Source organism: Streptomyces sp. MMG1121 (assembly GCF_001280015.1).
In the GTDB taxonomy this organism is placed as follows: domain Bacteria; phylum Actinomycetota; class Actinomycetes; order Streptomycetales; family Streptomycetaceae; genus Streptomyces.
In genome coordinates, this window is record NZ_LGDV01000262.1 from 114015 (window position 1) to 171293 (window position 57279).

The window sequence follows — 57279 nt, forward strand, 5'->3', positions numbered from 1 at the left end:
CGTCGAAGATCCAGGAAGCCGGTGACGGCCCGACCGGGAGGACTGTGCCCATGACCAGCCCCGACCACCACCCCCAGCACCCCAACCGCCTGGCCCGGCGCGGCCTGTTCAGGGCGGGCCTCGCCGTCACCACCGCCGCCATGGCGGCCGGCGCCCTCTCCGCACCCGCCGCGTCGGCGGCGCCGCGCGCCGAACAGCACGTGGCCGACGGCGAGTTGAGCGAACTGGAGCAGCGGCACGGCGCTCGGCTCGGTGTCTTCGCGCGCAACATCCGTACCGGGCGGACCGTCTCGTACCGGGCGGGGGAGCGGTTCGCGATGTGTTCGACCTTCAAGGCGTTCGCCGCCGCGGCGGTGCTGCGCGACCACGGCGACTGCGCCCCGCTGGACAAGGTGATCCCCTATCCGCCGCACGACATCCTGTCCAACTCCCCGCGTACCGCGGAGCACGTGGACACCGGCATGACGGTCGGGGACCTGTGCGCGGCAGCGATCCAGTACAGCGACAACACCGCGGGCAACCTGCTGCTGCGCCAGCTCGGCGGGCCGGCCGGTCTCACCCGTTTCTTCCGCTCGCTCGGCGACGGGGTGAGCCGCCTCGACCGCTGGGAGACGGACCTGAGCAGCGCGATCCCGGCGGACCCGCGCGACACCACGACCCCCGAGGCCCTCGGCCGCAGCTTCGAGCGGCTGGCCCTGGGCCGGGCGCTCGCCCGGGCCGACCGTGCGCGGTTCGTCGGCTGGCTGAAGGGCAACACCACCAGCGCCGCGCGGTTCGGCGCGGGGCTGCCGCACGACTGGGTCCTCGCGGACAAGACCGGGACCGGTGACTACGGCACCGCCAACGACGTCGGCGTGGCCTGGACGACCCGCGGGACCCCGCTCCTGCTGACCGTGCTGTCGGCCAAGAAGGCCCAGGACGCGCCGGCGGACGAGGCGCTGGTGGCCGAGGCGGCACGCATCCTGGCCCGTGTCCTCGCGCCCGGCGAGTAGCCGCCCGACGGAGCTCACCCATTCTGTCAGCTGAATTTAAATCATGTACGTGACCGTTGACGCGTGCATGCCGTCTCCTTAACGTCGGAGGGGCGGGTGGAAAGCGCTTTCTCTCCCGTGTCTCCACCATGCCATGACCGGCAGTGGAGTCCACCCCTTCCGTCAGGAGACAAGCCGATGCAACTGAGGCCAGTCATCGCGTGCGCCGGTCTGCTCGCCGGTACGCTCGTCGCGTTCTCCGGCGCCATGGCGCAGGCGGTGACCACCGCCACGCAGGCCGCGGCGGCCACCGTGCTGTACGTGTCGCCGAGCGGCACCGACAGCGCGGCCGGCACCCAGTCGGCGCCGACCACGCTCACCTCGGCCATCGGCCGAATCGCTGCCGGCGGCACGATCTACCTGCGCGGCGGGACGTACCACTACTTCTCCACGATCACCATCCCGGCCGGCAGCGACGGCACGGCCGCTGCCCGCACCACCCTCTCCGCCTACCAGGGCGAGAAGCCCGTACTGGACTTCTCGGCGCAGAGCGGGAGTTCGTCCGACCGGGGCATCCAGCTGAACGCCGACTACTGGCACCTGTACGGGCTGACCGTCCAGCACGCCGGGGACAGCGGCATCTACGTCGGCGGCAGCGACAACGTCGTCGAGCGGGTGGTAACCGCTTACAACCGGGACACGGGCCTGCAACTCGGACGGATCTCCTCCAGCACCCCGAGCAGCCAGTGGCCGTCCGGCAACCTGGTCGTCAGCTCGGAGTCGCACGACAACGAGGACTCCGGCGGCGAGAACGCGGACGGCTTCGCCGCCAAGCTCACCACCGGTACCGGGAACGTCTTCCGCTACGACGTCTCCCACAACAACATCGACGACGGCTGGGACCTGTACACCAAGACCGACACGGGTGCCATCGGCCCGGTGACCATCGAGTACTCCCTGTCGTACGGCAACGGAACCCTCACCGACGGCACCCAGAACGCCAACGGCGACCGCAACGGCTACAAGCTCGGCGGCGACGACATCGCGGTCGGCCACGTCGTGCAGCACGACATCGCCTACAAGAACGGCCACCACGGGTTCACCTACAACAGCAACCCCGGCACCATGACCGTCTCCAGCAACGTGAGCATCGACAACGCCGAGCGCAACTTCTCGTTCGACAAGGGCACTTCGGTGTTCCGGAGCAACACCTCGTGCCGGTTCGCCGTGAGCGGCTCGAACGACAAGACGGCCGGCGACGCCGACAGTTCCAACCAGTTCTGGACCGGGACGAACGGCTCCCGCTGCTCCGCGTACTCCGGCACCCTCGGCTGGTCCTTCGCCTCGGACGGGCACCTCGTGGTGACCTTCGGCGGCGACGTCGTGACGCCGTAGCCGCCGAGGGACCCGGCGGACCGGCAGACCGCGGTTCGCGGGCGGGCCGCCAGGATTCCCGGCGTCCCGCCCGTCGCCGGTTACGCCGGCCAGCCGCCGTACGGGACGGTGAGCAGTTCCATGGCGTGACCCGCCGGGTCCATGAAGTACACGCCGCGCCCGCCGTCGTTGTGGTTGATCTCGCCGGGCTGCCGGCGGTGCGGGTCGGCGTAGTGCTCGATGCCGCGCTCCTTGATGCGCGTGTACGCCGCGTCGAACTCCTCCTCGGAGACCAGGAAGGCGTAGTGCTGCATGGTGATCTTGTCCGCGGGGGCGGTGGCGAAGTCGAGGGTGACGCCGTTGCTCAGGGCGACCGCGACGAACGGGCCCCACTCCCCGGTGATCTCGAGTCCGAGCAGTTCCGCGAAGAACTCGGCGGACTCCCGCTTGTCCAGGGCGTGGACGATGGTGTGGTTCAACTCAACCGACAAGGAATGCCTCCAGGGCATGTCCCGGCACCTCCATGCCTCACCCGGGCGGTGACCGACACGCGATGCCACCTCCGATCCTAACCACGGACGCGAAGGTGCGTCGATGCCGAGCCGGGCCGATCAGGCCGGCGGGTCGCCCGCCGCCACCGGGTGCGCCTCGAGGTCCGCGGCGCCGAGCAGGTCGGTGATCAGCTCGGCGGACCCTGCGACATAGGTGCTGGTCAGGTCCACGTCCCCGCCCAGGATCCAGGCACGGTCCGCGGGCCACCACAGGTCGGGCAACTCGGCGAACTCGTCCAGGGACGCGGGTGTGACGGCGTCGGCCAGGGCGCCGGAGAGCAGCACCTCGTCCCGCCCGGGGGTCTCGAAGGTGGGCACGTGCGCGAAGTCCCACCGGCCGTATCCGTGCCACAGCCCGAACCAGCACCGCTGCGGGGTCGTGGTGTGCCGGGCCAGCACGGGCAGGAGGGCCCGGGCGACGTCGGGCGGGGTCGGGCCCTCGGCGGGATGCTCGTCCCAGACACCGGGCAGGCCGTACTCGGGGGCGCTGTGGTAGTCGCGGTCCATGCCGACGACCTCGTGCCAGCGCGTGCCCGGCGTGACGCGGGTCCCGCGCGCGGCGGCCACCGCCGACCAGCGCACCGGCCGCTCGTCGAGGGAGGCGGGATGCAGGATCCGGGCGTACGCCGCGAACCCCGCGGCGGCGACGCCTGCCACCGTCCCGAAGGTGCCGTGGCCCGGTGCGCGCGGCGTCAGCCAGTCGGCGGGGGAGAGCGTGTCGGTACGGACGCGCAGGCGCCCGTACCACTGCGGTGCGGGGGCCCGGCGCACCACGCGGAAGTCGTCCATCCGCCCAGTGTGCCGTGCGGGTCGGGCCGGGGCGGCACCGGATCGCGCCCGCCGGACGGACGGGCCGTGGCGGAGAGGGCAGGATTGGCGCCTGCGTGGACTCCCTGAAGTCGGACCGTGAGCCGTGCTCGCCGGCCCCCCATCTGCCCCCTGGGGCACCTCTCCCCGTCACCGGTTCCGGTGTCCCGTTCCGTGCCGCCGGCGGGACCAGCCGTGGCAGGGGCCGCTGAGCGCGCGCCGGCGCGTCGCCGGCGGCTCCGGTCACGCGCCCCGGTGCACCACGTGCCCGCCGGTCACGGTCAACGCGACCGGGGCGGCGGCCAGTTCGTCGGCCGACGCGTGCACGGGGTCCACGGTCAGCGCGGTCAGGTCGGCGCGGCAGCCGGGCGCGATCCGGCCGGCGACACCGGACTCCCCGGCCGCTGCCGCCGCATGACTGGTGCAGCCCTCCAGCGCCTGCAACGGCGTCAGACCCGGCCGGCGCGCCGCGGCGCCCTTCGGCCGGCGGGCCGTCGTCAGCACGGCCCGGACGTCGTAGGGCGCGATGGGCCAGTCCGAGCCGAGTGCGACCGTCGCGCCCGCCTCCCGTAGGTCCCGCAGCCGCCAGGCGCGGGCGGCCCGGTCACCGCCCAGCCGACGGGACCACTCGTCGGTGCCGTCGTCGCGCGTGTACCCGGTGTGCGGCGGCTGGAGGGAGGCCGCCACCCCCAACTCGGCGAAACGGGGCAGGAGTTCGTCGGGCGCGGTCTCGATGTGCTCGATCCGGTGCGCCCCGCGCCCGCTCGGCCCGAGGGAGGCGACGGTGTCCAGGACGTGCCGTACGGCCGCGTCCCCGATGGCGTGCGTGGCGGTGCGGACACCGGCCGTGTGCAGGGCGCGGACGGCCTCGGCGTAGGCGCGCGGTTCCGGCCAGAACGCCGCGGTGCCCTGACCGTGGCAGTCGGGGTGCTCCAGCCACGCCGTGCCGCCCTCGACGGTGCCGTCCATGAAGAACTTGACCCCGCCCACCAGCCAGTGCCGCCCGCCCCTGACCTGGAGCCGCACCAGCTCCCGCAGCGCGTCGTCGTCGGCGCCCGGCATGCACCAGGGCGCGAACCGCAGCCGCAGCGGCAGGACCGTCTCCCGCGCCACCGCCTCCACCAGGTCGAGGTCGCCGCCGTCCATCACATGGGCGCCGGTGAGCCCCGTCGCGGCCATGGCGGACAGCAACTCCAGCAGCCGGGCCCGCCTTTGGTCGTACGACGGCCGGGGCGCGATGCCCGCCACCAGGTCCATCGCGGCATGCTCGACCAGGTGGCCGGTGGGCCTGCCCGCCGTGTCGCACACCACCTCCGCGTGCTGGGCGAAGGCGCGTGGTCCGCTCACCCCGGCGGCCGCCAGCGCGGCGGCGCTGGCGAGGGCGGAGTGGCCGTCGTAGAGACGGAGGAAGGCGGGAGCGCCGTCGAGCACGTCCGCGATCAGGTCGTGCCGGATGGACCGGCCCCCGAACGCGTTGTGGTCCAGGCCGTGGCCGAGGACCCAGCCCTCGGTCCGCTCGGCCCGGGCGAGCGTCGCGCGCAGCCCGGCCAGGTCCGTCACGCCCGACAGGTCCGTGCCCGTGGCCATGTCCAGCCCCCACACCGGATGGCTGTGCGCGTCGACCAGGCCGGGCACGAGGTGCGCGCCGTGCAGGTCGACGACCTCGGTGCCGGGCCCGCGCCAGTCGCGTACGTCGGCCTCCCCGCCGACCACGGTGATCACCCCGTCGTGCACGGCGACGGACGAGGCGGTGGGGCAGGCGGGGTCGAGGGTGCGGACCTGGGCGCCGGTGAGGACGAGGTCGGCTGCGGGCATGGTGACAACTCCTGTACGGGCAATGGGGGTGGGGATCAGTCGGCCGGTTCGGTGGCGAACCGGGCGTAGACGTGCGGGCGGGACCGGCGCAGCCACCACGCCAGCGCCAGGCCCAGGACGAAGACGCCGGGCGCCACGACGACGAGCAGGGTGTTCACGGCCGGGGACGCACCGGTGAACAGATCGATGTGGGTCACCACCAGTGCGATCGCGGCCGTCAGCAGCACGGCGGCGAGCACCGGGGCCAGCACCGTGCGCACCCTGCCCTCGGTGTGGCGCACCCGCCGGAAGTAGCAGGGCACCGCGATCGCGGCGAGCAGCTGGAGCAGCAACAGCCCGATCATTCCCGGGGTGTTCACCCACAGCAGCAACTGCTGGTACGGGTCGGCGTGTGCCGCCCAGAACGCGAGCACGACCACGGCGCCGAGGACGGTCTGGGCGAGGCCGGCGAGGTAGGGCGAACGGTGCCGGGGATGGATCCGGCCGAGCCCGCGCGGCAGGACGCCCTCCTCGGCCAGGGCGAGGGCGTACCGGTTGATGGCGTTGTGGAAGGCGAGGAGGGAGGCGATGACGCTGGTGACGATGAAGACGTGCATCAGGTCGGCGGCCCAGCCGCCCACATAGGCGGTGATCGCGGTGAAGAACAGCCCGGCCGGGTCCTTTCCGGCCGCGCGGACCACCTGGCCGGCGCCGAAGGCCTGGACGGCGATCCAGACGACGAACGCGTAGAAGAGGCCGAGGAATCCGACGGCCAGGTAGGTGGCGCGCGGGACCGTGCGCTCGGGGTCGCGGGCCTCGCGGCGGTAGATCACGGTCGACTCGAACCCGGTGAACGCGGCGAAGGCGAAGGCGAGGACGGCCGCCATCCCGGGCACCAGGACATGCGCCGGAGCGAGCGACGCCAGGGACAGCCCGTGTGCGCCGCCCTTGATCAGCACCCCGCCGGCGAGCAGCACGAGTATCCCGGTCTCGGCGACGAGCAGCACGCCGAGCACCTTGGCGCCGAAGTCGATCGAGCGGTAGCCGCCGTAGCCGATCAGGAGCAGCCCGGCCAGGGAGATCGGCAGCCAGGGCACGTCGGTTCCGCCGAGGGTGTGCAGGGTGTCGCGGGCGGTGGTGGCGAGCAGCCCGTAGACGCCGATCTCCATGCCGTTGTAGCCGATGAGGGCCAGCATGGCGGCGCCGATGCCGACCGGCCGGCCAAGGCCCCGGGTGATGTAGGCGTAGAAGGCGCCGCCGCTGGTCACATGGCGGCTCATGGTGGTGAAGCCGACGGCGAAGACGGCGAGGGTCACACCGGCGAGCAGATAGCCGACGGGCGCGCCGACGCCGCCCAGCAGGATCGCGAGCGGAGCGACCCCGGCCATGACGGTCAGGGGGGCCGCGGCGGAGACGACGAAGAAGGCGATGTCGGCGGTGCCGAGGGAACCGGACCGGAGACCGGCCGCGCCGGACGGCGCGCCCTCCTTGGGGAGTTCGGAGGTGGACACGGACATACGGGGAGCCCTTCTGGCGGCGGAGGGGAGGGGGTCCCGGTGGTGGGGCAGCCGGGTTCGCGGGCTTCGGCGGGCCGGGCCCGGGGCGGGCGGGCATGGCGGCGTCTCCGGGCGCACGGAAGGGATGGCGGCGCCCCGAGCCGTAAACCTAAAGGCTTTCGGTTTCCGCAATGTAACCTGCCGTTGGGCATCGGGGAAGACCTCGGGAACACCTCAGGGGGAACGCTGATCATGGGACGGCCGCGCACACCGCTCCTCGACCGCGAGCGCATCACCACGACCGCGCTGGAGCTGATCGACGAGTGCGGTGACTTCAGCGTTCCGCGGATCGCCCGGCGGCTCGGCGCGCAGACCGGATCGGTGTACCACCACGTCGACGGCCGCGACGGCATAGTGGAACTGCTGCGCGAGCGGGTCTGCGCCGCGATCGACCCGGGCACCCTCGAACGGACCCCGTGGGACGCGGCCCTCGAGGCCTGGGCCCGCTCCTACCGCGCCGCGTTCGCCGCGCACCCCCGGACCATCCCGCTGCTCATGACCTCGCCCGTCCGCGCGCCCCGGGTCCTGGAGCAGTACGAGCGTGCCGTGAGCCTGCTCCTCGCGGCCGGCTTCGACCGCGCCGAGATCATGCCGCTGATCATCGCGCTGGAGAACCTGGTGCTGGGCTCCGCCCTCGACCTGACCGCACCGGAGATCATGTGGGAGCTGACGGACCACGCGCCGACCCCGCATCTCGCCGAGGCGCTCGCCGCCGTGGGCGAGGGCCGGGCCGACCGTGCCTTCGAGCTGGGTCTGACGGCGTTCATGAACCATGCGCGGGCGCTGCGCGAGAGTGGTTACCGGTGAGTTTCCCAGTACCGCCAGTAACATGATCACCTTGTCTTCGGGTGTACCAGTCAGTCAACTCGGCGCCGTCCCAGGACGCGCCCGGCCCGGAGATGGTCATGTCTTCTTCCACCGAAGCGCTGGAAAACGCGCGCCTCACCTATGAGCAGCACGCACGGACGTGCCGTCAGTGCCACGCCGACGGCGCGGCCTGTGCCGTGGCCAAGCATCTCCTGCGGATCTACAACAACGCCCGCAGGGACCACATGCGGGCGGGAGGACAGGCCACCGCGACCAGCTGATCCCATGTGATGGGTCATCAGGCCCCGTACACCGTACGGACGTTGGAGCGGGGCGGCGGGGCGTGCCGGGCCGCCGGGCCCTTCGCGAACGTCCGCAGGAGGTTCTCCGTGGTGCGGGTGACGAAGCCCCGGGTGCGCCGGTCCATCCCGTGGTCGTGGCCGAGCATGCCCGTCCCGGCCACCAGGCCCTCCACCCAGCGCGTGGTCCCGGTCGCGAACACCCCCGCCCCGGCGGAGGCCGTGTAGTACGCCGAGTCGCTGTGGCTGGGCCGCCCGCCGCACACCAGCGGGGAGTGCGCGGTGATCTCCAGCTCGCCGGGTGTGGGGGCGCCGGGGGTCACCCGGTCGTACTCGACGCCGACGAGATGGGCGAAGCCGTCGCCGGAGCGCACGCCCGTACCCTCGTACAGCCAGTGGTCCGCGGCCCGGACCACATAGGGCGCGTCCACCGGGTAGCCCTCGTAGAGCACACCCGTCAGCGAGGACTCGGGATCGGGCGCGGGTGGCAGCCGGTAGTCGGTGGTGACCAGCGCCGGCCGTGTGCCGTACAGCGGGTCGGCACGGCAGTCGGACTTGTAGCAGACCACCGTACGGTCCTCCGCCCGCTCCCCGGCCTCCAGCCGGACCCGCCGGAAGCAGGTGTTCGCGCCGAGGAAGGCGATGTTCGTCCCCGCGTCCCGGGCGGCGGTCACCTGGGCCCGTTGCCGCGGCGTCCAGTACTCGTCGTGCCCGAGGCACACGACGGCGTGCGCGCCCCGCAGCACCGCCGGGTCCCGGTGGACGTCGATGCCCGTGCTGTAGGCGAGGGGGATGCCGAGCCGCTCGGCCAGCACCACCAGAGCCCACTCGTACACCAGGAACTTCTCGGCACCCACGCCGTCGTAGGGCCGGTCGAAGCTCACCGCGAGCGAACGCGTGGCGTACGCCCCGGACGCACCGGCGTACAGACTGCTGCCGCCCCAGCGGTTGTACGCCTGCCAGGTCGCCGGGGCGTGCAGCAGCACCGTACGGCCCGCGCCGTCGGCGGAGCGGACGATCAGCGGCACGTACCGCTGGTGTCCGCTGTCGGCCTCCAGCCGGAGCAGATAGGCGCCCTCCGGCCAGCCGGCGCTGTCCACGGTCAACGTCGTCGGCCAGTCGGCGCGCACGGTGCGGGTGGCGGGCAGCACACGCGGGGCGGGCCGGGCGCGGCCCGGTATGCGCTGCGACGTCCAGATCCGGCGGGCCCGCCGGCCGCCGTACCAGCCGACCCGGAACGCGGACACCCGGAAGGCCGCGGCGGTGGTCGACACCTGCAGGGCGAGCCGCTCGCCCGGAGCCACGCTCACCCGGTCCGCGTACCCGGCCACCGCGTCCGGCGGGCCGGTCGGGCCGAGCCGCCAGTCGGCCGTGCCCGGCGCGTCCCGCTCGGACTCCGGCCGCGGCCGGTCGCCGGGGGAGACGGCGGAGCGTGACCGCGGCGGTTCGGCCGTGCACGCGGCGGCCGTGCCGAGGCCCAGCCCGGCACACACCGTGAGAAAGCGCCGACGGCCGAGACCGCAGCCGTCGTGCGCGGACCTGGGGTCGGGTGCAGGAGCCACGTCACCTCCCGGATGCGTCCGTGCTCCAGCGTCGCGGCGCCCACGCACCCGGCGCAACCGCAGGGCGACGGCGCGATCAGGTGCACAAGCCGGCGTGCACGTGGTCGTGGCGGGTGGCGTCGCTGAAGAACCGGTCGGCGGCGCCGCCCGACAGCGGCACCGGACCGCCCGCGTTGTACGGCCCGGCGGCGGCCGCGTCCCGCTTGAACCGCTCGATCAGGGTGCGCGGGGTCGCCGGGTCGGCGCCCGCGCCCGCGCGCGTGGGGGTCCGCCCTACCCGGTGCGTCCGTTCGTCGTCGCCGGTGACGGCCGTGTCCGGCTCCGCGGCGTCGACGGCCGCGGGCCGCACGCGAGCCGGTACACGAACGAACGCGCCCCCGGTCACCGACCGGGGGCGCGCTTCAGGTGCGGGGATCAGACCCGCTGCTTGCGGCGCATCGTCAGGTACGTCCCGGTCGCGCCCGCGGCCAGCAGGGCGCCCACGCCGAGGCCGACCGGAAGGGCCGGGAAGCCGGAGGCGTCGGTCGTCGCGGCCGTGTTCTGCATCGCCGGTCCCGGCGTGATGCTGGTGCTCACCGGGGCGACGTGCCGGATCGGGCCGACGTGCTTGACCGAACCGTCGGTGTTCAGCAGCACCTGCTTGTTGTTCGGGTGCCGGAAGTCGAACATCCCGGACAGGGAGCCCGCCGTGGCGTCGAAGGAGTGGTCGCCGACGCGGCCGGTACGCCAGTTGTCCTCGATGAACCGGGTGATGGACGCCTGGTTCGTCAGCGTGTGGTCGACCTTGTTCACCTTGCTGTACGGCGAGATGACGAGCAGCGGCTGACGGGTACCGGGGCCACAGCGGTCGGCGTAACCGCCGGTCGCCTTCGGGCCCTTCTGGCAGGCGGGGCTGTCGGTCGCCTTGCCGTTGGAGCCGAGGGCGGTGTCCGTCGAGCCGTTCTTCGGGACGACGTAGGCGTGGTCGTACCAGCCGTCGGAGTCGTCGTAGGCGACCACGATCGCGGTGGACTTCCACTGCGGCGAGCTCTGGATCGCGTTGATCTGCTGGACCAGGAAGTGCTGCTCGTCGGTCGGGTCGGAGTAGCCGGCGTGGCCGTCCTGGTACTCACCGGCCTTGAGGAAGCTGACCGACGGGAGCTTGCCCGCCTTGAGCGCGGCCGAGAAGTCGGTCAGGTCGTAGTTGTGGTTCGCCCGCCCGTCGTGGCCGATCTCGGAGACGTTCTTCGGGGCCAGGTGGTGCGGGTTGGCCGTCGACTTGTAGTACGAGAACGGATTGTGGTGCGGGCTGTAGTCCGCCGCGGCCGCGCCGCCCACGTTGGTGTGCGTGGTGTCGCACTTGGCGTACGAGCCGGACGTGCCGGTCCACGCGGTCGAGGGCCGGAAGCCGCCCTGGAACCAGCCCCAGCTCACCTTCCGGGTGTTGAGCAGGTCACCGATGTTCTTGCCCTGCATCGACGCCAGCGCGTTGGTGCTGGTGTGGTCCTTGTCGGAGCAGTCGTCGTAGGCCGGGTCGGGGTCGTTGATCACCGTGCCGACACCCTTGGCGTCGGGCGACTGGACGGTGTACGAGTCCGGCTTCGAGGTCTGCTTGCCGGTGGCCGGGTCGACGGAGACGACGCCGTGCGTGTTGCCGGAGGCCAGGTTCAGCGCGCCGGGCGTGGACGGCCCGTAGTTCGAGCTGTAGGAGCGGTCGCTCAGGGCGTAGTGCTGGGCGTAGTTCCACAGGCCGGTGACGGTGTTGCCGTCGTAGTAGTCCATCGCCAGGCCGGGCTCGCCGAACAGGCCGCCGCTGCACTTGTCGACGTCGGTGTTCTGCACGAACTGGTCGGCCTTGCCGCCGTTGTACGCGTACTGCTCCGGCCCGTAGGAGTGGTTCTGGTCGCAGGTCATGGCCTGCGCCGGGGAGAGCCGCTTCGGTGCGTACTGGTTCGGGTTCTTCTTCAACAGGCCCGCGTGCGCGAGGGTGTCGATGTCCTTCGGGGTGTTCTTCGACGCCGTGAACTTCGTGCCGTCGGTGTTGGCGGCCTGCGGGTAGGTCGCGAAGTAGTGGTCGAACGAGATGTTCTCGTCGAACAGCACGACCACGTGCTGGATCGGCGTGGCGGTCGAGGAACGCCCGCCGTGCCCGTGCGCGGGCACGGCTGCCCAACCGGGCGCGTTGCTGCCGAGCACGGTGAGCGCGGCGGCACCCGCGAGCGCGCCCAGGCTCCGCATCGCGGCTCGTCTTCCTCTGCTGGCCATGATGGTCAACCCCTCCGGAACAGAACGTCTGTACGTCGTACGAGCACGGATGCTGCGCCCACTGCGGGGCGCGTCGGCGGAGCCATGATGGCGCGCAGGTGAACACCGAGTCAGGAACCTTGGGGTAAAACTTGACGGTGTGTTGACCTGATCGGCCGACGAGTTGTCCGGACAGGTTCAGCCGAGCAGGGCGCGCCCGTACCAGTCGGAGGCGTCCCGTACACCGGGCAGCGCGAAGAAGTAGCCGCCGCCGAACGGGCTGATGTAGTCGGTGAGCGGCTCACCCGCCAGCCGGTGCTGCACCGTCTCGAACTGCCGCTTCAGATCCTGCTGGTAGCAGCAGAACAGCAGGCCCATGTCGAGGTTGCCGTTGGCGTCCATGCCCCGGTCGTAGTTGTAGGCGCGGCGCAGCAGCCGCTGGTCGGCGGTGGCGGAGGTACGTGGATTGGCGAGGCGTATGTGCGCGTCCAACGGGATGACGTCACCCTTGGGGTCGTCGGCGTACTTCGGCGTGTCGAGTTCGTGGTCGCCGTCCAGCGGGGCGCCGGAGACCCGGGCGCGGCCGAACATCCGCTCCTGCTCGCTGAGCGAGACCCGGTCCCAGAACTCCACCAGCATGCGGATCAGCCGGACCACCTGGTAGCTGCCGCCGACCGCCCAGTCCGGCTCGCCCGCGCCCTTGCCCACCCAGATCAGCCGGTCCATCTCCCGGGCGCTGCCGGCGTCCGGGTTGGCGGTGCCGTCCTTGAAGCCGAGCAGATTGCGCGGGGTGCCCGACGGACGGGGCGGGCTGGAGAAGCCGTCCAGCCGCCAGCGCACCTGGAGGGCGCCCCGGGTGTGCCGGGCGATGTCACGCAGTGCGTGCAGCGTGGTGTCCGGCTCGTCGGCGTGCAGTTGGAGGCTGAGGTCGCCGTGGCACCAGTCGGACCGCAGATCGTCGTCGGGGAAGGCGGGCATCGCGGTGAGCCGCCGGGGCCTGAGCGCGGCCAGCCCGTACCGCTCGTCGAAGAGCGAGGCCCCGACGCCCACGGTGACGGCCAGTTGACCGGCGGGCAGCTGGTCCCCGAGCACGCCCGAGTCGGCCGGCGGGCCGGTGATGCCCACCGGGGACGGCGTTCCGCCGGAGGTGAGGAAGCGGGCCCGGTCGGTCAACGTGCGCAGCACGTCGGCGAGTTCGGCGCGGGACCCGGCGGTCACGTCGAGCGACGCGAAGACGCTGGTGCGGCGCGGGGCGGCGATCGCCGAGGCCTGGTGCACGCCGTGGAAGGGGGCGATCGTCGGTGTGTCACCGGCCGGGGCGTCCGGGGTGTCCGGGGCGGCCGCGCTCGTGGCGAGCCCGGCACCGGCCAGGGCGGCCCCCCGCAGGAAGCCGCGCCGGCCGAGGCCGTCGGGTCGTCGGTCGACGCTCACACGGTCCTCCGCGGGTCGCACAGGGTGGCCACCGAGGCCAGCCGTTCCACCAGGTCGCCGAGTACGGAGTCGGTCTGCTCGCGCTGGGCCCGGCTCAGTCCGTCGAGCGGGGTCCAGTGGTCGCCGTGCCGGAAGCCGTCGAGGGCGTGCTGGGCGCGGTCCATGTCCGTGTCCAGGCCCGGCAGACCGGCGTACCGGGTGGCGAGCAGCGGGTGCAGCCGGGACAGCACCTCGCGGGTGCCGTCGAGGTTGGCGCGGGCGGTGGCGAGATTGCTGCCGCTGCCGTAGTCGGTGCGGCCGGTCAGCTCGAACTGCACGGTGTTCTCCAGGATCTCGTGCGCGCGCAGGCCCAGCTGGGCCGGGTCCATCCGGGTCTGCGACCAGGTGTCGCGCAGCCCGGTCACCGCCTTGACCAGCGCCGCCGCCGGGGCGCGCAGCCCGTCGGCGGACTCGCCGTGCCACAGCCCGTACTCGATGCGGTGGAACCCGGCGAAATCCTTGTCGTGCACCCCGCCGGGCAGGCCGGCGTCGGTGCCGTTGACCGCCGCGTCCGCGTCCCCGAAGGCGTCGTAGGCGGCGCCCAGCCGCTCGTACTCCAGATGCGCGGGCAGCCAGTCCGAGCGGGCGGCGGCGAGGTCACCGCGGTCGATGTCCCGCTGGAGCCGCGTGGTCAGCCGGACGACCTCGGCGAGTCCGCCGCCGATCCACTTCTGGTAGGCGAGGGCGGGCGGGATCAGATCGTGCTCGTTGACCGGGGCCGCGCCCGGTCCGCGCCGGCCCGAGGTGATCTGCACGGTGGGCCCGGTGACGGCGTCGGCGTCGTCGGGCACGCACTTGAAGGCGTACGCCCCCTTGCCCAGTCGCACGGTCAACTGCCGTGTCGTACCGGGCGCGATGCCCTCCACCTCGCCGTACACCGCCTGGCTGGCCGGGTCTTCCAGATAGACCTCGGCGGCGCCGTCGGAGGAGTTGTGCAGATCGAAGGTCCGCACCCCGGGCTCCGGCCGGGTCCAGCCGCCGCCGCAGTGGCTCTCCGACACGTCGATCACGACGTGCCCCGCCGGGCCGCCGCCGGGCCGGCCGTGCCGTGCGCCGCCCAGCGAGAACGCCAGCAGCGTGCCCGCGAGGGCAACCGTGAGGACGACGAACACGGCGGGGGCCGTCCGCAGACGAACGGACCGCGTGCCGAGGCGAGGCAACGGCATGGCGAGCCTTTCCGGGACGACGTACGAGGTGGCCTCATGGTAGGCAGCCCTCCGGAACCGAACAGCCGTACCCAGGAATCGATGACCAAGATTTCGCCCGGGGTTCACCGGGACGTCCCCGAAGGCCGCACCGGGCTACGGCGGACCGCTCAGCGGACGGGGAAACCGAAGGAGTAGCCCTGCTGCTTCAGCCACGGCAGCAGGGTGCGCAGCGCGGCCACGGTCTGCGCGCGGTCGCCGCCCGCGTCGTGGAACAGGATCGTCGGGCCGTTGGCCAACTCGCGCTTGACGGTGGCCACGATGGCGTCGGTTCCCGGCCGCTCGAAGTCCTTGGAGTCCACGTTCCAGCCCAGCGGCCGCATGCCGTGCGAGGCCGCGAGATCACGGCTGTACGGCGTGAAGGCACCGCCCGGGGCCCGGTAGTACATCGGCCGTACGCCACCGGACGCCTTGGTGATCTGCTGCTCGGCGTCCAGGATCTGCTGCGACTGGTAGCCCTCGGACTTCTTGTCCATCGTGGTGTCGTGCGACACCGTGTGGTCGCACAGCCGGTGCCCGGCCGCCACCACGTTGCGGACCAGCTCCGGGTGTGCCTGCGCCTGCGGGCCGATCATGCAGAACGTCGCCTTCACCCCGTTGTCGCGCAGCACTTGGAGCACCTGGGGGGTCCAGACCGGGTCCGGGCCGTCGTCGATGGTGATGTTGACCGCGTGCTCGCCCCCGTCCGAGGCATGGGCGATGGACGCGGACACGGACCGGGGCACCTCCTTCTTCGGCGCGGCGGGCTGCGCCGAGACGCCCGGCGCGGCCGGAGCGCTGCCGGACTGGCCGGCCTGTGCGGTCCACACCGAGGTGGCGGCGGCGACCGCCGTGACCCCGACCGCCGCCGCGATCATCCGGCCGTACCAACCCCGCCCGTTATGCCGCGCCATGTCCGCCCCTGTTCTGTTCCATGCCGTGTCGGTGAGTTCCTGTGCACCTGTCAGGACGGGCCGGGTTGATCACGGGATCCTTCTGTTACCGATCACGGACAATCCCGAGGCGTTTCCGCGACAGAGCGGACCGAGATTATCGCCCGGGGCGCCGAACTCCCGCCTGGGCCAAGGTGCCTGGACGTTCCTCTGCCCGGAGATCGAACCGTACGAGAGCGGCAGCATGCTGGACGTGGGCGACGGCAACCGCGTCCACGGGGAGACATGCGGCGACCCCGACACCAAGCCCGCCGTCGTGCTGCACGGCGGACCCGGATCCGCTGCGGCCCCCACACCCGGCGGCTGTTCGCCCCGTCCGTCCGCCGGACCGTCCTGCTCGACCAGCGCGGCAGCGGCCGTTCCATCCCGCACGCGAGCTGCCACGACACCGACATGAGCGTCAACACGGCGGTCCAGCTCATCACCGGTCCGGAGTTGCTGCGCCGCACCGCCGGAAGCCGGTGACCTGCCTGGCGGCAGGCGGGTCACGCCTCCAGCGAGACGTACAGACGTGTGCCGCCCGGCCGGAAGCCGACCCGCTCGTACACGCGGCGGGAGCCCTCGCCCGAGTACTCCAGCCACACGGACCGCGCGCCGCGGCCGAACAGGGTCGCGGCCAGGGTGGAGGTGACCGCGGCGGCGATGCCACGGCCCCGGTACGCCGGGAGTGTGCCGACGCCCGCCAGTTCCGCGGTGTCCTCGGCGGGCGCCGAGCAGATCGCCGCGCCGGCACAGCCGCCGTCGGCGGCGCGGACGAACCGGACGGCACCGCCGCCCTCCTCGGTGCGCCGCAACCGCGCCGCACCCTCGGGCGAAGGCGGGAACTCGCCGCCGAACGCCTCGGACAGGGCCGCGTCGATCGCGGTGTAGTCGGCGTCCGTGACCGGGCTCTCGACCTCGACCGGGCCGGCACCGGAGCCGGGGGCGGTCAGTGTGGCGGGCGTACAGACCAGGTACTCGTGCACCGCCTCCGTGCGGAAACCGGCCCGGCGCAGCACGGGTTCCACGGCGGGCGCGGTGTCGGGGGCGAACTCCAGCCGCGGCGTGAGCCCGCGCTCACGGAACGCGGCGATCAGGTCGGCGATGTCCCGGTCCGTCGGTTCGGTACCGGGGAAGGGAGTCGCGTAATTGACGTAGGGGCTGGTCGTCGACGGGTCGAACCCCGCGACGAAACCGCCGACTTCGCGTGCCGCCGGGCGGCGCAGCAGGTGGGCGACGGCAAAGCTCTGGACATCGGTGCGCACGATGAGGACCTCACGGTGAAGGCGGCCACGGGCGAGGGAACGCCGGGGCGGCCGGGCATACGGGTCAGGCCTCCGCGAGAGAGGCGGGCGGTGTGCGGAACACCGCGGCGTCGGGTCGCCGTGAGGTGACGCGAGGGGCGCCGAGAACGCCGCCGCCGGGCGGACGTCTCAGTGCCGACGGCGACCGCTGCGGGGCGCCGCAACCATGGACCTCAGTCCTTACGTGATCAGGAGGGGCATGCGTGGTGGGGCTCGTGGAGCCTGCCACGGCGGTGAACAGGAGCGCAAGGCGATTACGGGGACGCTCCGCAGCGGACGCCAACTGCCCTCCGTGGCAGGGGGCGAGCGTTCTGTCGTTCCTGCTGACGACGGCGCCGCGCCGGTACCTCGACAGCGAGCAGCCGCCGCCGCCCGTGTACCGGTGCCGCGGGGATGCAGCCCGCGCCCGCGAGGTTCTCCCGTCGGCGTGTCGAAAGGCGCCCGTGTCGTTCGACGCTTGGATGGAGGCTGCCCACCGGCCTCGGATCCACCGCCCAAGGAGTCGACATGAAGATCCGTGCGCGTATGAGCATCAGCGCCGACGGCTATGTGACCACCCCGACCGGATGGCCCGCGCACACGGCCGACCCCGCCTACGCGACCGGCGGCAGCCATGGCATCCGGGAGTTCCTGCAGGACTGCGAACAGGCGCTGATGGGCCGCACGACCTTCGAGCCGGCGCTGGACAACGACCGCTGGCCCTGGCCGGCCCTCCGGGTGTTCGTGCTCGGCTCCCACCGACCGGCCGGCACCCCGGACCACGTCGTCCTCGACGGTGATCCGAAGCGGCTGCTGGACAAGCTCCGCGCGGCCAACCGGGGTGGCGACGTCCACCTCGTCGGCGGCCCGCGCACGATCCAGACCTTTCACGCCCTCGGCGCGCTCGACACGCTGGAGCTGGTCGTCGTGCCGCTGCTGTTCGGCGACGGGATGCGGCTGACGCCCGCGCTCAGCCCCACGATCGGGCTCGCCTTCGAGCGCCAGCGCGCCCTGCCCGGCGGCGCGGTGGAGATCGTCTACTCCTGCGAGGGGACCCGCTCCGCGCTGCCCGACGCGCCCGCGAGCCGGCGCTGAGCCTGCGGACGCCGGCTCAGCGGCTCGATCGCTGCGCGGCCACGATCGCGTTCACCGTCGGCTCCGCCCCCGCCCGCCGTTGCACCCGCTCCGCGAACCCCGGGAACTGGGAGGCGACCTTGGTGAGGAACCGCAGCTCGGGAGGGGCCACGTTGACCTCGGCGACATCCCGGGCGATCGCCCGCAGCACGCCCTTGACCACCTGCTCCGGCGACACCGTGCGGACCCGGCCGGGTGTGCCGGAGCCCGTGTTGGCGAACATCCCCAGCTCGCGCACGAAGCCCGGCTGGACGATCGAGACGCCGACGCCCGTGCCGTGCAGATCCTGCCGGAAGGCCAGCGAGAAGCCGCGCAGCCCGAACTTCGTCGCCGTGTACAGGGACGACGACTTGGTGGCCGCCATGCCGGACAGTGAGCCGACGAAGCAGATGTGGCCGCGTCCGGCGGCCACCATGCCGGGGGCGAGCAGCCGGGCCAGCATCGCGGGGGCCCGCAGGTTCACCGCGAGGGCCCGGTCGATCTGTTCCGGGGTGTAGTCGAGGACGTCACCGCTGGAGGGCAGGGCCGCGTTGGCGAGGAGGATGTCCGTGCCGGCCGCCTCCTCGGCGAGCCGCGCCACGTCGTCCGGGTCGGCCAGATCGGCGAGGATCGTGCGGGCGCCGTACCGCTGCGCGAGCGGTTCCAGCGCCTCGCGGCGCCGGCCGGTGAGCACGAGACGGGCGCCGCGCTCGGACATCCCGGCGGCGAGCGCGCCTCCGATGCCCCCGGTGACGCCGGTGAGCAGGACAGTGGCCCCGGCAACGTCCACGACTACCTCCCATACTGTTCGTTCGAACGAACAGTAGAGTCGCCGAACCGCCCTGTCCACCGACGGGGCAAGAAGGGGGTGGAAGAATGCAGGCCATGTCGCACACCGCCCACTCCGCCCCGGCGCGCCAGCGCATCATCGCCGCCGTGCTGCGCATCATCGGCGAGGACGGTGTCGCGGCGGTCACCAACCGGCGGATCGCCAAGGAGGCCGGCGTCTCGCTGGGCTCGATCACCTACCACTTCGAGACCCAGCACGAACTGCTGCGGGAGAGCCTGCAGCACTTCGTGCGCGAGGAGGCACGGCACTTCACCGAACTGGCCGACCAGTGCCGGACCGAGGGCCTCGACGTCGAGGACGCTGCCTGCCTGGCCGGCCAGGTCGCCTGCGGCTCGGCCCTGGACAGCGCCCATCTCGCGCCCTTCGAGCTGTATCTGCACGCCGGGCGCGACGAGCGGCTGCGCGAGGCGGCGGCGGAGGCCTTCCGGGCCTACGACCGGCTCGCCACCCGTATCCTCACCGCGCTGGGCGTCCCGGACGCGGAACGTCTGGCCGCCACCACCGTCGCCCTGGTGATGGGCCTGCAACTGCGCCGACTGGCCACCGGCAGCCCCGCGGACGACCTGGCCGACGCCCTCCTGCTGCTGGTGCAGGGGGCCGCCGGCCGGTCGGTCCCGACTGCCTCAGGAGAGCCTGCGGCACAGTAGGGCAGCGGGGCCCGGACGGCTGCCCACCCTGGTGGTGAAGGCGATGCCGGCGGCGTACTCGTCGTCGGCGCACTGGCCCTTGTAGTCGCCGGACGCGAAGTCGCCGCCGGCGGCGTCGGCGGGCCGGTTGTCGGACCGGTCGAACCACACCGTGCGGCCGGCTCCCGCCAGCGGGCCGCGCGCGGGCACGCACAGGGCCGCCGACACACGCTCGCCGCGCACGCTGTAGCCGACGAGGAAGGCGCCGGCGGGGCACTGCAGCTTGGTGTACCCGGACGCCCAGTCGCCGCCGGGCGCGACGTACCGCTCGTCGGGCACGACCGTCTGCCCGCCGGCGGGCGCGCGCAGGTCGGCCGGACCACTGGCGGTGGTGTCGGTGCACAGCCCGCGCCCGCTGGTGTGGCCTAGGCCGATGAGCCGCAGCCCGTCGGGGCAGGCGGCCTTGTACGCCCCGGAGTCCCAGTCGCCCGTGGCCCGCACGCGGACGGACTCCACCGCGTCGCCGTGGTCGACGGCGAGCATCCGCCACGTGGGTAGGGCCGCCACCGCACCGGTGTCGCTCGGCGCGGTCATCAGGTGCTGCCACGCCGCCGCGCGCCAGTCGCCGGAGTCCAGGATGCCGGAGCGATGACCTGCCTCGTCGTAGCGCAGCAGGGCCCAGTCGTCGTGGCCCGCGAAGCCGACCAGGGGCCAGAAGGCGAAGTCGGTGTCGTGGTCGGCGAAGTAGTCGGTGATGTTGGTGAACCAGGTGCGGGCGGCCGGGTTCGTCTCGTTCGCGCCGATGCCGAACTCGCTGACCCAGACCGGTGCCGTGTAGTGCCGGCCCGACTCCTCGACGAAGAACGCCTCGTCCTGGAGGGCCGCGTACAGATCGTCGCGGCTCAGGTCCTGGTAGCGGGGGTCGTGCGTCTCGCCGATGCCGGTCGCGCCGCTGTGGTGCGGGCCGGTGTAGCCGTAGAAGTGCGCGGAGTAGACCAGCTTGTGGGCGTCGACCAGGGTGTGGGACAGGGTACGGGCGGGCGTGAGCACCGGCCGGCCGTGCGGGAGGCCGTCCGCCGGTATGCCGGTCCAGTTGATGCCCTCGATGACGATGAGGAGCCGGGGGTTGGCCTCGGTGAGGATGCGGTCGGCGGCGAGCTGGGCGGCGGCGTACCAGTCGTGGTCGTCGCCCATGCCCCAGTTGGGATCGTCCAGTACGTCGCGCCGGACCTCGTTGTAGAGATCGGCACCCACGACGCGCGGGACACCGGCGTAGCGGCGGGCCATGAACACCCAGTCGTCGGCCCACGTCCGCGTCGACTGCGAGCTGTTCCAGCGCTCGTTGCCGTCGACGCCGCAGCACCAGCGGGAGGTGTTGGTGTGGTTGTTGAGGATCACGGCGAACCCGCTCCCGCTGAGCGCGTCGACGACCGCGTCGTAGACCTCCAGCGGTGTCCTGCCGCGCAGCTGGGGATTGGCGGCGACCGCGCTGTCGGGTACCGCGGTCGTGCTGTGGATCATCTCGTTCGAGAACGGCAGCCGGATGGTGTTGATGCCCAACTGGTGGAAGTCGGCGAGTAGTTGGCCCAGCGGAACACGGTCCAGGCCGAGCGGTATGCCGTGCGAGTCCTGGCCGGCGTGGTGGTTGGCGGGGTCGGTGACGCTGCCGCTGCCCAGCCAGGACCCTTGCGCACCGTCCCAGTTGGCGCCCTTGAGGCGGAACCGCTTGCCCTGGCTGTCGACGATGTAACGGCCCTGCGTGGACAGGGGGGCGGACCAGGAGGCCGGGTCGGTGGCTCCGGCCGGCGTACTCACATGGGCAGTTGCGGCGGGAGGGGCCGCGGAGGCCGCTGTGGTCGGGGCGGCGACGAGCAGGAGGCCTGCGGCTGCGACGGCCAGCCGTAAGGCGGCAGGTGGGAACGGCATCTGGGGAGCCCTTGTGTGAAGAGGGGTGGAGGGGAACCGTGCGACCGGGGTGAAGATCGGTCCGATGGGCGAGTGTCCACCACAGGGCGCGCACAGGGAAGGGGCCCGGCGTCCGGAGCCCGCGGGTGCGGATCGGCCGCGGTGCGCAGAAGGCGCACGGAAGGCGCAGGGAAGATCGTCTTCGCCCGTCGGATTCCTGCGCATCAGCGGACAAACAGGCCATAGTGGTATAAGGGTGAACTGATGGAATCAGCGCGAAAGGACAGCGCCGGATCCCCGTCCGTGGGACCGGGGGATCTCTTCGACGCGTCCACCGACGCGGCCGCGGTGATCTCGGAACACGGCATCGTCGTCGGCTGGACCCGCTGTGCCACGGCACTGCTCGGCTACCCGGCGGCCGAGGTCGTCGGCGGCTCGGCCGTGGGCCTGGTGGCCATGCCCGAGGACCCCGCGCGGCTCGCCGGCATCGCGGAGCGGTGCCGCGCCGGGAACGGCTGGAGCGGGCGGATCACCGCACGCCACCGGGACGGCCGCGCCCTCGACGTCGACGTGCGCGTCTCCGCGTCCTTCCGCATCGGCGCGGACGAGTGCTTCCTGGTCTCGGCGCGCGAACGGCGCACGGAGTGGACCATGGGCCGGGCCGTCCTCGACGGTTTCCTCACCCGCGCCCCGGTCGGCATGGCCGTCATGGACCCGCAGCTGCGCTACGTATGGCTGAACGACACCCTGGAACACTTCGGCGGTGTGCCCCGCGAGCAGCGGCTGGGACGCCGTCTGAGCGACCTGCTGCCCGGCCTGCAGGCAGAGGCCCTGGAGGGGCTGATGCGCAAGGTGTTCGCGACGGGACTGCCGGTGACCGACTACGAGTACGAGGGCTGGAGCTGGGCCGACCCGCACCGCCGGCACGCCTACTCGACCTCGTTCTTCCCCCTCGTCGACATCGACGGCACCATCAACGGCGTCTGCTACATGGTCCAGGACGTCACCGAGCGCTGGCACGCCCGCCAGCTCCTGACCCTGGTCAACGAGGCCGGCACCAGCATCGGACGGACGCTCGACGTGGTGCGCACCGCCCAGGAACTCGCCGACTTCGCCGTCCCCCGCTTCGCGGACTTCGTCGTCGTCGACCTGCTGGAACCCGTGCTCAGCACCGAGGGCCACGGAGCCTGGCTGCCCGACGCCGGCCCCGCGCCCGCCCGGCCGGTCATGTGCCGCGCCGCGCTGCGCTCGGTGCGCGAAGGCTGCCCCGAGGCCGTCGCCCGGGTCGGCGACACGGTCGATTTCGTCCCGCCGCCCCACGACGCGAACCTGCTGATCGGCGGCGAGCCGCTGCTCATCCCGGTCCTCGACCCGTCCGACGAGCTGTGGGTCACCCGGGAGCCCCTGCGGGCCCAGCGGATGCGGGAGTACGGCGTGCACTCGCTCATCGCCGCGCCGATGCGGGCCCGGAACACCGTCCTCGGCCTCACCACCTTCGCCCGCTCGCTCAACCCGGTGTCCTTCGGCACCGACGAGGTCCTGGTCGCCCGCGAACTGGTGGCGCGGGCGGCGGTGTGCGTCGACAACGCCCGCCGCTACACGAGGGAACACACGGCGGCCGTCACGCTCCAGCGCAGCCTGCTGCCTCCCACGCTGAGCGGCGGCACCGCGCTGGATGTGGCCTCCTCCTACCTTCCGGCGGACCCGTCCGGCGGCGTCGGCGGCGACTGGTTCGACGTGATCCCCCTGTCCGGCGCGCGTGTGGGCCTCGTCGTCGGCGACGTGGTGGGCCACGGCATCACCGCGGCGGCCAGCATGGGCCGGCTGCGCACGGCGGTCCAGACCCTCGCCGAGATGGAGATGCCCCCCGACGAGCTGCTCGCCCATCTCGACGACCTCGTGCTCCGGCTGAGCGACGAGGAGACGGCCGCCGGCACGGCCGCCCGTGCCACGACCGGCTTCATCGGCGCGACCTGCCTCTACGCCGTCTACGACCCGGTCACCCGGCGGTGCGCGATGGCCCGGGCCGGCCACCCGCCGCCCGTCGTCGTCGCACCGGACGGACACGCGGGCTTCCCGGAGATCCCCGCCGGTCCTCCGCTCGGGCTGGGCGGAATGGCGTTCGAGGCCACCGAGATCGAACTGGCCGAGAACAGCCTGCTCGGCCTCTACACCGACGGCCTCGTCGAGGGCCCCGACCACGACATGGAGCGGGGCATGGCCCGGCTCGTGGAGGTCCTCGCCCGCGGCGAGCAGGACCTGGACACGCTCTGCACGTCCGCCGTGCAGCAGCTCGTCCCCGTGCCGCAGCCCGACGACATCGCGCTCCTGCTCACCCGCACCCACGCCCTCGGCGCCGGCCAGGCCGTCTCCTGGGACGTACCCACCGACCCGGCCGCCGTCGGCGACCTGCGCGCCCGGGCCACCCGCCAGGTGCGCGAGTGGGGCCTCGACGAGCTGGCCCTGACGACCGAACTCGTCGTGAGCGAACTCGTCACCAACGCCATCCGCTACGCCGCACCGCCCATCCGGCTGCGCCTCCTCCGCGACGCCCACCTCACCTGCGAGGTCTCCGACTCCAGCAGCACCGCCCCCCGGCTGCGCCACGCCCGCAGCACCGACGAAGGCGGCCGCGGCCTCTTCCTGGTCGCCCAACTGGCCCTGCGCTGGGGCGCCCGGTACACCGACCAGGGGAAAATCATCTGGGCCGAGCAGGACATCCCCTGAGCCCGGATTTGCCTTCGAGTGCACTCCAGCGGACAGACTGACGCCGGGCAACCACCCGCACCACCCGTACCGAGGACAGAACAGGACGGCGGCAGCCGATGGCAGCGACCAGCAGGCAGGGACACCCCCTGCCGTACGACACCTACCGCGAGGCCATCGCCCGCGAGACCCTGCGCTTCGCCGAGGCGGTCAAGGGCGCCGACCCGGCCGGCGCCGTGCCCTCCTGCCCCGGCTGGACGCTGGCCGAACTCACCCAGCACGTGGGAGCGCTGCAGCGCTGGTTCGGCGCGCTGCTGACCCGGCTGGTGCAGGAGCCGCCGCGCAGCCGCGAGGTGGAGCTGGGGCTGCCGGAGGACGCGCGGGAGTACCCCGGCTGGGTGGCGGCCGGGGAACCCGCCGTCGCGGCCGTCCTGCGGGACACGGACCCCGAGGCGGCGATGTGGGCCTGGGGCGAGGACCAGCACGCGCGGTTCTGGGCCCGCCGGATGCTGTTCGAGACGCTGGTGCACCGGGTGGACGCGGAGCACGCCGTCGGCCTTCAGGCGTGGGACATCGACTCCGCGCTCGCGGCGGACGGCGTGGACGAGTTCCTCGTCAATCTGCCCTACGCGGGCCTTTTCGCCCCCGGCGTGACCGAACTGCGCGGCACCGGCGAGACCCTCGCCTTCCACAGCGCGGACACCGGTGAGGAATGGCGCGTGCGGCTGGACCCGGACGGCTTCCGCCTGGTGCCGCAGGACCAGGACGAGGCCACGGCGGCCGTGCGCGGGCGGGCGGCGGACCTCCTGCTGCTCCTCTACGGGCGCCGCTCGTACCAGGAGTCCGCCTACGAGGTCCTGGGAGCGACCGCGGTCCTCGACAACTGGTTCGCCCACACCGGTTTCTGACGCTCATCCGGGCGGCTCCGGCGCGGACGGCTCCCCGGGCAGCAGGCACACCGCGAGCGCCGCGGTGTCGTCCTGCAGCCCGCGGGGGCTGTGGGCCAGCAGATCGTCGTGGAGGCGCGCGAGCAACTCCCGGGGTGGCAGCGGGCCCCAGGAACGGACGCGGTCGAGCAGGGGGTAGAAGACGCCCGACGCGTCCCGCGTCTCCGTGACGCCGTCCGTGTACAGCAGCAGCTGATCGCCGGGCCGGAACGGGTAGACGTCGACGTGGTACGGCTCCTGGACCAGCACGCCGAGGTTCAGCGGCGGCGCCGACCGTCCGTTGTCCAGCTCGCGCACCTGACCGGCATGCAGGCACAGTGGCGGCGGATGGCCGCAGTTGACCATGTAGACGAGCCCGCCGTCGGCCGGGATCTCGGCGAAGACCGCGGTGACGAACCGCTCGACCGTCTCGGTCCCGCCGAGCTGCTCCGCCCTGCGGATCATGCTCGTCTCCAGCCGGGTGGCGAGCGCGGCCAGATCGGGTTCCTCGTACGCCGCCTCCCGGAACGCGCCGAGCAGGCTGGCGGCGGTCTCCACCGCGAGCAGGCCCTTGCCGCGCACGTCGCCGATGAGCAGCCGGACCCCGTACCCGGTGGGGACGGCCTCGAAGAGGTCACCGCCGATCCGCGCCTCCGCGGCGGCGGACAGGTACAGGCTCTCCAGCAGGAGATGGCCGATCCGGTGCGGTACCGGCCGCAGCAGCACGCGCTGCGCGATCTCGGCCACGAACCGCACGTCGGCCAGCGTGCGCTCGCGCTGGATCCGGTGCGCGGCCAGGATCGTGCCGAGGGCGCCCACCAGAGCGGTACAGATGTAGGAGGCGACGTAGTGCCGGTCCCACAGATAGCCGACGGACCGGCCCGCACAGCACGGGGTGCCGGCCAGCACCCCTTCGAGGACCATGGCGAACACCGTGGCCCCGGCCACGCCCACCGGCCCGTAGCCGAAGGCGGTCACCAGCGGCACCCCGATCAGCGCGAAACTCACCGGCCACTCCACCGGAGTGAGGGGCTCCAGCGCCAGTACGGCCACGACGTACAGGAGCGGCAGCCAGCACAGCCACAGCGGAGCCGCAGGCACACCGGCTCCGGCCCCGCGGTGTGCCGTCCCCGGAGCGGGACGGCACACCTGACGGTTCGGCCTCTGTGGTCTACGCACCCGGGACTCCTGTCACACGACCTCGACAGCCGTCCAGCCTGGCGGGCCGTGCACCACAATCCCGGTGATTGCTCCACCGGGCGGCATGTTCCGGACGGCTCAGCCGGTGCCGCAGCCGATCGCGAAGACATGCAGGCCTCCGCTGTTGACGTCGGACGGCAGACGCACGTCGCTGACCTTCTTGCCCGGGGCCAGCGCCACCGGTGTGGTGGCGAACACGTACGTCCTGGTGCTGTCGGACACGGTGCCCGCATCGTTGCGGTAGGGCATCGTCACCGCGACGGTGTTGTCGGCGAGCGGGGTGGCGGCACCCGCGCTCAGCGTCCAGTCGGAGAAGGCGAGGGGCACCGACTGGGTCGTGCCGTCCGTGTAGGTGACGGTAGCGGTGCCGGAGGCCGGGCCGTTGTTGGCGGCACCCAGGAAGGAGATGCTGCCGGACCCGGACACCCGGACGGTCTGTCCGTTCGCCTCGTAGTTGTCCCGTGCGCCGGGCGCCACCTCGGGCCAGGTGAACGAGACCCCGCCGGCCGTGACCTTCCCGCCCGGTGTGACGCCCGCGGCGGCCAGGGCGTGGGTGGAGTAGCTGTAGCCCGCGCCGTCGAAGTTCGCCGAGGCGGCGGCGGTGTCCCCGGACGTTCCCACGCCGGTGTAGGTGGGCGAGCCCGGATAGGAGCGCGGCGCGGCGGAGGCGTCCGCCGCCCAGGAGGGGTTGGCGGAGGTGCCGAGCACATAGGTGAGGGTGCCGCCGGCGCCGAGGGCGCCGTCGGGCGCGTGCGCCTTGTTCCACGCCGTGCCGTTCCAGGTGGCCGACTGCACATACGGAGCGTCGTCCGCGGCGCCCGTGCCGTTGATGGTGAGGGTGTGGCCGGACGGCAGGGTGATCGCCGCCCGGGTGAAGAGCGGGCTGCCCAGCGCCAGGTCGGCGGTGCCCGGGGTCTCCGGATACATGCCGAGGGCGGACCACACGTACCACGAGCTCATCTCGCCCAGGTCGTCGTTGCCGGCCAGGCCCGACGGGTCGGCGGTCCAGATCTGGTCCTGGACCTGCCGGACGACCCGCTGGGTCTTGTACGGCAGGCCGATGTAGTCGTACTCCCAGGGGATGTTGAGGCTGGGCTCGTTGCCCAGGTTGGTGTAGCCGCCGGCGCCGGTCAGCGAGGACAGGTCCGTGTCCAGGAACTTGGCCAGGGCCGCGTCGCCGCCCATGGCGGTGGCCAGTCCGTGCACGTTGAACGGCACCATCGGGGTGTACTGCCAGGAGTCGCCCTCGACGAAGTTCTTGCCCGAGGTCGGTGAGAATCCCGGGGTCCAGGTGCCGGAGGCGTCGCGCGGCTGGACGAAGCCGCTGCCGTGGTCGAAGAGGTTCCGCCAGTCCTGCGCCCGGTCCGCGAACCGGTGCTGGTCGGCGGTGTGGCCGAGGGCTCCGGCGAGGGCGGAGAGGGCGAAGTCCGCCGAGTTGTACTCCAGTGTGGTGGAGGCCGGGCCGTAGTAGTTGCAGCAGCCGTACTTGCCGTTGCTGGGCAGCCGGCCGAGCTGCTGGAGGTAGTTGAGGCCGGGCCGGTTGTTGTTGGTGGCGGTGGCCTCGGCGATCAGGCCCTTGAGGGCGGCGGCGGTGTCGAAGTTCCTGGCCCCGAAGGCGTAGTAGTCGGCGATGATCTCGTCCGCCGGGTCGCCGACCATGACGTAGCTCTCGCCGTTGTTCTCCGACCACTTGGGGAACAGCCCCGTCTGGCGGTAGTCGTCGACCATCGACTGGGCGGTGTCGGAGGCGGCGGCCGGGGCGAGCAGGGCTTCCAGCTGGGCCTGCGAGCGGTAGACGTCCCAGCCCGAGTAGTTGGCGTAGGCGGCGCCGTGTCCCTTGTCGACGGTGTGCGGTTTGCCGTCGAAGCCGGGATAGCGGCGGTCGGTGTCGCTGATGACGTTCGGGTGCAACAGCGCGTGGTAGAGCGCCGTGTAGAAGACGGTCTGCTGTTCGGCCGTCCCGCCCGTGATCCGCACCCGGCCGAGGAGGGACTTCCAGGCGGTGTGTGCCGCTCCGCTCACCTGGGCGAAGTTCCAGCCGTGGTTCTCCGCCGTACGGTTGCCCACGGCGCCCGCGGCCGAGACGTACGAGATGCCGACCTTGGCCTGAATGGTTCGGTGGGTGGTGGTGTCGAACGTGACGTAGCCGTCGGAGCCGCCGGCCCGGACGGCGAAGGGGTGGGCCGCGCCGGGGACGACGCCGTGCAGCACGGGCTTGTTCGGCGCCTCCGGGGTACTGGCGGAGACGTCGGTCCTCGGCGTGGTGGCCGTGGGGGTGGCCAGCGCGGTGCCACTGTGCTGGAACGGCTGGTCGAACACCATGTCGAAGTAGACGGTGTAGGCGTTGCCCTCGCCGCAGAAGTTTCCGCTGGTGACGCTGCCGCGCACCTCCTTGCTGTTCACCACCTTGAACTGTGCGTCGGTGTCGCCGTTCTGGCTGTTCGTCAGTTTCAGCAGGAGGTTCGCCCGGTCAGTGGCCGGGAAGGTGAAGCGCGCCATGCCGCTGCGGGTGGTCGCGGTCAGTTCCGTCTTGACGCCGTTGTCCAGCGCCACCGAGTACGAGCCCGGTGAGGCGGACTCGTGGGTGTGCGAGAAGCTGTCCGTGGCGCCCGTGTCCACCGCGCCGACGGTCGGCAGGACCGGGATGTCACCGGCGGCCCGGCAGCCCGGTCCGGCGATGTGGGTGAGGCTGAATCCGGTGATGGACGAGTCGTTGTACTCGTAGCCGCCGCCGTCCGGCCGGTGCGGGGTGTCGGGGCTCCACTGGACCATCCCGAACGGGGCGTCGGCGCCCGGGAAGTCGTCCGCGGCGTGCGAGGTCCCGATGAAGGGGTTCACCAGGGCGGCGGGGTCCTTGACCGGCGCGGCCGTGACCGCCGTGGCGTGGGCCGGGGCGGATGCGACGCCCACCATCAGGGCGCCGACGGCCAGTACGGACGGGAGTCTGAAGGGGGGCAGAACTCGGGCCAGGAGCAAGCGGGTTCTGCCGTTTTCTCTGAGTCGGGTGGATCGTGTCATCGTGACCGTGTCCCTTCGACAACGTTGTCCCGAAAGCTGGCCCCTGCGGTCCCCGCTGTCAAGGACGCGCGATGAAGAACCAGCCGTACGGCGGCCGAAAGCAGTCAGAATCCGACTGGCGACACGTCACATGCACAAGTGCACCGGCGCGTTGAAGCGCCGGTGCACTCTCGGTTCACAGCGTCGGAACAGAGCCCGTCAGAGAATGCCCTCCTCCTCCGGTACGACCACCTGGTCGATCAGACGCTGGATCTGTTCGGCGGGCAGCGCCACCGCCATGGCCCAGTAGTAGATGACGAGGCTGAAGACGGCGACGACGCCGATGTCCCACCACAGCGGGAACCAGGGGTGCTTGAGCGGCCCGAAGTCGCTGAGGTAGACGATGAGGCCCATGCCGACCAGGTAGACCGGCAGCCACTGGGCGGCGCGCAGGTCGAGCTGGGGCGTGATGGGGTTCATCCTGAAGACACGGTTGGCGATCAGGACGACGTAGCCGATGAGGATGGCGGCGCCGAGCTTCCAGTCGGTGGTCCACCCCGACCACAGGATCAGCAGGTTGGCGACGACGAAGGAGAGCGGCGACATCCAGCGGCCGCCGGGCAGCCGGTAGGGACGGTGGGCCTCGGGCAGCCGGTCGCGGAACACCCCGAAGGACAGCGGCGCGCCCGCGTACATGAGCACGCTGGCGCTGGTGATCAGTCCGACGAGGGAACGCCAGCTGGGGAACGGCAGGAAGCAGACACAGCCGATCACGAAGGCGGTGATCAGTCCGACCCAGGGCACCCCGCGCCGGTTGGTGGCCTCGAACGCGGAGGGGACGTAACCGTTGCGGCTCAGGCCGAAGGAGACCCGGGAGGAGGCGGTGATGTAGATGAGTCCGGTGCCCGCGGGGGAGATCACGGCGTCGAGGTACAGGATCGTGGCCAGCCAGCCGAGGCTGATGAGCGTGGCGACCTGGGCGAACGGCCCGCTCAGGGCGGTGAACGCGGACGTCGCCCAGTGGCTGCCGATCTGCGAGGCGGGCAGCGCGGCGAGGAAGGTGACCTGGAGAAGGGCGTAGATGAGGATGCCGATGACGATCGATCCGATCACCGCGCGCGGGATGTCCCGCTTGGGGTTGGCGCTTTCGCCGGCGAGCTGGTCGGCCTGCTCGAAGCCCAGCAGCGCGAAGATGATGCCGCTGGTGGAGACGGCGGACAGGATGCCCTTGGCTCCGTAGGGGTTGAAGCCGTCCGCCGCGGTGAAGTTGGCGGTGTGGAACTGGGCGATGGCGAACACGAAGATCGTCAGCAGCGGGATGCCGACCTTCCACCACGTGGCGGCGCTGTTGGTGCGGGCCAGCAGACGGATGCTGAGGAAGTTCACGGCCGTGATGACGGCCATCAGCCCGACCGCGACGGCGATGCCGGGCGGGGTCAGCAGGTGTTCGTCGCTCTTGACCTTCTCCCAGCCGCTCGCCCAGGAGTAGTGCTGGGCGTACGTGATCATCGCCAGCACCTCGATGGGTGCCACCGTGACCGCCTGGAGCCAGGAGAACCAGCCGAAGGACGCGCCGGCGGCGCCGCCGAAGGCGTAGTGCGGGAAGCGGGCGGTGCCGCCCGCCACCGGATACATGCCGCCCAGCTCCGCGTGCACCAGTGCCAGGATCAGGATCGCCAGGCCGCCGATGGCCCAGGAGATGATCGCCGCCGGTCCGGCGGCCGCCAACGCCCCCTGTGCGCCGAACAACCAGCCGGAGCCGATGATCGAGCCCTCCGAGGCCCAGATCAGCCCGATGAACCCGATCTCGCGCCGCAGTCCTGGTCTGTGGGTCTTCGGACCGGGCGTCGCCCCGGACACGCCCATGGCGCACACCCCCTCACATAGGGTGATGTTCACCACCATCGTGCCACGCTGACGGGTTTTTGGCCGGGCGCGTACGGGGACCGGATCCGGGCCGCCCGGGCCCGCTCGTCAGCCGGCCGCGAGCCGCGGACCGGCCGGCGTGGCGCCGCTGACCGCCGCGCCGTACAGGGCCTGGGTGGCGGCGCCGAAGTAGGCACTGTAGGAGATCTGGGGAGTGTTGCCGCCCGTGTGGTAGCCGCCGATCACTCCGACGACGGCCCAGCCGCCCGGCCACGGGACGAGCATGGGGCCGCCGCTGGTTCCGTCCACGAAGGCGTCGCAGGCGATCCGCGGGAACGTACCCGGCTCGGCCGCGTCGTCGCTGTCCCAGCGGGTGGTCCAGCTCCAGCACTCCAGCGGCTTCTCCGCCCCCGCCGGGTAGCCGATCATCCGCACCGGGGCGTGGCGGTAGCCGGTTCCGGTGAGCAGCCGTACGCCGCCGACCGCGTCCTGGATCGCCGTTCCGTCCTCGTTGGGTTCGGTGACCGCGAAGGCGAAGTCGTACTCGGCCCCGGCGTGCACGCCCAGGTCGTAGTACTGCTGCGGGACATAGACGCCGTCGGTCCGCACCGGGAAGACCCCGAAGGGCTTGAGCGAGTCGTGGTACTGCGGGACGAAGGCCAGATGCCGTTTCGGAGAGGTGCCCGCATACCCCTTCAGACAGTGGCCGGCGCTCAGGACCAGGTCGTGCCCCGGGCTGCGCACGACGGAGCCGCTGCAGGTGCGGCCGGTCCCGCTGGCATCGGTCCAGAAGAAGGAGCCGGCCTGCGGGATGCCGTCGAAGCTCCGGCTCGGCGGGATGTACTCGCCCGGCCGCGGCCCGTCCACCGCGGGGGACACGGCCGGTGCCGCCGTACCGCCCTGTGCGCCCTTGCGGGCGTCGGCGGGCAGGGCGGCGGCCATCCGGGCCGGTGTCCAGTAGGCGTCGAGCCGGGCGGCGACCGGGTTGTGGCCGGCCGTGGTGCTGTCGGCGGATGCCGTCGTGGTGAGTCCGGCGCTGAGCAGAAGGGCAGCCGCGCAGCCGGCGGCGTGGCGGACGAATCTGGTCCCGAGCTCCATCAGTTCCCCTCAGGGCGGCCGCAGGTGACGGCTCACCATAAGCCCGGGGCAGCGGGAGTCCCAGGGTGCACGCCCGAATCCGGACGCCGCGTGCGTACGGCCGCTGACGGAGCATCAACGTCCGTCGGACTTCCCGGTGTACGAGCCGTGCTCCCCCCCCCGCTCAGGCCGAGGCGCGGGGCGGCGGTACGGCCGGCACCTCGTCGGCGCTCGCGAGGTCCTCCTCGGTCAGCCGGAAACCCTCGGGATACGCCTCGCGCCGGGCCCGCCGGGCGGGTTCGCTGGTGCGCCACATGTACAGGCAGCGAGCGCACTGGAGGACGTCCCAGACACCGGGGACGGGGGAGGAGTGGACGTGTTCGAGCCGTGTGCAGGCACAGCGCGGGCAGACGGTGCTCGTGGGTTCGGCCATGGCGGGTCTCCTTCGCGGGGAAGCGGTCAGCGGTGGGCGGCGAGGGCCTTGAGACGGGTGAGCCATTCGCCAGCCTCGGGCAGGTCCCGGACCGGATTGCCGTAGGTGCCGCGGCGGTCGGGTGCGACGGGCGTCGTCGCGTCGATGACGAGCTTGTCCACGATGCCCGGGGTCCGGGCCTGCGGTGCGAGTTCCACGACCGGCAGGCCCGGGACGGTGACCAGGTCCCCGGCCGGGTTCATCTTGGTCGACAGCGCCCACATCACCTGCGGCAGGTCGAACGGGTCGACGTCCTCGTCCACCACGATGACCGTGGTCGCGTAGCCGAGCCCGTGCGGCGTGGTCAGCACCCGCAGTCCCACGGCCTTGGCGAAACCGCCGTACCGCCTCTTCGTCGAGACGATGACGGCCAGTCCGTGCGTGTAGGAGGCGTTGACCGCCACCACCTCCGGGAAGTCCGCCCTGAGCTGCTTGAACAGCGGCACGCTCGTGTTCGCGGCGATGAGGTAGTCGCACTCCGTCCAGGGCATCCCGAGGTACAGGTGCTCGAAGACCGGGTCGGTGCGGTACGAGATCCGGTCGACGCGGATCACCGGCATGCTCCGGCCGCCCGAGTAATGGCCCGTGAACTCGCCGAACGGTCCCTCGATCTCCCGCTTGCGGCCCTCGACGACCCCCTCGATCACCACCTCGCTGCCCCACGGCACGGGCAGCCCGGTCAGCGGTGCCTGCGCGATCGGCGCGGGTGCTCCGCGCAAGGCGCCGGCGAGACCGTACTCGTTCTCCTCGTACTTCATCGGGGTGGACGCGGCGATGGTGATCACCGGGTCGTTGCCGAGGGTGATCGCGACGGGCAGGTCCTCGCCCCGCTCCTCGGCCGCCCGCAGGTGCAGGGCGATGTCGTGCATCGGCACGGGCTGGATGGCGAGCCTGCGCCGGCCCTTGACCTCGATGCGGTAGATGCCAAGGTTCTGCTTGCCACTGTGTTCCGGGTCGTCGGGGTCCTTGGAGACGACCGCGGCCTTGTCGATGTAGAAACCGCCGTCCCCGTCGTTGAGCCGGATGAGCGGCAGCACCCGGAACACGTCGGCGTCCTCGCCCTCCAGGGTGTTCTGCGCCCACGGCGGGTTCGCGCGCCACTCGGGCTCGACCGGGAACGCCTCCCAGCGCCGGGCGAACTCGGCGACCTGCTCCTTGGCGCCGGTCTCCTTGGGCAGACCGAGCGCGAGCGCGTGGTTGGCCCACGAGCCGTGCACGTTCATGGCGATCCGCGCGTCGGTGAAGCCCTTGACGTTGTCGAAGTACAGGGCGGGCGCCGCGTCGCCGAGGCGCGGGGCGGCGTTCGCCGCGGCGGCGATGTCGGGCTCCGGCAGTACTTCGTCGGACACGTGCAGGAGTTGACCCTCCTGACGGAGCGCGTCGAGGAAGCCGCGGAGGTCGTCGTAGGGCATCGGAACGTCCTTTGCTGGGGAGTCGGGTCCTTGGGAAGTGAATGAGGGGGGAACGCCTCAGCCGGTCGCGCGCAGCGCGCGGGCCGAGCGCATGCCCTCCCACCGCCTGGCCGCGGGGGCGGGCAGGTCGAACTGGTCGAGGATGCGCGCGACGACGTGGTCGACGAGGTCGTCCACCGACTGCGGGTGGTTGTAGAACGCCGGCATCAGAGGCACCAACTGCACACCCTTGCGGGCGAGTTCGAGCATGTTCTCCAGATGGATCTCGCTCAGCGGTGTCTCGCGCGGGACCAGTACGAGCCGGCGCCGCTCCTTGAGCACCACGTCCGCGGCCCGTGCGACCAGCCCGTCGGCGTACCCGGCGCGGATACCGGCGAGGGTCTTCATCGAGCAGGGCACCACGACCATGCCGTCCGTGCGGAACGAGCCGGACGAGATGGCCGCACCCTGGTCCTCCGGCGGGTACGTGACATCGGCCAGCGCCGTGACGTCGGAGACGGCCAGCCCGGTCTCCAGCTCGATCGTCGTCCGTGCCCAGCGGCTGAGCACCAGATGTGTCTCCACGTCCGCGAGCGCGGCCAGCTGCTCCAGCAGCCGGACGCCGAACACGGCGCCCGTCGCTCCCGTCATGCCCACGATCAGTCGCACGGGATTCGGCTCCTTCGGTTCGTCCGACGCGGGGGGCGTGCAACCATTTCGGTCACCGCCCTCTCGACGCTAGGTGCACATCCCGAGGCCGGCGGCGTACGCTGAGGACAGACCATGGACAAAAACGGACACCCGCACTCGACGGACCGGGTCGACATCCCCCCGGCCCCCTACCGTGCCGCCGTCGGTGCCCCGCCCGGGGCGGAGGTGTTCGACCTCTCCGCGCTGCCCCGCCGCGCCCACGGCCACGGCCTCGATCCCTACGCGGCCAAGCGACCCGCCTTCCACGAGCTGATCGCCCTGCGCGGCGGCAGCCTGCGCTGCTCGCTCGACTTCGGCGCGTGCGAGCTGACCGCGGGCGACTGGCTGTGGGTACGGCCCGGCCAGATCCACCAGTACGACTCCGACCTCGCCTCGGCCGAGGGGATCGTCGTGCTGTTCACCCCGGGATTCCTCACCCCGGCGACGGTCGAGGCGGCGCGCGTGGACCAGCCCGTCTGGCGCGCCCCGCTGACCCCGGCGGACGCGGACGCGGCAGCCCTGGACGCCGTACTCCGGCTGCTGCGCAGCGAGTACCGGCGGCTGGCCGACCTGCCGCTGGAGGTCCAGATCGACGTCGTACGACACCTGCTGTCGGTGCTGGTGCTACGGCTGTCCCACGCACACGGGCAGGGGGAGGCCGCGGCGAGCGGCACCGAGGCGTTCCGGCGCTTCCAGCGGGCCGTCGAGCGCGACTTCGCCCGGACCCACCGGGTCGAGGACTACGCGCACGCCCTCGGCTACAGCGTCCGCACCCTGACCCGCGCGACCCGGTCGGCCGTCGGCAGCGGAGCCAAGGCCTTCATCGACGACCGGGTACTGCTGGAGGCCCGGCGCCTGCTGTGGCATACCGACCTGCCGGCCACGGCCGTCGGCGACCGGCTCGGCTTTCCCGACGCGACCGTGTTCACCCGCTTCTTCCGGCGGCGGACCGGCGAGACACCGGCGGGGTTCCGGGCGCGGGCGCGGGGGAGGGCCGGACAGGGAGGGGACGCGTAGGTCCCGCCGGGCGGGAAGGGCGCGGCCCGCACCGGTCTTCCTGTCGCGGCGACGCAACGCCTGCGCCGGATACGCCATTTCCGCGAACGTGCCGACGAGGCCGGCCTCCTCGAGTCCCGCGGACGCCCGTCGCGCCGCGTCCAGCGACGGACCCAGCGCCTCGCGCAGGGCTCCGGTGCCTCCTCAGGACAACGCCCGGTGCGCGCTCTTCAGGGCGTCCCGGAAGTGGGTGACCTCCTCGCGGCTCAGGTCCTGGACCATGCGTCGCTCCAGTCGGCGGGCCGGTTCGGTGTAGTCGGTCAGCAGGCGGCGGCCGGTGTCGGTGAGGAGGATGACCTTCTCGCGGCGGTTGGCGGGGTTCGCCTCGCGGCGGATGAGGTCGCGGGCCTCCAGGGCGCGGACCATGTCGGCCATGGACTGGGCCGTGACGAAGGAGTCCCGGGCCAGCTGGGCGGCGGAGATGCCGTCGTGGCGCTCCAGCACGGTGAGCGCGGTGTACTGCAGGGCGGTGATGCCGGCCGGCCTGACCAGTTCCTCCAGGCGGGCGCGTACCACCAGCTCGGTGCGCTTGAGGAGATAGAGCAGGGACGGGCCCGCCTCCACGCCTCGCGCCGCCGGGGACTTCGTCGGGTGCGTCATGCGGCCAGCCTAAGGCATTGACAGGAATCCTGTCGGAAGAGAACACTGATGCAACCGACAGGATTCCTGTCGATCGACTCCCTCGGGAAAGAGGCGCACCCATGGATCTGCACGGCAAGGTCGCCGTCGTCACCGGCAGCGGTCGCGGGCTCGGTCTGGCCTACGCCCAGGCCCTCGCCGCGGCCGGAGCCGCCGTCGTCGTCAACGATGTCGACGCCGGCGCGGTCGACGCGGCGGTGGACGGCATCACCTCCGCGGGCGGGACCGCGGCAGGGGTCGTGGCCGCCGTGGGGGACAGTGAGGCCGCCGAGCGGCTCGTCGACGCCGCCGTGGGGGAGTTCGGGCGGCTCGACATCCTGGTCACCAACGCGGGCATCCTGCGCGACCGGGTGCTGTGGAAGATGACCGACGACGACTTCGACGCCGTCGTCAAGGTGCATCTGCGCGGCACCTTCACCTGCGCCCGCGCGGCCGCCGTGCGGATGCGCGAGCAGGGGAGCGGCGGCCGCATCGTGCTCATCTCCTCCCCGGCCGGTCAGCGCGGCAACTTCGGCCAGAGCAACTACGCCGCCGCCAAGGCCGGCATCGTGGCGATGGCGCGCACCTGGGCCATGGAACTGGCCAGGTCCGGCATCACCGTCAACGCAGTCGTCCCGGTCGCGGCCACCGAGATGACCAAGACCATCCCCGCTTTCGCGCCGCTCATCGCGGAGTCGGAGCGCACCGGCGCCCCTCTGCCGGCCTGGCTGCGCCGGGACGAGGGGCTCGGCACCGTGGCGGACGTCGCGGGCCTGATCACCTTCCTCGCCTCCGACGCAGCCAAGGACATCACCGGCCAGGCCATCGGCATCGGCGGCGACCGGCTGGCCCTGTGGGCGCACCCCCGCGAGAAGGCCGTCGCCTTCGCCGACGGCGGCTGGAGCGCCGACGCCCTCGCCGAGCACTGGCACGGCGGCGTGGGCGCCGAGCCCGAGACCTACGGCATCCCCGCTCCTCTGACACCGGAGGCATGACATGGGCGAGCCGACGATCGATGTCAGTACGCTGACCGCCATCGACGTCCACACCCACGCCGAGGTGTCCAAGGACGGTCACGCCTCGCTGAGCCCCGAACTCCTCGGCGCCTCCGCCGAGTACTTCAAGGCGCACGGCCACCGGCAGCCCACCATCGAGGAGACGGCCGCGCACTACCGCGAACGCCGCATGGCCGCCGTGGTGTTCACGGTCGACGCCGAGCATGCCACCGGCCACCCCCGCATCTCCAACGAGGAGGTCGCCGAGAGCTGCGCGGCCCACGCCGACGTCCTCGTCCCGTTCGCCAGCGTCGACCCCCACAAGGGCCGGGCGGGCGTACGGGAGGCCCGGCGCCTGGTGACGGAGCACGGGGTGCGCGGGTTCAAGTTCCATCCCGGCCTTCAGGGGTTCTCGCCCGACGACCGGATGGCCTATCCGCTGTACGAGGCCATCGAGGAACTCGGCGTACCCGCCCTGTTCCACACCGGCCAGACCGGCATCGGCGCCGGCGTCCCCGGTGGCGGCGGCATCCGGCTCAGGTACTCGAATCCGATGCTGGTCGACGACGTGGCCGTGGACTTCCCCGAACTGCGCATCATCCTGGCGCACCCGTCGTTCCCCTGGCAGGACGAGGCCCTGGCCGTCGCCACGCACAAACCGTACGTCCACATCGACCTGTCGGGCTGGTCGCCGAAGTACTTTCCGCCGCAGCTGGTGCGGTACGCCAACACGCTGCTGAAGGACAAGGTGCTCTTCGGCTCCGACTACCCGGTCATCACGCCCGACCGCTGGCTCGCCGACTTCGCCCGCCTCGACATCAAGCCCGAGGTACGGCCGAGAATCCTTAAGGACAACGCCGCCCGGCTGCTCGGCCTGCTCAAGGACTGAGGCAAAGCACGCAGGGAAAGGACGGAGGAAGACGCCGTGTTGAACCAAGGCATCGGCTCCTGGCCCGCCCGCCGGGCCCGCAAGACCCCGGACCGGATCGCGGTCGTCCACCAGGACCACGAGATCAGCTACCGGGCCCTGCACGAGCGGGTGCTGCGCCTGGCCCACGCCCTGCGCGCCCTCGGGGCCGGCCGCGGCGACCGCATCGCCTACCTGGGCCCCAACCATCCCGCCCACCTGGAGACGCTGTTCGCGGCCGGTGTCCTCGGCGCCGTCTTCGTACCGCTCAACACGCGCCTCGCGGCACGCGAGTTGGCATACAACCTCGCCGACTCGGGCAGCACCGTCCTGGTGCACGCCCCCGAGCACACCGAGCCGGCCGCACTCGCGGCGTCGGAAGCGGGCGTGCGCCACCGCATCACCCTCGGCCCGGCCGGTCCGGACTCCCCCGGCTACGACGACCTGCTCGCCGGCGCCACCGCCGACCCGCTGGACGAGGCCGTCGCCCCGGACGACCCCTGCATGATCATGTACACCTCCGGGACCACGGGCCGCCCCAAGGGCGCCGTCCTGAGCCACGCCAACATCACCTGGAACAGCGTCAACGTCCTGGTCGACAGCGACCTGACCGGCGACGAGGTCACCCTGGTCGCCGCCCCGCTGTTCCACACCGCCGCGCTCAACATGACGTGTCTGCCGACCCTCCTGAAGGGCGGCCGCGTGGTCCTGCTCGGCGCCTTCGACGCCGAGCGCGTCCTGGAGGTCGTCGAGAGCCGGCGTGTGACGTACATGTTCGGCGTGCCCACCATGTACGACGCCCTCGCGGCCCGCCCCCGGTGGGCCACGACGGACCTCTCCAGCCTGCGCACCCTCACCTGTGGCGGCGCGCCGGTGCCCGCCCGCACCATCGACACCTACCTCGCGCGCGGGCTGGCCTTCAGCCAGGGCTACGGCATGACCGAGGCGTCCCCCGGTGTCCTCTTCCTGGACCGGGAGCAGACCTCGGCGAAGGCGGGATCCGCGGGCGTACCGCACTTCTTCACCGACACGTGCGTGCTGCTCCCCGACGGCCGGGAGGCGGCACCGGGGGAGCGGGGCGAGATCCTCGTCAGCGGGCCGAACGTCATGGCCGGTTACTGGAACCGTCCCGAGGACACCAGGGCCGCCGTCACCGACGACGGCTGGCTGCGCACCGGCGACGTCGCGCGGACCGACGACGACGGCTACGCCTACATCGTCGACCGGGTCAAGGACATGTTCGTCTCGGGCGGCGAGAACGTGTACCCGGCCGAGGTCGAGGCCGCCCTGCTGACCCATCCGGCCGTCCGCGAATGCGCCGTCGTCGGCGTGCCGCACCAGGTCTGGGGCGAGGTCGGCCACGCGGTCCTCGTCCTGGAGCCCGGGGCGCACGCCGACGCCGAGGAGGTCCTCGCGCACACCCGCGCCCTGCTGGCCAAGTACAAGGTCCCGCGGACGGTGGCCTTCGCCGACAGCCTGCCCCGTACGGCCTCGGGAAAGGTCGTCAAAGCCGCCGTACGGGCGTCCTTCCCCCACTCCTGACCCCAACTCCTGGAAAGGCGGACATCCCCATGTCCCAGCACGCCGACGGCCTCGACGGCCTCCGCTCCCTCGCCGGCCGCGACCTCGGCCGCACCGACTGGCTGGAGATCACCCAGGAGCGCGTCGACACCTTCGCCGACGCGACCGGCGACCACCAGTGGATCCACACCGACCCGCAGCGGGCCAAGGAGGGCCCCTTCGGCGGCCCCATCGCGCACGGCTACCTCACCCTCTCCCTGATCATCCCGCTGTTCGGCGATCTGCTGCACATCACCGGCATCTCCATGAGCGTCAACTACGGCCTGGAGAAGGTCCGTTTCCCCAGCCCCGTACCGGTCGGCGCGCGGATCCGGCTGCACGGCACCGTCGAGTCCGTCGAGGAGATCAAGGGCGACGGAGTCCAGACGCGGCTGGCCTTCACGGTCGAGGCGGAGGGCAACGCCAAGCCGGTGTGCGTGGCGCAGGCCGTCTACCGGCACTACGCCTGACCGCACGGAGTACGGGCCCGCGTCAGCGCCCCGGCCGCCCGCCGCCGGGGTCGGCACGCAGGCCCGCGACCAGCAGCTGGACCAGTCGGCGCGCGTCGTAGCCCGTGTCGCGCTCCGCGCCGATGCAGAGGTTGCCGACGCCGTGCATCAGATCGAGGGCCGTCAGGTCGGAGCGGATCTCGCCGGCCGCGGCCGCGGCGTCCAGCAGCCGGGCGCACACGGGCAGGAGACGGTCGAGGAAGTAGGTGTGCAGCGCGTCGAAGCCGGCGTTGTCGGACCGCAGCACGCCGGCCAGGCCGTGCTTCGTGACCAGGAAGTCCACGAAGAGGTCGATCCAGCGGGCGAGCGCGGCGTGCGGACTCGCACTGCTCGCGAGCAGGTCCGGACCGGCCTCCGCGAGACTCTCCACCTGGTGCCGGTACACGGCGATGATGAGATCCGCGCGCGTCGGGAAGTGGCGATAGATCGTGCCCACCCCGACGCCCGCCTGCGCCGCGATGTCGCGAACCGGCGCCTCCACGCCCGAGGCGACGAACACCGCCGCGGCCGCGTCGAGCAATGTCTCCTTGTTGCGCCGGGCGTCCTTGCGCCGGGCGTCCTTGCGCTGGGGCGGGGCTCCGCGCCCCGCGCTCGCGTCGCCGTCGTTCACCGCGTCGCTCCCTTCCTCGTGTGTCATCGCGTCCTCGTGTGTCATCGCGCGCCGTGCCCCCGTATGCCTTGCTAAACGGAACGACGTTCCGTATCTTCTTTTCCGGAACAAGGTTCCGTTTGCTCATGGTGTCAGAGCGACGGCCGACAGCCAAGCCATGCCCTGCCACCGCGCACCCCTCGTACGGAGGAGAACGGTCATGCAGTACCGCACCCTGGGCCGCACCGGCGTCCAGGTCAGCTCCCTCGCGCTCGGCGCGATGAACTTCGGCGCGATCGGACGCACCACACAGGACGAGGCCACCGCCATCGTCGACGCCGCCCTCGAGGCCGGGATCAACCTCATCGACACCGCCGACATGTACGGGGCCGGCGAGTCGGAGGAGATGGTCGGCAAGGCCATCGCCGGCCGCCGCGACGACATCGTGCTGGCCACGAAGGCGACCATGCCGATGGGTGACGAGCGCAATCATCGGGGCAGCTCGCGCCGCTGGCTGGTGACCGAGCTGGACAACAGCCTGCGCCGGCTCGGCGTCGACCATGTCGACCTCTACCAGATGCACCGGTGGGACCCGACCACCAGCGACGAGGAGACGCTGTCGGCCCTGACCGACCTGCAACGCGCGGGAAAGATCCGCTACTTCGGCTCCTCGACCTTCCCGGCCTACCGCATCGTGCAGGCCCAATGGGCCGCCCGTGAGCACCACGTGAGCCGTTACGTCACCGAACAGCCCAGCTATTCCCTCCTCCAGCGCGGTATCGAGGCCCATGTGCTGCCGGTGGCCGAGGAGTACGGGCTCGGGGTGCTGGTGTGGAGCCCGCTGGCCTCGGGCTGGCTGTCGGGCGCGGTCCGCGCCGGCCGGGACATCACCACCCACCGGTCGACGCTCCTGCCGGAGCGTTTCGACGCCGGCGTCCCGGCCAACCGCGCCCGGCTCGACGCCGTCGAGCAACTGGCCGAGGTCGCCGACCGGGCCGGCCTGACCATGATCCAGCTCGCGCTCGGATTCGTGACCGCGCATCCCGCCGTGACCAGCGCCCTCATCGGCCCGCGCACCCAGGCCCACCTCACCGCGCAGCTCGCCGCCGCCGACACCGTGCTCCCCGCCGACGTGCTCGACGCCGTCGACGCGATCGTCGCCCCCGGCGTCGACCTGGCCGCGCACGAGAAGTTCGACACCCCGCCCGCGCTGCTCGACCCGGCACTGCGCCGGCGCCGCTGACCGGCCACGAGCGAAGAGGCACGCCATGACACCCACACCCCGGCCCCGCTTCGGCATCATGACCGCCCCCATGCAGGTGACGTACGACGACCTCCTGCGGGTCTGGCGCGAGGCGGACACGATCCCCGAGATCGAGCACGCGTGGCTGTTCGACCACCTCATGCCGATCGCCGGTGACCCGAACGGCCCGGTCTTCGAAGGCTGGACGCTGCTCGCGGCCCTGGCCGCGCAGACGCACCGGCTGCGCCTCGGCCTCCTGGTGACCAGCAACCGTTTCCGGCCGCCGGCGATGCTGGCCAAGATCGCCACGACGGTCGACGTCGTCTCCGGCGGACGGCTCGACTTCGGCATCGGCGTCGGCTCACGGCCGAACCCGCCCGAGGCCCGCCGTGAGTACCCGGCACACGGCCTGCCCTTCCAGGACACCGCGGACGCCGTGGAGAGCCTCGCCGAGGCCTGCACGCTGATCCGCCGCCTGTGGACCGAGTCCGAACCCTTCGAGTTCCACGGCAGTCGCCACCGGCTCACCGGCGCCTTCGGCAACCCCAAACCGGTGCAGCGTCCGTATCCGCCGATCGTCATCGGCGGCCGCTCCGCCGCGACGCTCCGCGTGGCCGCCGAGCACGCCGACGTGTGGAACATCCCGGGCGGCGACCTCGACGACGCCGTCCGCCGCAGCGCCCTGCTCGACCGCTACTGCGCCGAGAGCGGCCGCGACCCCGCCGCGATCACCCGCTCGATCCACCTGCCCGTCTCCTACGACCGGCCGGGCACCACCCGGGACGCGATCGGCGAGGCACTCGATGCCGGCTTCCGGCACATCGTCCTCGGACTGCCGGCGCCGTATCCGGCCGGCGTCGCGCGGTGGGTCACCGACGAAGTGATCGCCAAGTCGGCCCAGGCGCCCGCGGTGCGGCCGGTTGTATGATCACCGGCAAGGCGGGGTCGTAGCACAGAGGTAGTGCGCCGCGACATCATCTCGGAGGACGTCGGTTCGAATCCGGCCGCCCCGCCCCCTCGCTCCGCCCCGGCTGTCACAGACCCGGACGCTGCCTTGTCCTGTTGATGTGCGCGTCTGCGCACCGGACCCGCGCGAGATGCGCCGGTGTCCGTCGGAAGGCGAATCAGCGAACGGAGACAGTGCAGAAGATCGTGGTCGTCGGTGGTACGGGGCTCGTCTCGTGCCACGGCCGCAGGAAGCGGTGCGGGACGGCCCCGGCCCGGCGTCCCCGCTCAGGCGCGACCGCGGAGCATGAGGTTCCAGTACAGGAACGGCAGACCGTAGCGCTTGAGGTACCACATGTCCCGGCGTTCGTGGGTCGTGTCGATGAGGGGCAGGGTGGGGCGGTGGCGCAGGGCGTAGTCGAACTCGGCCAGCAGCATGGTGTGCCGTGACGTGGTGATCGGGCAGGAGGAGTAGCCGTCGTACGAGGCGGGCAGCGACTCGGCGCCCGCGAGGCTCGCGGCGACGTTCCGGGCGACGACCGGTGCCTGTTTGCGGATCGCGGCCCCGGTCTTGGAGTTGGGCGACGAGCCGGCGTCGCCGAGGGCGAAGACGTCGGGGTGGCGTACATGGCGCAGGGTGTGTCTGTCGATCTCCACGTAGCCGGCGGGATCCGCCGGATCGGCCAGCGGACTCGCCTTGACCCAGTCGGGTGCCGACTGGGGCGGTACGACGTGCATCATGTCGAAGCGGACGGATTCCCTGGCCCCGGGCGCGTGGTCGACGACGACGGCGTCGCGGCCGTCCGGGTCCACCTCGACCAGTTCGCTGTTCCTGCGCACCTCGATGCCGTAGCGGGCGGCGACCCGCTCCAGTTCCGCGGCGAACACGGGAACCCCGAACATGCCCGGCGTGGGCAGCACGAGCACCACCCGGATGTCCTTCAGGACACCCTGCTCGCGCCAGTGGTCCGCGGCGAGATAGGCGATCTTCTGCGGTGCTCCGCCACACTTGACCGGGCCGGCCGGCATGGTGAAGACGGCTGTGCCCGAGCGCATGGAGCGGATCAGGTCCCAGGTCCTGGGCGCCAGTTCATAGGTGTAGTTGCTCGAGGTGTGCGGCTCGGTGACGGCCTGCGCCATGCCGGGCACCCTGTTCCAGTCGAGCTGGATACCGGGGCAGACGACGAGCCTGTCGTAGCCGACGGTCCGTCCGTCGGCGACGGTGACCGTCCGCTCCCCGGGAGCCACGGTCTCCACGCGGCCGCGGATCCAGGAGACGCCCTTCGGTAAGACGGACCGCTGCGGACGGGCGCTCGCCCGGGCGGGAGCGCGTCCGCCGCCCACCAGGGTCCACAGCGGCTGGTAGTAGTGCGTGGCGGAGGGCTCGACGAGCCCGATGTCGCGGATCCCGCTGCGCAGCAGACGGGCCGCCACGCTGACGCCGGCACTCCCCGCGCCCACGATCAGGACCTGGTGATGAGCGTCGATGGTCATGTACGGCTTCCCTCTCACATCCGTCCGAGCTAATGTACGTACATTAGCTTTCCATATGTACGTACACAAGAATGAGGACGGACCATGGGTCAGGACCCCGCTCCCTCCCCCGGCCGGGGGAGAATCCCGCTGTGGCGTCATGTGCGTGACGACCTCAGGGCCCGCCTGGCGCAAGGGGAGTTCGTCGACTCCTTCCCCGGCGAGAACGAGCTGGCCGCCCGGTACGGAGTCAGCCGGCACACCATCCGCGAGGCGCTGCGCGAGCTGCGGGACGAGGGCCTGGTCACCGCGGCGAAGGGACGACGGCAGCGACCGGCGGGCGAGGCCGTCATAGACCAGCCCGTCGGCGCCCTCTACAGCCTGTTCGCCTCGGTGGAGGCGGCCGGTCTCGAACAGCGCAGCATCGTCCGCACCCTCGACATCCGCGCGGACGCGCACGTGGCGGTGCGCCTGGGCCTGGAGGAGTCGACGCCGCTGCTCTACCTGGAACGCATCCGCCTGGCCGACGGGGAACCGCTGGCCCACGACAAGGTGTGGCTGCCGGCCTCGGACGCCCGGGCGCTGCTCGACGCCGACTTCGGCCATACGGCGCTCTACGACGAACTCGCCGATCGGTGCGGCCTGCGCCTCGTCGGCGGAGAGGAACGTATCCAGGCGGTGACTCCGACCGCCGCCGAGCAGAGGCTGCTCGGCCTGCCCGACGGCGTGGCCGCCTTCTCCATCGAGCGGCTCGGCCGTACACACGGCCGCACGGTCGAATGGCGCACCACCCTGATCCGCGGTGACCGGTTCAGCGTGGTGACCCGGTTCGACGCCCGCGCCGGCTACCGCCTCGACCCGGCCGGAAGCCGGTTCACGCACTCGGGGCGCAGCGTACGGCGGCCCGCTCCGGCGCGGTGACGGGGTGCTGCCCCGCGATGAGTCCGTCCTCGTCGCATCCCTGTGCAGTGTGTGGCCGAGTGGAGGAAGTGCCTGACATGTTCTTCGTCGACACGATCGAGGTGGCCGGGCTCGGCAACCGGGGCTATCTGGCGGGCGGTGGGCGCACGGCCGTGGCCGTCGACCCGCCGCGCGACGTCGACCGGGTGCTGGCGGCCGCGGCACGCAGAGGCGTCCGGATCTCCCATGTCGTCGAGACCCACATCCACAACGACTACGTCACCGGCGGCCTGGAACTCGCCCGCCTCACGGGCGCCGCCTATCTCGTCCCGGCCGGGGCCACCGTGTCCTTCGCACGCATACCCGTGCACGACGGCGACCGCACGGTCATCGACGCCGGTCTCGCCCTGCACGCGCTGGCGACGCCCGGCCACACCCCGCACCACACCGCCTACGCGCTGCAGGAGCACGGAAGGGTCGTCGCGGTGTTCACCGGAGGCTCGCTGCTGATCGGCACGGTCGGCCGTCCCGACCTGGTCGAACCGCGCCTGACCGAGAGCCTCGCCCGCGCCCAGCACGCGTCCGCGCACCGGCTGGCCGCTGAACTGCCAGACGCCGCCGTGGTGTTGCCCACGCACGGATTCGGCAGCTTCTGCTCCGCCGGCCGCGCCGAGGGCGACGAGAGCACCATCGGGAAGGAGAAGGCGTCGAACGAGGCGCTCACCCAGGACGTCGACACCTTCATCGCCCGCCTGCTCGCGGCGCTCGACGACATCCCCGCGTACTACGCGCACATGGGCCCCGTCAACGCCGCCGGACCGGCTCCGGTCGACCTCACCGCTCCCGCGCCGGCCGACGCCGGGGAGATCGCGGCGCGACTGGCCGCCGGGGAGTGGGTGGTGGACGTGCGCAACCGGATCGCGTTCGCCGACGGGCATGTCGCCGGCACCTACAACTTCGAGGCGAACGGCCAACTCGCCACCTATCTGGCCTGGTTGATCCCCTGGGGCAAGCCGGTGACGCTCCTGGCGGAGTCGACCGAGCAACTGGCCGACGTGCAACGCGAGTTGGTGCGCGTCGGCATCGACCGCCCGGCCGCCGCGGCCACCGGCGGACCGCGGACCTGGACGACCGAGGGCACGGCCCTGGCCGCCTTCGCGCGCGCCACCTTCGCGGACCTGGCCGAGCGGCACCCGGCACGGGACCTGGTCGTGCTGGACGTCCGGCGTGCCTCCGAGCGGGCCGCCGGATTCATCGACGGCTCGGTCCACGTACCGCTGCACACCCTGCACCGGCGCCTCGACGAGGTACCGCCCGGTGAGGTGTGGGTGCACTGCGCGGGTGGCATGCGCGCCGCCATCGCCGCCTCGCTGCTGGACGCGGCAGGCCGTGCCGTGACCGCCGTCGACGACTCCTTCACCGCGGCCGGCACGGCCGGACTGGCACTCCGTACCGCCTGAGCCCCTTCGGGCCGGCTCGCACACCGTCACCACACCGCACCAGAGGCCAGGACCGCCCATGAAGAGATCATCCCCGCCCCGCACACGCCGGATCGCCGTGGCGGCAGCGGCCGGACCCACCGGACACGGCCGCAGCCCCGAGGACGAAGCCGCCGGCACCCTGCCAGGTGCCGCCGCGTGAGTGCCCTGCTCCTCGCCCTCACGGCCGGCGCGCTGATCGGGCTGGCCCTCGGCGCCCTCGGCGGCGGTGGCAGTGTCCTGGCCGTTCCCGCCCTGATCTATCTGCTCGGCTTCACCCCCGTGGCGGCGACGACGGCCGCACTGGTGATCGTGGCCCTCACCTCGGCAACCGCCCTGACCGCGCACGCCCGTGACGGACATGTCCGCTGGGGGACGGGACTGCTCTTCGCGGCGGCCGGGACCGGCCCGGCGATGCTGGGTTCCGCGGTCGCCGCGCACCTCCCGGCGGCCGCCCTGTCGGCGGCCTTCGCGGTGGTCGCGGCCGCCGCGGCGGTGCGCATGCTGCGGCCCGCAAGAGCGGACGACGCCGCACGGGGGCTCAGGCCCGGCCACGCGGCCGCGGCCGGCGCGGGACTCGGCACGGTGACCGGCGTCCTCGGAGTCGGCGGCGGCTTCCTCGCCGTACCGGCTCTCGTGGGTGTACTGGGACTGCGCATGCGCGAGGCGGTGGGCACCAGCCTGCTGGTCATCACCGTCAACTCCCTGGCGGCACTCGGGCTGCGCGGCGGCACCGTGGACCGACTCGACTGGACGGTCGTCGCCCCCTTCGCCGGCGCCGCGGTCCTCGGGGCGTGGGACGGCAGGCGCCTGGGGGCGAAGGTGGAGGGCAGCACCCTGCGCCAGGTCTTCGCCGTGGTGCTGCTGGCAGTGGCGGCCTGCATGTTCGTCGACGCGGTGGTCTGACCCGGACCGGCCGCTCCGGCGGGTCCCGCCCAGGACGGGCCCCGTGGCGACGGCCACCAAGCCGCCGACCGTCCACAGGGCGATGCCGCGCGCCCGCTCGCCCGGATCGGAGAAGAGCTGCCGGATCAGCGCCGGCGAGGCGGGAACCCGCACCGCCGCCGCGCTCTCCCGCACCACGCGCGCGGCCGTCAGCGCCCCGAGTGCCGGCGCCGCCCCGCAGGCTGGCGGGGAAGCGCCGCTGAGCGCGGCGACGGGCACGACCGGCCTGCCGGCCGGCCGCCCCCACCCCTTGCTCACCCGGCGTCGGCGGTGTCCGCGGTGTCCACGGCGTCGAGCACCTGCTCGCCGTACAGGTCCTGCAGCCAGTTGGTCTGATAGATGGTGTCCAGGTAGCGCTCGCCGAGGTCCGGTGCGATGGCCACCGCGGTCACGTCACGCGAGTCGTGCCGTGCCAGCCAGTCCGTGGCGCCGCTGACCACGGTTCCGGTGGAGCCGCCGAACAGGAAGCCGCGTCTGGCCATGCGGTGACACATGCGGATGGTGTCCGGCTCCTCCACCCGGATCACCTCGTCCACGAAGGACTCGTCGAGCAGCGGCGGGCGCATGCTCATGCCGAGGCCCGGGATCATCCGGCGGCCCGGCTCGCCGCCGAAGGCCACCGAGCCCACGGCGTCCACGGCGACGATCCGCACCGGGCGATGCCACTGCCGGAAGTAGCGTGCGCAGCCCATCAGGGTTCCGGTGGTGCCCGCGCCGACGAAGAGGACGTCCAGCTCCGGGAACTGGCGGGCGATCTCCTGGGCCGTCGTGCGGTAGTGGGCCCACCAGTTGCCCTCGTTGGTGTACTGGCTGAGCCAGACGTACCGGTCGTCGGAGGCACACAGTGTGCGGACGTACTCGATCCGCGTGCCCAGGAATCCGCCGTTGGAGTCCTGGTCGGCCACGATGTGCACGTCACTGCCTATGGCTTCCATGAGCAGTCTGGTCGACAGGTTGCAACGGGAGTCCGTCACACACAGGAACCGGTAGCCCTTGCTCGCGGCGATCATGCTGAGCGCGACGCCCAGGTTTCCGGACGAGGACTCGACGAGCACGGAATCCGGCTTCAGGACCCCGTCACGCTCGGCCCTCTCCACCATCTCGATCGCGGCCTTCAGCTTGATGGAGCCGGCGAAGTTGAAGGCCTCGCACTTCAGATAGAGCGGGTACGCGCAGATCGACTTGAGGTCGACGAAGAGATCGCCCTCGTTGAAGGCGTAGGGAGCGGTTATCACTGGCACGACGGGCCTCCTGGTGCCGGGCCGAGGACGACGGCCTCAGCCGTACCGTCGCAGCTCGTGGAAGAAGTCATCGATGAGACGGAGATCGCCCGTCCGGGACACCTCGTCGTAGACGTACTTGCCGACGGCGAGGTCGAGAACACCGAGTCCGAAGGGCGAGAAGACCACCGGCCGGTCGGTGGGCGGCGCGGCCCGTCCGGCCATGACGTCGTCGAGGGTCCCGTTGAGGAAGTCGCGGTTGCCGGTGAGCTGTTCGACCAGATGGGGGGACGTGTCGGCCTTCAGACAGTGCTCGACGTCGTCGACGAAGTTCGCCGAGCCGAGCAGGATCTCGGGGGCCAGGTCACGCAGCGACACGTGCAGGACCAGGGGGTTGTGCGTGAACCAGGCCGGGTCGGTGACGTGTGGCCGGCCGGCGACGGTGGCGAAGACCACGAGGTCGCTGGCGCGGACGAGGTCCTCGGCGCTGTCATGGACGGTGATCTGCGCGGTGCCGCCGGATTGGCGCAGATAGCCGCAGAAGCCGCCCGCGCTGTCGGCGGACACGTCGTGCACGCCGACCGACTCGAAGGACCAGCCGGTGCCGTGCAGGAAGGTGTGGATGTAGCGGGCGATCAGCCCCGTACCGAAGAAGCCGACACGGGTGGGGCGGGTCCGGCCGCGGCTGAGCCAGTCGGCCGCCAGCGCCGCGGACGCCGCGGTCCTGGTGGCGCTGATGATCGAGCTCTCCAGACAGGCGAACGGATAGCCCGTGTCGTGGTCGTTGAGGATGAGGACCGCGGAGGCCCGCGGCAGCCCGGCGCCCACGTTCTCCGGGAAGCTGGAGATCCACTTCAGACCGTCCACCCTGGCCGGCCCGCCGATGGAGGCCGGCAGGGCGATGATCCGCGCCGTGGGCCGGTCCGTGAAGCGCAGGAAGTACGACGGCGGGTTGACCGAGTCTCCCGCGCCGTGCAGCCGGTAGACGGCCTCGACCAGCTCCACGAGCTGGTTCTCACGTCCGCTCAGCGCGTGCCGCACCTGCTCACCGGTGATCACCGCGAACGTCGGCACGGGAGCCCGCTCGGGCCTGGCCGGTTCGGCCGCGGTCGACAGCATGTCGGTCATCGCTCACTCGCCCCCTCGGCCGGGCCGTGTCCGGCCGGACGAACGGCCTCGCCCATCCCGACCAGTACCTGCCGCTCGCCGGAGAACGCCTCCCGGCTGTGCGCGGTGCGGATGTTGTCCACGAGCAGCAGGTCACCGGCCTGCCAGGGGGCGCGCCGGGTGTGTGCCTCGTAGGTGCTGTTGATCAGCTGGACGACGTCCTCGCCGATCGGACTGCCGTCGCCGTAGCGGGTGTTGAACGGCAGCCCGTCCGCGCCGTAGACGTCCACCAGGTACTCACGCACCTCCGGGGCGAGCGTCCACTCGTTGAGGAAGGCGATCTGGTTGAACCAGCAGCGCCGGTCCGTGAGCGGGTGCCGGACGACCGCGCCGCGGCGCTGCTCGGTGCGCAGCGTCCCGTCGGGCTGCCAGCTGAAGTCGATGGCGTTCGCCCGGCAGTAGCGCTCGATCTCGGCGTGGTCGTGCGTGCCGAACGACTCCACGAGGCTCGCCCCGATCTCGTCGTTGTAGGCGCGGGTCAGGATCCAGCCCTCCCGTTCGAACCGTTCGGTGAGCCCGGTGGGCAGCGCGCGCAGAACCTCCTCGGCATCGGCCACCGCCGTCGCCCCGCCCTCCTCGGGCACGGTCAGGCAGGCGAACAGCATCAGCCCCGGTACCTGAAGCGGGTAACTCAGCTCGTGGTGCATGCACATCGGCTGGTTGGCCGGCCAGGGCGTGGAGGAGTAGAGCCCCGGGCCGTGGGCCTCGCGGGGAGCGAAGGCCTCCCGTTCCGTCAGCAGGGCTCCGGCCAGACGCGCGAAGACGGCACCGACCTGGTCGGTGTCCCGCAGCCCGAGACCGCGGACGACCAGCGCCCCGTGCTCGGTGACCTGCGCACGCAGTGCCTCGCGGTACTCGGCCGCCCAGCTCGGGGCGTCGTCTGGGGGATCGACGCACAGCAACGCCGGCTTGTCCGGCCGCAGCTCCACGTCGAGCGGTGATGCCAGGGATGAGAACGGCATCTTCGGTTTCCTTTCGGTCGACCGCCTGGGGTCCGAGGGGGCTCAGGAGGAGGCAAGTGGTACGACGGCGCTCAGCACGGCCTGCGCCGTCTCGGCCGGACGGGTGCGGAGGAAGTGGTGCCCCCCGTCGGCGAGTTCATGGAGATCGACGTGCTCCGCGAGGAGCAGCCAGTCCCGGTGGCGGTGGACGTGACCGCCGGTGTGCGGGTCGTCGGCGGCGACGACCACCGAGAACGGCGCGGACAGCTTCACCGGCGGCGGGTTCTCCAGGGCCTCGGCGAAGTAGCGGTGCGCGCAGACGCAGTCGTGCCGGTAGGCGGCACCGATGCGTTCGGCGTGCGGCGCGTTCAGTTCCGCGAGTTCCGCGTAGCCGCCGTCCGTGGTCAGCCGCGCCGCGATCTCGGCGTCGCTCCGGCTCGTCAGCTCGGCGATGGCGGTGTGCCGGTCGGCGGCGGCGCCGAGCAGGTGCGCACCGAGGAAGACCCGCAGCACGCGCACGCCTCGCTGCTGGAGCTTCCTGGCCGTCGCGACGGCCGGCGCGGCGCCCGAGGAGTGACCCCAGAGCATGACCCGGGACAGGCCACGTGCCGTGATCTCGGCGGCGACCTGCTCGGCGACCTGCTCGACGGAGGCGAACGGCTCCGGGTGCGCGGCCGGCTGGTGACCGGGCAGGTCCACGGCGAGGACCGCCGGGCCGGTGCCCGCCAGCGCGCTCGCCAGCGGCTGGTAGTTGACCGCGTTGCCGCCCGCGTAGGGGAAGCAGACCAGCGCGCTCTCCGGCGCGCCGCCACCCTCCGACAGGGGCACCAGCAGTTCCTTGGGCCGGCGGGCCGTACCGTCCAGGAGTGCGGCCAGGTCGGCGAGCACCGGGTGCCGGGTGATGTCCTTCAGGGACACCGCACGATCGAGGGCGACGGTGAGTTTGACCGCCGTCAGGGAGGTGCCGCCGCGGTCGAAGAAGTGGTCCGTGCGACCGATCTGCCGCTCGGGCACCCCCAGCAGCTCGGCCCAGGCCGCGGCCAGCCTCCGCTCGGCCGGACTGAAGGGACCGGACTCGTCCCCCGCTTCCGCTTCCGGCGCCGACTCCTCCGCCAGCCTGGTCAGGGCCTTTCGGTCGATCTTGCCGTTGGCCGTCAGCGGCAGGCCGTCCCGCCAGTGGAAGGCCGAGGGGACCATATAGGCGGGCAGCGCCGCGCCGAGTTCCTCGCGCAGCACCTCCGGCTGCCGGCTGGTGCCGGTGTAGAAGGCGATCAGATGCCTGCTGCCGTCGGCCCGCTCGGCGACGACCACCGCGCCGTCCCGTACGCCGTCCACCCGCAGCAGGCAGTTCTCGATCTCGCCGATCTCGATGCGGAAGCCACGGATCTTGACCTGGTTGTCGCGGCGGCCGAGGAACTCCAGCTTGCCGTCGGGGTGCCAGCGACCCCAGTCTCCGCCCAGATAGAGCCGCTCACCGGGCCGGTACGGGTCCGTCCGGTACGCCTCACGGGTCCGCTCGGGATCGTTGACGTACCCCCGGCCCACACAGACACCGGCGAACGCGATCAGCCCCGGGGCGCCCAGCGGTGCCAGCGACAGTTGCTCGTCCACGACGTAGACGCGCACGTTGTTGACCGCCCGCCCCAGCAGCACCCGGTCGGGCACCGTCTGGAGGACCTCGTGGTTGGTGTCGTCCGAGGTCTCCGTCAGCCCGTAGGCGTTGAGCAGCCTGATGTCCGGCTGGAGGGCGAACCAGCGCTGGACCAGCTCCCGTTTCAGCGCCTCGCCGGTCACCGACACGCACCGCAGGTCCGGCAGTGTGTGCGGGTGCTGCTCCAGGTACGAGACCACGACCTCCAGATAGGAGGGCACGACCTGGGCCACGCCGACCCGGCCGCGGCGCAGCGTGTCGACGAACCGCTCCACGTCCGTGATCACGTCCTGTTCGACCAGCAGGGTCCGCCCGCCGGCCAGCAGGGGGGCCAGCAACTGCCACAGGGAGATGTCGAAGCACTGCGGGGCGGTCTGCGCCACCACGCATCCCTCGCCGATCGCCAGGTCGTCGATCTTGGCGTGGAGATGGTTCAGCATGCCCGCGTGCTCGCACATCGCGCCCTTCGGCTCACCGGTGGAGCCGGACGTGAAGTAGATGTAGGCGAGCCGGCCGGCGTCGACCGGTACGCCGGGGTCGCCGTCGGCGTGCGGTTCCGCGTACGCGGTCCCGAGCAGCAGCCTCTCGATCCCCGGCAGCGTGGCCAGCGCCTGGTCGAGTGTGGTGGTGCTGCCGGGTTCGGTCAGGACCAGCCGGCAGCCCGCTCGTGACAACGTTGCCGCGACGCGGCCGGCCGGGAAGTGCGGCTCGATCGGCAGGTACACGCCGCCCGCCTTGAAGACCGCCAACGTCGCCGCCAGCCAGTCGAGATTGCGCTCGGTGACGACGCCGACCACGTCCTCGCGGCCCAGGCCGCGCGCCAGCAGCGCACGCGCCAGCCTGTTGGCGCGCCGGTTGAGCTCGTCGTACGTCCACTCCCGCGCGCCGTGCACGGCCGCCACCGCCTGCGGATGTGCCCGTACCCGCTGCTCGAACAGTTCGTGCGCCCGTGCGTCCGGCAGCGGTCGGCGGGGCCCGGCCAGGTCTTCCAGCTGCTCCCGTTCCTCCTCGGCCGACAGCAGGCTCCGCCGTGTGTGGTCGGCGTCCGGCTCCGCCGTCATCAGCCGTAGCGCCGTCACGTGGTAGCCGCCGATACGTGCGGCGGCCGTGGCGTCCAGCACGTCCGTGCGGTACCGCAGACGCAGCGTCAGCCGCCCGCCCCGGTCGGCCCAGCGCACGTGCAGGACACCGTCGTCGGCGTGGGCCTCCTCGGCTCCCAGGGGACCGAACACCACCTCGTACGAAGGCTCCGTCAGCCCCAGCTCCCACTTCAGCTTCTCCACCGGGAACTCCCGGTGCGCCAGTACCTCCGCCTCGGCGTGTTCGGCGGTCGACAGCAGGGCCTGCCAGGATCCGGGGAGCACGGCCAGTCGGCAGGGCAACGGCTCACCGCGCACACCGGTGGTGTAACCCGTGACCACCTCCGGCTCGCCGGACAGCGCGGCCAGTACCTTGGCGTGCGCGGCGAGCAGCAGCGCGGTGACCGGTACTCCCCGGTGCCGGACCAGCTCACGCATCGCGTCCGCCACGTCGTCCGGCACGGGTGTCAGGTGCTCGGCCGCTCCGGGAACCGGTTCCCGCGTCCAGCGCGGCACCGTGGTGACACCGCCGGCGGTCAGTGCCCGACTCCAGAACTCCCGGTCCGCTTCCACACGTGCTCCCATCGAATGGCCTTCCTCAACTCACGCTTACCGCAGTGACGTTGGCTGTTGACGCCGTCCGGCCGGTGCCGTGGGACCAGCTGCCGTCCTGCGACATGTCCATGGCCGGGTTGCCGCCCCACCGTGCGTCCTGCGGGACTTCCTCGCCCTTCATGAGGAAGGAATCGGGTGCCAGCACCGCGCCGTCGCCCATGGTCACGCCGTAGTGCACATGGGCGCCGACGCCCAGCGTGCAGCCGGCGCCCAGCCTGGTGACGTCGGACTTGAAGGTGCCGTCCTCCTGCGAGTGGCACTGGATCTTGCTCCCGGCGTTGAGCGTGGACTCGTCTCCGATGGCGGCGAGCGTTCTGTCGGTCACGTAGCAGCCGTCGTCGAACACCCTGCTGCCGACGCGGACGCCCAGCATGCGCCAGACGAGGCTCTTGAAGGGCGTTCCGTTGAAGAGGTTCAGGTAGTGGTCCGGAACCTTCCACACACGCTCGGACAGCCAGAACTTCCGGTCGTAGATGGAGCACAACTCGGGGCGGTACCTGCGGAAGGACAGCAGGCAGCGCTCGACCAGGACCCAGTACGCGGTGGACAACGCGAGCGTCAGCGCCAGATACGTGGCTATCACCACGTGTCCGATCACGCCGTACAGGTCGACGGTGGCCAGGGCGAGCAGGGTGAGCATGAAGGTGTGCAGCCAGCGCAGGGACAGCATCAAGGCCATCGAGCGAAGGTTGTAGCGGTTCTTCGCCGCCAGCCGATGCCGCAGTGTCTCGCCCGTCCTGAGGTGGTCGAACCGGGCGTCACGATCCACGGAGCGGGGAATCTCGAAGCACGGCGAGCCGAGGAGCCCCACGCCCTCGCGGACCTCGCCGTCCAGGGGAACCATCACCTTCGTGGCGAGAAGGCAGTTGTCGCCGGTTCTGCCGCCGGCGGGATAGGCGATGTTGTTGCCCAGGAAGTTGTGCTGCCCGATCGACACCCGGGACAGCCGGAAGGACGTACTGGAGTAGTCGGCGTTGATCACGGAGAGTCCGTCGGCCACCATCGTCCCGCTGCCGATCGAGACCAGGAAGGGCGTCTCGTGCTGCACTTCGGTGCCGAAGTTGGATCCGGTCTGCTCCACGTGCGACAAGTCGTAGCCGAGGCCGCGGAGATGGTGGACGATGTAGGAGCTGTCGCCGAAGAGCCAGGTGAAGAACTTGATGTTCGTCATGTGCGCTGTCGCCTGGTGCACCGAGTAGTGGAATCCGTACAGCGGATAGACCCGGTCGGGCTTGACGGCCAGACGCAGCAGACGCGGCAGGCTGTAGAGGGCGGCGAGGCCCAGCACCACGAAGCCGAAGAACAGGACCAGGGAGAGGACCAGCGCGTCGCTGATCAGTTCCGACGGCGTCAACGCGGTCGTCTGCGGGTCGAGTCGCTTGCCGATCGCCGGTACCTCGGTGAACAGCATGTACATCCCGCCGACGGCCAGCGGGATGTACACGAAGAGCAACTGCAGCAGCGTGGTGCACCCGAACCAGGCCCGGCGCACGGTGCCGCACCTGGTCGGCGCGACCCGTACGTAGTCGACCTGGGTGGTCTCGGCCGGCGATCCGTGCCAGTGCTCGCCGGCCGGGACCGTCTGGCCGCTGTGGAGGGAGGAGGCATGGCCGAGCTGGGCGCCGTCGCCCATCGAGGTGTCGATGTCCAGGACCGTCTTCTCGCCGACGAACACATCGCGTCCGAGCGTGACCCGGCCGGTCTGGATGTGTCCCGCGAAGGCCCGGTAGCCGAGGAAGAACGAGTCCTTGCGGATCACCGAGCCGGAGCCGATCGTCAGCAGGTCGGTGCAGACCGGCACGGAGTGGGACAGGATCGTGACCCCCTTGCCGATCCGCGCGCCGAGGGCCCGCAGATACAGCACGTACAGCGGAGTCCCGACGAGGAAGACCATGGGATTCGAGTGGAGCAGCACCTTGACGAGCCAGAAGCGCAGGTACGTCAGGCCCCAGACGGGAAACTCACCGGGTCTGAAACGGCCGACGAGAAGCCATTTCGCGACGACCGGGAACACACACAGAGCGACGAATCCGATGCCGCCGAACACCAGCGACCGCAGATAGACGTCGGCGAGGCCCGAACCGGTGGAGATCCACTCGTAGCCTGCGGCGGTGACGAACCCGGAGACGAGGGAGTAGCCGAGGAAGGCCAGCAACTGGAATGTTCCGCACAGAAGATGGTTCAGCCGGTTCCCCTGCGGCGCCGGAGCCGGTGACGGCAGGGGGGCCGACGCCGACGGGGCGGGGGCCGCGTCGGCGGGAGCGGGAGAGCGAGCGGGGGCCGCTTCGCCGAGAGCCGCCGACAGGCTTCGGATCGTGGGGTGTCGATAGATGTCCTTCATGGACGGGGACGGCAGATCCGCACGTTTCCGTACCCGCGCGCAGAACTGGGCCATGACAAGGGAGTTGGCGCCGAGGTCGGCGAAGAAGTGGCTGTCGACCGCGACGCGCTCGGCACCCAGGACGTCGGCCAGTGCCTGCGCGAGGCTCCGCTCGGTGTCCCACCCGTCCGGGTCGGTGTCGCTCGTGGCGACGGCAGGATCGTGCGGCCCGGTTATAGGGACCTCGGAGGACTGCTCCACCATGCGATCTCCTGGAGAGCGTGGACTTTGGCCCGATGACGGACCGGCGGATCTAGTTTGTACAGGAATGGATCAGATTGCTACTTGCCTCATCTGCCGCCCCGGGCGAGAAAATGCCCGCCAGGGCCGTAATTCCTTGGCTCCACGCAGGACAGGGGCGCGTGCGGATCACCCG

Annotated in this window: 47 protein-coding genes and 1 pseudogene; 20 read left to right on the top strand and 28 right to left on the bottom strand. The window is 71.9% G+C overall.

Going from position 1 to position 57279, the window contains the following annotated elements; genetic code table 11:
- The first annotated feature begins 140 nt into the window (after positions 1-140).
- Together bla and ADK64_RS41485 are read left to right on the top strand one after the other, a co-directional pair.
- Positions 141-992: a class A beta-lactamase gene (bla, locus tag ADK64_RS41480; RefSeq protein ID WP_063790041.1), complete on the top strand. Its 852-nt coding sequence runs from the start codon at positions 141-143 to the stop codon at positions 990-992.
- Positions 993-1169: 177 nt separating this feature from the next.
- Entirely contained in the window at positions 1170-2366 is a 1197-nt protein-coding gene (locus ADK64_RS41485; protein ID WP_053667432.1) for a right-handed parallel beta-helix repeat-containing protein, read from the top strand.
- Between the two features lie 80 nt (positions 2367-2446).
- On the opposite strand, the gene ADK64_RS41490 is transcribed toward ADK64_RS41485, so the two are convergent.
- The 4 genes from ADK64_RS41490 to ADK64_RS41505 form a co-directional block, all read right to left on the bottom strand.
- Positions 2447-2836 carry a VOC family protein gene (locus ADK64_RS41490; protein WP_053667433.1) on the bottom strand — a complete coding sequence of 130 codons (390 nt, stop codon included), beginning with the start codon at positions 2834-2836 and terminating at the stop codon, positions 2447-2449.
- 120 nt (positions 2837-2956) lie between these two features.
- Positions 2957-3685: a hypothetical protein gene (locus tag ADK64_RS41495; protein ID WP_053667434.1), complete on the bottom strand. Its 729-nt coding sequence runs from the start codon at positions 3683-3685 to the stop codon at positions 2957-2959.
- A gap of 261 nt (positions 3686-3946) precedes the next feature.
- On the bottom strand, positions 3947-5518 hold the full coding sequence (locus ADK64_RS41500; protein WP_053667435.1) for an amidohydrolase: 1572 nt from the start codon (positions 5516-5518) through the stop codon (positions 3947-3949).
- Between the two features lie 35 nt (positions 5519-5553).
- On the bottom strand, positions 5554-7014 hold the full coding sequence (locus ADK64_RS41505; protein ID WP_053667436.1) for an APC family permease: 1461 nt from the start codon (positions 7012-7014) through the stop codon (positions 5554-5556).
- Between the two features lie 231 nt (positions 7015-7245).
- Here ADK64_RS41505 and ADK64_RS41510 point away from each other — a divergent pair, with 231 nt between their 5' ends.
- Both ADK64_RS41510 and ADK64_RS41515 read left to right on the top strand, forming a co-directional pair.
- Positions 7246-7860 carry a TetR/AcrR family transcriptional regulator gene (locus tag ADK64_RS41510; RefSeq protein ID WP_053667437.1) on the top strand — a complete coding sequence of 205 codons (615 nt, stop codon included), beginning with the start codon at positions 7246-7248 and terminating at the stop codon, positions 7858-7860.
- 98 nt (positions 7861-7958) lie between these two features.
- Positions 7959-8141 (top strand): hypothetical protein, encoded by a 183-nt coding sequence (locus ADK64_RS41515; RefSeq protein WP_053667485.1) that lies wholly within the window; start codon positions 7959-7961, stop codon positions 8139-8141.
- 17 nt (positions 8142-8158) lie between these two features.
- Here the strand turns inward: ADK64_RS41515 and ADK64_RS41520 are convergent, their stop codons facing one another.
- The 6 genes from ADK64_RS41520 to ADK64_RS41545 all read right to left on the bottom strand — a co-directional run bounded on the left by ADK64_RS41520 (position 8159) and on the right by ADK64_RS41545 (position 15512).
- A complete protein-coding gene (locus tag ADK64_RS41520; RefSeq protein ID WP_234384937.1) occupies positions 8159-9721 on the bottom strand; it encodes a N,N-dimethylformamidase beta subunit family domain-containing protein in 1563 nt (520 codons plus the stop codon).
- Between the two features lie 76 nt (positions 9722-9797).
- A complete protein-coding gene (locus tag ADK64_RS41525) occupies positions 9798-10070 on the bottom strand; it encodes a hypothetical protein (RefSeq protein WP_053667438.1) in 273 nt (90 codons plus the stop codon).
- A gap of 65 nt (positions 10071-10135) precedes the next feature.
- Positions 10136-11965 (bottom strand): phospholipase C, encoded by a 1830-nt coding sequence (locus tag ADK64_RS41530; RefSeq protein WP_053667439.1) that lies wholly within the window; start codon positions 11963-11965, stop codon positions 10136-10138.
- Between the two features lie 177 nt (positions 11966-12142).
- Positions 12143-13375 (bottom strand): iron uptake transporter deferrochelatase/peroxidase subunit, encoded by a 1233-nt coding sequence (gene efeB / locus ADK64_RS41535; protein WP_053667487.1) that lies wholly within the window; start codon positions 13373-13375, stop codon positions 12143-12145.
- Positions 13372-14580 carry an EfeM/EfeO family lipoprotein gene (locus tag ADK64_RS41540; RefSeq protein WP_053667440.1) on the bottom strand — a complete coding sequence of 403 codons (1209 nt, stop codon included), beginning with the start codon at positions 14578-14580 and terminating at the stop codon, positions 13372-13374. Before ADK64_RS41540 ends, efeB begins: the two co-directional genes overlap by 4 nt.
- A 149-nt stretch (positions 14581-14729) precedes the next feature.
- On the bottom strand, positions 14730-15512 hold the full coding sequence (locus ADK64_RS41545; RefSeq protein ID WP_053667441.1) for a polysaccharide deacetylase family protein: 783 nt from the start codon (positions 15510-15512) through the stop codon (positions 14730-14732).
- A gap of 223 nt (positions 15513-15735) precedes the next feature.
- Between ADK64_RS41545 and ADK64_RS41550 the strand changes: the two are divergent.
- Positions 15736-15995, top strand: a pseudogene (locus ADK64_RS41550) (prolyl aminopeptidase); the annotation flags it as partial.
- Between the two features lie 41 nt (positions 15996-16036).
- On the opposite strand, the gene ADK64_RS41555 reads toward ADK64_RS41550, so the two are convergent.
- Positions 16037-16795, bottom strand: a complete 759-nt coding sequence (locus ADK64_RS41555) for a GNAT family N-acetyltransferase (RefSeq protein ID WP_053667443.1) — start codon at positions 16793-16795, stop codon at positions 16037-16039.
- 546 nt (positions 16796-17341) lie between these two features.
- Between ADK64_RS41555 and ADK64_RS41560 the strand changes: the two genes are divergently transcribed.
- On the top strand, positions 17342-17908 hold the full coding sequence (locus ADK64_RS41560; protein WP_053667444.1) for a dihydrofolate reductase family protein: 567 nt from the start codon (positions 17342-17344) through the stop codon (positions 17906-17908).
- Between the two features lie 16 nt (positions 17909-17924).
- On the opposite strand, the gene ADK64_RS41565 is transcribed toward ADK64_RS41560, so the two are convergent.
- Complete coding sequence (locus ADK64_RS41565) at positions 17925-18716, bottom strand: SDR family NAD(P)-dependent oxidoreductase (protein ID WP_053667445.1); 792 nt, start codon at positions 18714-18716, stop codon at positions 17925-17927.
- Positions 18717-18811: 95 nt separating this feature from the next.
- Between ADK64_RS41565 and ADK64_RS41570 the strand changes: the two genes are divergently transcribed.
- Positions 18812-19423 carry a TetR/AcrR family transcriptional regulator gene (locus ADK64_RS41570; protein WP_420713122.1) on the top strand — a complete coding sequence of 204 codons (612 nt, stop codon included), beginning with the start codon at positions 18812-18814 and terminating at the stop codon, positions 19421-19423.
- Here ADK64_RS41570 and ADK64_RS41575 read toward each other — a convergent pair.
- Positions 19400-21328, bottom strand: a complete 1929-nt coding sequence (locus ADK64_RS41575; RefSeq protein WP_053667447.1) for a glycoside hydrolase family 5 protein — start codon at positions 21326-21328, stop codon at positions 19400-19402. The two genes, ADK64_RS41570 and ADK64_RS41575, sit on opposite strands and share 24 nt — an antisense overlap.
- 243 nt (positions 21329-21571) lie before the next feature.
- Between ADK64_RS41575 and ADK64_RS41580 the strand changes: the two genes are divergently transcribed.
- Positions 21572-24034, top strand: coding sequence for a SpoIIE family protein phosphatase (locus ADK64_RS41580; RefSeq protein WP_053667448.1), 2463 nt, complete (start codon positions 21572-21574; stop codon positions 24032-24034).
- A 98-nt stretch (positions 24035-24132) separates the two neighbouring features.
- On the top strand, positions 24133-24921 hold the full coding sequence (locus ADK64_RS41585) for a maleylpyruvate isomerase family mycothiol-dependent enzyme (RefSeq protein WP_053667449.1): 789 nt from the start codon (positions 24133-24135) through the stop codon (positions 24919-24921).
- A 3-nt stretch (positions 24922-24924) separates the two neighbouring features.
- Here the strand turns inward: ADK64_RS41585 and ADK64_RS41590 are convergent, their stop codons facing one another.
- From ADK64_RS41590 to ADK64_RS41620, 7 genes are all read right to left on the bottom strand, one after another.
- A complete protein-coding gene (locus ADK64_RS41590) occupies positions 24925-26040 on the bottom strand; it encodes a PP2C family protein-serine/threonine phosphatase (RefSeq protein ID WP_234384938.1) in 1116 nt (371 codons plus the stop codon).
- 177 nt (positions 26041-26217) lie between these two features.
- A complete protein-coding gene (locus tag ADK64_RS41595) occupies positions 26218-29052 on the bottom strand; it encodes a lectin (RefSeq protein ID WP_234384939.1) in 2835 nt (944 codons plus the stop codon).
- Between the two features lie 303 nt (positions 29053-29355).
- Entirely contained in the window at positions 29356-31002 is a 1647-nt protein-coding gene (locus tag ADK64_RS41600; protein ID WP_053667451.1) for an APC family permease, read from the bottom strand.
- Between the two features lie 108 nt (positions 31003-31110).
- Positions 31111-32100 (bottom strand): trypsin-like serine peptidase, encoded by a 990-nt coding sequence (locus tag ADK64_RS41605; protein WP_053667452.1) that lies wholly within the window; start codon positions 32098-32100, stop codon positions 31111-31113.
- 163 nt (positions 32101-32263) lie between these two features.
- Positions 32264-32512, bottom strand: coding sequence for a non-oxidative hydroxyarylic acid decarboxylases subunit D (locus tag ADK64_RS41610; protein ID WP_053667453.1), 249 nt, complete (start codon positions 32510-32512; stop codon positions 32264-32266).
- A gap of 26 nt (positions 32513-32538) precedes the next feature.
- Positions 32539-33963, bottom strand: coding sequence for a non-oxidative hydroxyarylic acid decarboxylases subunit C (locus ADK64_RS41615; protein ID WP_053667454.1), 1425 nt, complete (start codon positions 33961-33963; stop codon positions 32539-32541).
- A gap of 57 nt (positions 33964-34020) precedes the next feature.
- Entirely contained in the window at positions 34021-34611 is a 591-nt protein-coding gene (locus tag ADK64_RS41620) for a non-oxidative hydroxyarylic acid decarboxylases subunit B (protein ID WP_053667455.1), read from the bottom strand.
- A 114-nt stretch (positions 34612-34725) separates the two neighbouring features.
- On the opposite strand from ADK64_RS41620, the gene ADK64_RS41625 reads away from it, so the two are divergent.
- Complete coding sequence (locus ADK64_RS41625; RefSeq protein WP_053667456.1) at positions 34726-35649, top strand: helix-turn-helix transcriptional regulator; 924 nt, start codon at positions 34726-34728, stop codon at positions 35647-35649.
- A gap of 183 nt (positions 35650-35832) precedes the next feature.
- Here ADK64_RS41625 and ADK64_RS41630 read toward each other — a convergent pair whose 3' ends face one another.
- Entirely contained in the window at positions 35833-36288 is a 456-nt protein-coding gene (locus tag ADK64_RS41630) for a MarR family winged helix-turn-helix transcriptional regulator (RefSeq protein ID WP_053667457.1), read from the bottom strand.
- A gap of 101 nt (positions 36289-36389) precedes the next feature.
- Between ADK64_RS41630 and ADK64_RS41635 the strand changes: the two genes are divergently transcribed.
- From ADK64_RS41635 to ADK64_RS41650, 4 genes are read left to right on the top strand one after another with little or no spacing between them, the layout of a single operon-like run.
- Complete coding sequence (locus ADK64_RS41635) at positions 36390-37301, top strand: SDR family oxidoreductase (RefSeq protein ID WP_053667458.1); 912 nt, start codon at positions 36390-36392, stop codon at positions 37299-37301.
- A gap of 16 nt (positions 37302-37317) precedes the next feature.
- Positions 37318-38190 carry an amidohydrolase family protein gene (locus ADK64_RS41640; protein WP_159046474.1) on the top strand — a complete coding sequence of 291 codons (873 nt, stop codon included), beginning with the start codon at positions 37318-37320 and terminating at the stop codon, positions 38188-38190.
- Positions 38191-38226: 36 nt separating this feature from the next.
- On the top strand, positions 38227-39750 hold the full coding sequence (locus ADK64_RS41645; protein ID WP_053667460.1) for an acyl-CoA synthetase: 1524 nt from the start codon (positions 38227-38229) through the stop codon (positions 39748-39750).
- Between the two features lie 29 nt (positions 39751-39779).
- Entirely contained in the window at positions 39780-40238 is a 459-nt protein-coding gene (locus ADK64_RS41650) for a MaoC family dehydratase (RefSeq protein ID WP_053667461.1), read from the top strand.
- Positions 40239-40260: 22 nt separating this feature from the next.
- Here the strand turns inward: ADK64_RS41650 and ADK64_RS41655 are convergent, their stop codons facing one another.
- Positions 40261-40914 carry a TetR/AcrR family transcriptional regulator gene (locus tag ADK64_RS41655; RefSeq protein WP_078993161.1) on the bottom strand — a complete coding sequence of 218 codons (654 nt, stop codon included), beginning with the start codon at positions 40912-40914 and terminating at the stop codon, positions 40261-40263.
- Between the two features lie 172 nt (positions 40915-41086).
- Here ADK64_RS41655 and ADK64_RS41660 point away from each other — a divergent pair, with 172 nt between their 5' ends.
- Positions 41087-42109 carry an aldo/keto reductase gene (locus ADK64_RS41660; protein ID WP_053667462.1) on the top strand — a complete coding sequence of 341 codons (1023 nt, stop codon included), beginning with the start codon at positions 41087-41089 and terminating at the stop codon, positions 42107-42109.
- 25 nt (positions 42110-42134) lie between these two features.
- On the top strand, positions 42135-43037 hold the full coding sequence (locus ADK64_RS41665; protein ID WP_053667463.1) for an LLM class flavin-dependent oxidoreductase: 903 nt from the start codon (positions 42135-42137) through the stop codon (positions 43035-43037).
- A 305-nt stretch (positions 43038-43342) separates the two neighbouring features.
- On the opposite strand, the gene ADK64_RS41675 is transcribed toward ADK64_RS41665, so the two are convergent.
- On the bottom strand, positions 43343-44548 hold the full coding sequence (locus tag ADK64_RS41675; protein WP_053667464.1) for an NAD(P)/FAD-dependent oxidoreductase: 1206 nt from the start codon (positions 44546-44548) through the stop codon (positions 43343-43345).
- Between the two features lie 84 nt (positions 44549-44632).
- Here ADK64_RS41675 and ADK64_RS41680 point away from each other — a divergent pair, with 84 nt between their 5' ends.
- The 4 genes from ADK64_RS41680 to ADK64_RS41690 all read left to right on the top strand — a co-directional run bounded on the left by ADK64_RS41680 (position 44633) and on the right by ADK64_RS41690 (position 47811).
- Positions 44633-45448: a GntR family transcriptional regulator gene (locus tag ADK64_RS41680; protein ID WP_053667465.1), complete on the top strand. Its 816-nt coding sequence runs from the start codon at positions 44633-44635 to the stop codon at positions 45446-45448.
- 77 nt (positions 45449-45525) lie between these two features.
- On the top strand, positions 45526-46887 hold the full coding sequence (locus tag ADK64_RS41685) for an MBL fold metallo-hydrolase (RefSeq protein WP_053667466.1): 1362 nt from the start codon (positions 45526-45528) through the stop codon (positions 46885-46887).
- Between the two features lie 58 nt (positions 46888-46945).
- On the top strand, positions 46946-47068 hold the full coding sequence (locus ADK64_RS48580; protein WP_267888608.1) for a hypothetical protein: 123 nt from the start codon (positions 46946-46948) through the stop codon (positions 47066-47068).
- Positions 47065-47811, top strand: coding sequence for a sulfite exporter TauE/SafE family protein (locus ADK64_RS41690; protein WP_053667467.1), 747 nt, complete (start codon positions 47065-47067; stop codon positions 47809-47811). The genes ADK64_RS48580 and ADK64_RS41690 overlap by 4 nt, the downstream gene beginning before the upstream one ends.
- Before the next feature lie 293 nt (positions 47812-48104).
- On the opposite strand, the gene sbnA is transcribed toward ADK64_RS41690, so the two are convergent.
- The 5 genes from sbnA to ADK64_RS41715 are packed head-to-tail and all read right to left on the bottom strand — an operon-like array spanning position 48105 to position 57107.
- Complete coding sequence (gene sbnA / locus ADK64_RS41695) at positions 48105-49091, bottom strand: 2,3-diaminopropionate biosynthesis protein SbnA (protein ID WP_053667468.1); 987 nt, start codon at positions 49089-49091, stop codon at positions 48105-48107.
- A 36-nt stretch (positions 49092-49127) separates the two neighbouring features.
- Positions 49128-50198, bottom strand: coding sequence for a 2,3-diaminopropionate biosynthesis protein SbnB (gene sbnB, locus ADK64_RS41700; RefSeq protein ID WP_053667469.1), 1071 nt, complete (start codon positions 50196-50198; stop codon positions 49128-49130).
- Positions 50195-51199 (bottom strand): TauD/TfdA family dioxygenase, encoded by a 1005-nt coding sequence (locus ADK64_RS41705; protein WP_053667470.1) that lies wholly within the window; start codon positions 51197-51199, stop codon positions 50195-50197. The genes sbnB and ADK64_RS41705 overlap by 4 nt, the downstream gene beginning before the upstream one ends.
- Before the next feature lie 42 nt (positions 51200-51241).
- Entirely contained in the window at positions 51242-54493 is a 3252-nt protein-coding gene (locus tag ADK64_RS41710; RefSeq protein ID WP_053667471.1) for a non-ribosomal peptide synthetase, read from the bottom strand.
- 13 nt (positions 54494-54506) lie between these two features.
- Positions 54507-57107 carry a Pls/PosA family non-ribosomal peptide synthetase gene (locus tag ADK64_RS41715; RefSeq protein ID WP_078993162.1) on the bottom strand — a complete coding sequence of 867 codons (2601 nt, stop codon included), beginning with the start codon at positions 57105-57107 and terminating at the stop codon, positions 54507-54509.
- Between the last annotated feature and the right edge of the window lie 172 nt (positions 57108-57279).

Excerpts from the sequence above, each read along its gene's own strand:
- bla (WP_063790041.1), top strand. The coding sequence starts at position 141 with ATGGCGGCCGGCGCCCTCTCCGCACCCGCCGCGTCGGCGGCGCCGCGC.
- ADK64_RS41485 (WP_053667432.1), top strand. The coding sequence starts at position 1,170 with ATGCAACTGAGGCCAGTCATCGCGTGCGCCGGTCTGCTCGCCGGTACG.
- ADK64_RS41495 (WP_053667434.1), bottom strand. The coding sequence starts at position 3,685 with ATGGACGACTTCCGCGTGGTGCGCCGGGCCCCCGCACCGCAGTGGTAC.
- ADK64_RS41500 (WP_053667435.1), bottom strand. The coding sequence starts at position 5,518 with ATGCCCGCAGCCGACCTCGTCCTCACCGGCGCCCAGGTCCGCACCCTC.
- ADK64_RS41505 (WP_053667436.1), bottom strand. The coding sequence starts at position 7,014 with ATGTCCGTGTCCACCTCCGAACTCCCCAAGGAGGGCGCGCCGTCCGGC.
- ADK64_RS41510 (WP_053667437.1), top strand. The coding sequence starts at position 7,246 with ATGGGACGGCCGCGCACACCGCTCCTCGACCGCGAGCGCATCACCACG.
- ADK64_RS41515 (WP_053667485.1), top strand. The coding sequence starts at position 7,959 with ATGTCTTCTTCCACCGAAGCGCTGGAAAACGCGCGCCTCACCTATGAG.
- ADK64_RS41530 (WP_053667439.1), bottom strand. The coding sequence starts at position 11,965 with ATGGCCAGCAGAGGAAGACGAGCCGCGATGCGGAGCCTGGGCGCGCTC.
- ADK64_RS41540 (WP_053667440.1), bottom strand. The coding sequence starts at position 14,580 with ATGCCGTTGCCTCGCCTCGGCACGCGGTCCGTTCGTCTGCGGACGGCC.
- ADK64_RS41545 (WP_053667441.1), bottom strand. The coding sequence starts at position 15,512 with ATGGCGCGGCATAACGGGCGGGGTTGGTACGGCCGGATGATCGCGGCG.
- ADK64_RS41560 (WP_053667444.1), top strand. The coding sequence starts at position 17,342 with ATGAAGATCCGTGCGCGTATGAGCATCAGCGCCGACGGCTATGTGACC.
- ADK64_RS41570 (WP_420713122.1), top strand. The coding sequence starts at position 18,812 with ATGTCGCACACCGCCCACTCCGCCCCGGCGCGCCAGCGCATCATCGCC.
- ADK64_RS41575 (WP_053667447.1), bottom strand. The coding sequence starts at position 21,328 with ATGCCGTTCCCACCTGCCGCCTTACGGCTGGCCGTCGCAGCCGCAGGC.
- ADK64_RS41580 (WP_053667448.1), top strand. The coding sequence starts at position 21,572 with ATGGAATCAGCGCGAAAGGACAGCGCCGGATCCCCGTCCGTGGGACCG.
- ADK64_RS41585 (WP_053667449.1), top strand. The coding sequence starts at position 24,133 with ATGGCAGCGACCAGCAGGCAGGGACACCCCCTGCCGTACGACACCTAC.
- ADK64_RS41595 (WP_234384939.1), bottom strand. The coding sequence starts at position 29,052 with ATGGTGGGCGTCGCATCCGCCCCGGCCCACGCCACGGCGGTCACGGCC.
- ADK64_RS41600 (WP_053667451.1), bottom strand. The coding sequence starts at position 31,002 with ATGGGCGTGTCCGGGGCGACGCCCGGTCCGAAGACCCACAGACCAGGA.
- ADK64_RS41605 (WP_053667452.1), bottom strand. The coding sequence starts at position 32,100 with ATGGAGCTCGGGACCAGATTCGTCCGCCACGCCGCCGGCTGCGCGGCT.
- ADK64_RS41610 (WP_053667453.1), bottom strand. The coding sequence starts at position 32,512 with ATGGCCGAACCCACGAGCACCGTCTGCCCGCGCTGTGCCTGCACACGG.
- ADK64_RS41615 (WP_053667454.1), bottom strand. The coding sequence starts at position 33,963 with ATGCCCTACGACGACCTCCGCGGCTTCCTCGACGCGCTCCGTCAGGAG.
- ADK64_RS41625 (WP_053667456.1), top strand. The coding sequence starts at position 34,726 with ATGGACAAAAACGGACACCCGCACTCGACGGACCGGGTCGACATCCCC.
- ADK64_RS41630 (WP_053667457.1), bottom strand. The coding sequence starts at position 36,288 with ATGACGCACCCGACGAAGTCCCCGGCGGCGCGAGGCGTGGAGGCGGGC.
- ADK64_RS41635 (WP_053667458.1), top strand. The coding sequence starts at position 36,390 with ATGGATCTGCACGGCAAGGTCGCCGTCGTCACCGGCAGCGGTCGCGGG.
- ADK64_RS41650 (WP_053667461.1), top strand. The coding sequence starts at position 39,780 with ATGTCCCAGCACGCCGACGGCCTCGACGGCCTCCGCTCCCTCGCCGGC.
- ADK64_RS41655 (WP_078993161.1), bottom strand. The coding sequence starts at position 40,914 with ATGACACACGAGGAAGGGAGCGACGCGGTGAACGACGGCGACGCGAGC.
- ADK64_RS41660 (WP_053667462.1), top strand. The coding sequence starts at position 41,087 with ATGCAGTACCGCACCCTGGGCCGCACCGGCGTCCAGGTCAGCTCCCTC.
- ADK64_RS41665 (WP_053667463.1), top strand. The coding sequence starts at position 42,135 with ATGACACCCACACCCCGGCCCCGCTTCGGCATCATGACCGCCCCCATG.
- ADK64_RS41675 (WP_053667464.1), bottom strand. The coding sequence starts at position 44,548 with ATGACCATCGACGCTCATCACCAGGTCCTGATCGTGGGCGCGGGGAGT.
- ADK64_RS41680 (WP_053667465.1), top strand. The coding sequence starts at position 44,633 with ATGGGTCAGGACCCCGCTCCCTCCCCCGGCCGGGGGAGAATCCCGCTG.
- ADK64_RS41685 (WP_053667466.1), top strand. The coding sequence starts at position 45,526 with ATGTTCTTCGTCGACACGATCGAGGTGGCCGGGCTCGGCAACCGGGGC.
- ADK64_RS48580 (WP_267888608.1), top strand. The coding sequence starts at position 46,946 with ATGAAGAGATCATCCCCGCCCCGCACACGCCGGATCGCCGTGGCGGCA.
- sbnB (WP_053667469.1), bottom strand. The coding sequence starts at position 50,198 with ATGACCGACATGCTGTCGACCGCGGCCGAACCGGCCAGGCCCGAGCGG.
- ADK64_RS41705 (WP_053667470.1), bottom strand. The coding sequence starts at position 51,199 with ATGCCGTTCTCATCCCTGGCATCACCGCTCGACGTGGAGCTGCGGCCG.
- ADK64_RS41710 (WP_053667471.1), bottom strand. The coding sequence starts at position 54,493 with ATGGGAGCACGTGTGGAAGCGGACCGGGAGTTCTGGAGTCGGGCACTG.
- ADK64_RS41715 (WP_078993162.1), bottom strand. The coding sequence starts at position 57,107 with ATGGTGGAGCAGTCCTCCGAGGTCCCTATAACCGGGCCGCACGATCCT.